The organism is Sphaerisporangium sp. NPDC049457 (assembly GCF_055586705.1).
In genome coordinates, this window is sequence record NZ_JBVJHR010000009.1 from 260326 (window position 1) to 317048 (window position 56723).

The 56723-nt window shown below is 70.4% G+C and carries 52 protein-coding genes and 1 pseudogene (1 of these 53 running past the window's edge); 29 read left to right on the forward strand and 24 right to left on the reverse strand.

What is annotated here, in order from left to right:
- The first annotated feature begins 159 nt into the window (after positions 1 to 159).
- A complete protein-coding gene (locus ACZ6QO_RS16630; protein WP_465851518.1) occupies positions 160 to 678 on the forward strand; it encodes a hypothetical protein in 519 nt (172 codons plus the stop codon).
- Between the two features lie 217 nt (positions 679 to 895).
- Here ACZ6QO_RS16630 and ACZ6QO_RS16635 read toward each other — a convergent pair whose 3' ends face one another.
- Complete coding sequence (locus ACZ6QO_RS16635; protein WP_465851520.1) at positions 896 to 1102, reverse strand: DUF397 domain-containing protein; 207 nt, start codon at positions 1100 to 1102, stop codon at positions 896 to 898.
- 21 nt (positions 1103 to 1123) lie between these two features.
- Positions 1124 to 1483 (reverse strand): Scr1 family TA system antitoxin-like transcriptional regulator, encoded by a 360-nt coding sequence (locus ACZ6QO_RS16640; protein ID WP_465851522.1) that lies wholly within the window; start codon positions 1481 to 1483, stop codon positions 1124 to 1126.
- Between the two features lie 373 nt (positions 1484 to 1856).
- Between ACZ6QO_RS16640 and ACZ6QO_RS16645 the strand changes: the two genes are divergently transcribed.
- Entirely contained in the window at positions 1857 to 2489 is a 633-nt protein-coding gene (locus ACZ6QO_RS16645; protein ID WP_465851523.1) for a Uma2 family endonuclease, read from the forward strand.
- Between the two features lie 92 nt (positions 2490 to 2581).
- Here ACZ6QO_RS16645 and ACZ6QO_RS16650 read toward each other — a convergent pair whose 3' ends face one another.
- From ACZ6QO_RS16650 to ACZ6QO_RS16660, 3 genes are all read right to left on the reverse strand, one after another.
- On the reverse strand, positions 2582 to 3514 hold the full coding sequence (locus ACZ6QO_RS16650; RefSeq protein ID WP_465851524.1) for a hypothetical protein: 933 nt from the start codon (positions 3512 to 3514) through the stop codon (positions 2582 to 2584).
- 555 nt (positions 3515 to 4069) lie between these two features.
- Positions 4070 to 4699 carry an LUD domain-containing protein gene (locus ACZ6QO_RS16655; RefSeq protein ID WP_465851526.1) on the reverse strand — a complete coding sequence of 210 codons (630 nt, stop codon included), beginning with the start codon at positions 4697 to 4699 and terminating at the stop codon, positions 4070 to 4072.
- A 115-nt stretch (positions 4700 to 4814) separates the two neighbouring features.
- Entirely contained in the window at positions 4815 to 5300 is a 486-nt protein-coding gene (locus ACZ6QO_RS16660) for a nuclear transport factor 2 family protein (protein ID WP_465851528.1), read from the reverse strand.
- A 324-nt stretch (positions 5301 to 5624) separates the two neighbouring features.
- Between ACZ6QO_RS16660 and sigJ the strand changes: the two genes are divergently transcribed.
- From sigJ to ACZ6QO_RS16675, 3 genes are all read left to right on the forward strand, one after another.
- Positions 5625 to 6563 (forward strand): RNA polymerase sigma factor SigJ, encoded by a 939-nt coding sequence (gene sigJ, locus ACZ6QO_RS16665; RefSeq protein WP_465851530.1) that lies wholly within the window; start codon positions 5625 to 5627, stop codon positions 6561 to 6563.
- 272 nt (positions 6564 to 6835) lie between these two features.
- A complete protein-coding gene (locus ACZ6QO_RS16670) occupies positions 6836 to 7162 on the forward strand; it encodes a hypothetical protein (RefSeq protein ID WP_465851532.1) in 327 nt (108 codons plus the stop codon).
- A gap of 121 nt (positions 7163 to 7283) precedes the next feature.
- Positions 7284 to 8084: a methyltransferase domain-containing protein gene (locus ACZ6QO_RS16675; RefSeq protein WP_465851534.1), complete on the forward strand. Its 801-nt coding sequence runs from the start codon at positions 7284 to 7286 to the stop codon at positions 8082 to 8084.
- 92 nt (positions 8085 to 8176) lie between these two features.
- On the opposite strand, the gene ACZ6QO_RS16680 is transcribed toward ACZ6QO_RS16675, so the two are convergent.
- Both ACZ6QO_RS16680 and ACZ6QO_RS16685 read right to left on the reverse strand, forming a co-directional pair.
- The gene (locus ACZ6QO_RS16680; protein ID WP_465851536.1) at positions 8177 to 8299 is read right to left on the reverse strand and encodes a hypothetical protein; all 123 of its coding nucleotides are present in this window, start codon (positions 8297 to 8299) and stop codon (positions 8177 to 8179) included.
- 57 nt (positions 8300 to 8356) lie between these two features.
- Positions 8357 to 8599, reverse strand: coding sequence for a hypothetical protein (locus ACZ6QO_RS16685; protein ID WP_465851538.1), 243 nt, complete (start codon positions 8597 to 8599; stop codon positions 8357 to 8359).
- Between the two features lie 426 nt (positions 8600 to 9025).
- On the opposite strand from ACZ6QO_RS16685, the gene ACZ6QO_RS16690 reads away from it, so the two are divergent.
- A complete protein-coding gene (locus ACZ6QO_RS16690) occupies positions 9026 to 9403 on the forward strand; it encodes a type II toxin-antitoxin system RelE/ParE family toxin (protein ID WP_465851540.1) in 378 nt (125 codons plus the stop codon).
- Positions 9400 to 9720, forward strand: a complete 321-nt coding sequence (locus ACZ6QO_RS16695) for a helix-turn-helix domain-containing protein (protein ID WP_465851541.1) — start codon at positions 9400 to 9402, stop codon at positions 9718 to 9720. Before ACZ6QO_RS16690 ends, ACZ6QO_RS16695 begins: the two co-directional genes overlap by 4 nt.
- A gap of 192 nt (positions 9721 to 9912) precedes the next feature.
- Here ACZ6QO_RS16695 and ACZ6QO_RS16700 read toward each other — a convergent pair whose 3' ends face one another.
- On the reverse strand, positions 9913 to 11955 hold the full coding sequence (locus ACZ6QO_RS16700; RefSeq protein ID WP_465851543.1) for a CgeB family protein: 2043 nt from the start codon (positions 11953 to 11955) through the stop codon (positions 9913 to 9915).
- Positions 11956 to 12069: 114 nt separating this feature from the next.
- On the opposite strand from ACZ6QO_RS16700, the gene ACZ6QO_RS16705 reads away from it, so the two are divergent.
- The gene (locus ACZ6QO_RS16705; RefSeq protein WP_465851545.1) at positions 12070 to 13833 is read left to right on the forward strand and encodes an adenine nucleotide alpha hydrolase family protein; all 1764 of its coding nucleotides are present in this window, start codon (positions 12070 to 12072) and stop codon (positions 13831 to 13833) included.
- 305 nt (positions 13834 to 14138) lie between these two features.
- Positions 14139 to 15827, forward strand: coding sequence for a maltose alpha-D-glucosyltransferase (gene treS / locus ACZ6QO_RS16710; protein ID WP_465851547.1), 1689 nt, complete (start codon positions 14139 to 14141; stop codon positions 15825 to 15827).
- 157 nt (positions 15828 to 15984) lie between these two features.
- Here treS and ACZ6QO_RS16715 read toward each other — a convergent pair whose 3' ends face one another.
- From ACZ6QO_RS16715 to ACZ6QO_RS16730, 4 genes are all read right to left on the reverse strand, one after another.
- Positions 15985 to 16839: an SAM-dependent methyltransferase gene (locus ACZ6QO_RS16715; protein ID WP_465851548.1), complete on the reverse strand. Its 855-nt coding sequence runs from the start codon at positions 16837 to 16839 to the stop codon at positions 15985 to 15987.
- A 164-nt stretch (positions 16840 to 17003) separates the two neighbouring features.
- Positions 17004 to 19268, reverse strand: a complete 2265-nt coding sequence (locus tag ACZ6QO_RS16720; RefSeq protein WP_465851550.1) for an ABC transporter permease — start codon at positions 19266 to 19268, stop codon at positions 17004 to 17006.
- Between the two features lie 187 nt (positions 19269 to 19455).
- On the reverse strand, positions 19456 to 20211 hold the full coding sequence (locus tag ACZ6QO_RS16725) for an ABC transporter ATP-binding protein (protein WP_465851552.1): 756 nt from the start codon (positions 20209 to 20211) through the stop codon (positions 19456 to 19458).
- Between the two features lie 113 nt (positions 20212 to 20324).
- A complete protein-coding gene (locus ACZ6QO_RS16730) occupies positions 20325 to 20831 on the reverse strand; it encodes a PadR family transcriptional regulator (RefSeq protein WP_465851554.1) in 507 nt (168 codons plus the stop codon).
- A gap of 131 nt (positions 20832 to 20962) precedes the next feature.
- Between ACZ6QO_RS16730 and ACZ6QO_RS16735 the strand changes: the two genes are divergently transcribed.
- The 5 genes from ACZ6QO_RS16735 to ACZ6QO_RS16755 all read left to right on the forward strand — a co-directional run bounded on the left by ACZ6QO_RS16735 (position 20963) and on the right by ACZ6QO_RS16755 (position 27017).
- Positions 20963 to 22222 (forward strand): ABC transporter substrate-binding protein, encoded by a 1260-nt coding sequence (locus ACZ6QO_RS16735; RefSeq protein ID WP_465851556.1) that lies wholly within the window; start codon positions 20963 to 20965, stop codon positions 22220 to 22222.
- Between the two features lie 83 nt (positions 22223 to 22305).
- A complete protein-coding gene (locus ACZ6QO_RS16740; RefSeq protein WP_465851557.1) occupies positions 22306 to 23631 on the forward strand; it encodes an ABC transporter substrate-binding protein in 1326 nt (441 codons plus the stop codon).
- Positions 23632 to 23957: 326 nt separating this feature from the next.
- Complete coding sequence (locus ACZ6QO_RS16745; RefSeq protein ID WP_465851619.1) at positions 23958 to 25334, forward strand: carbohydrate ABC transporter permease; 1377 nt, start codon at positions 23958 to 23960, stop codon at positions 25332 to 25334.
- Entirely contained in the window at positions 25331 to 26233 is a 903-nt protein-coding gene (locus tag ACZ6QO_RS16750) for a carbohydrate ABC transporter permease (protein WP_465851558.1), read from the forward strand. Before ACZ6QO_RS16745 ends, ACZ6QO_RS16750 begins: the two co-directional genes overlap by 4 nt.
- Before the next feature lie 106 nt (positions 26234 to 26339).
- Positions 26340 to 27017, forward strand: a complete 678-nt coding sequence (locus tag ACZ6QO_RS16755) for a uracil-DNA glycosylase (protein ID WP_465851560.1) — start codon at positions 26340 to 26342, stop codon at positions 27015 to 27017.
- 104 nt (positions 27018 to 27121) lie between these two features.
- Here the strand turns inward: ACZ6QO_RS16755 and ACZ6QO_RS16760 are convergent, their stop codons facing one another.
- Together ACZ6QO_RS16760 and ACZ6QO_RS16765 are read right to left on the reverse strand one after the other, a co-directional pair.
- Positions 27122 to 29038 carry a HAMP domain-containing sensor histidine kinase gene (locus ACZ6QO_RS16760; RefSeq protein ID WP_465851562.1) on the reverse strand — a complete coding sequence of 639 codons (1917 nt, stop codon included), beginning with the start codon at positions 29036 to 29038 and terminating at the stop codon, positions 27122 to 27124.
- Entirely contained in the window at positions 29031 to 29747 is a 717-nt protein-coding gene (locus tag ACZ6QO_RS16765; RefSeq protein WP_465851564.1) for a response regulator transcription factor, read from the reverse strand. Before ACZ6QO_RS16765 ends, ACZ6QO_RS16760 begins: the two co-directional genes overlap by 8 nt.
- 172 nt (positions 29748 to 29919) lie before the next feature.
- Between ACZ6QO_RS16765 and ACZ6QO_RS16770 the strand changes: the two genes are divergently transcribed.
- A complete protein-coding gene (locus ACZ6QO_RS16770; protein ID WP_465851566.1) occupies positions 29920 to 30570 on the forward strand; it encodes a hypothetical protein in 651 nt (216 codons plus the stop codon).
- Positions 30571 to 30829: 259 nt separating this feature from the next.
- Here the strand turns inward: ACZ6QO_RS16770 and ACZ6QO_RS16775 are convergent, their stop codons facing one another.
- Entirely contained in the window at positions 30830 to 31699 is an 870-nt protein-coding gene (locus ACZ6QO_RS16775; RefSeq protein WP_465851567.1) for a LysR family transcriptional regulator, read from the reverse strand.
- An 80-nt stretch (positions 31700 to 31779) separates the two neighbouring features.
- Here ACZ6QO_RS16775 and ACZ6QO_RS16780 point away from each other — a divergent pair, with 80 nt between their 5' ends.
- The gene (locus ACZ6QO_RS16780) at positions 31780 to 33000 is read left to right on the forward strand and encodes an MFS transporter (protein WP_465851569.1); all 1221 of its coding nucleotides are present in this window, start codon (positions 31780 to 31782) and stop codon (positions 32998 to 33000) included.
- Between the two features lie 66 nt (positions 33001 to 33066).
- Here ACZ6QO_RS16780 and pgm read toward each other — a convergent pair whose 3' ends face one another.
- The 3 genes and pseudogenes from pgm to ACZ6QO_RS16795 form a co-directional block, all read right to left on the reverse strand.
- Positions 33067 to 34716, reverse strand: coding sequence for a phosphoglucomutase (alpha-D-glucose-1,6-bisphosphate-dependent) (gene pgm / locus ACZ6QO_RS16785; RefSeq protein WP_465851571.1), 1650 nt, complete (start codon positions 34714 to 34716; stop codon positions 33067 to 33069).
- Positions 34717 to 34879: 163 nt separating this feature from the next.
- Complete coding sequence (locus tag ACZ6QO_RS16790) at positions 34880 to 35293, reverse strand: redoxin domain-containing protein (protein ID WP_465851573.1); 414 nt, start codon at positions 35291 to 35293, stop codon at positions 34880 to 34882.
- A 202-nt stretch (positions 35294 to 35495) separates the two neighbouring features.
- Positions 35496 to 35798: pseudogene (locus ACZ6QO_RS16795) on the reverse strand (winged helix-turn-helix transcriptional regulator); the annotation flags it as partial.
- Positions 35799 to 35862: 64 nt separating this feature from the next.
- Here ACZ6QO_RS16795 and ACZ6QO_RS16800 point away from each other — a divergent pair.
- From ACZ6QO_RS16800 to ACZ6QO_RS16815, 4 genes are all read left to right on the forward strand, one after another.
- Positions 35863 to 36675 (forward strand): ABC transporter permease, encoded by an 813-nt coding sequence (locus tag ACZ6QO_RS16800; protein ID WP_465851575.1) that lies wholly within the window; start codon positions 35863 to 35865, stop codon positions 36673 to 36675.
- A 3-nt stretch (positions 36676 to 36678) separates the two neighbouring features.
- On the forward strand, positions 36679 to 37707 hold the full coding sequence (locus tag ACZ6QO_RS16805; protein WP_465851577.1) for an ABC transporter ATP-binding protein: 1029 nt from the start codon (positions 36679 to 36681) through the stop codon (positions 37705 to 37707).
- Between the two features lie 248 nt (positions 37708 to 37955).
- Positions 37956 to 38777, forward strand: coding sequence for an ABC transporter permease (locus ACZ6QO_RS16810; protein WP_465851578.1), 822 nt, complete (start codon positions 37956 to 37958; stop codon positions 38775 to 38777).
- A gap of 25 nt (positions 38778 to 38802) precedes the next feature.
- On the forward strand, positions 38803 to 39444 hold the full coding sequence (locus ACZ6QO_RS16815) for an FMN-binding negative transcriptional regulator (protein ID WP_465851580.1): 642 nt from the start codon (positions 38803 to 38805) through the stop codon (positions 39442 to 39444).
- 83 nt (positions 39445 to 39527) lie between these two features.
- Here the strand turns inward: ACZ6QO_RS16815 and ACZ6QO_RS16820 are convergent, their stop codons facing one another.
- Positions 39528 to 39830, reverse strand: coding sequence for an MTH1187 family thiamine-binding protein (locus tag ACZ6QO_RS16820; RefSeq protein ID WP_465851581.1), 303 nt, complete (start codon positions 39828 to 39830; stop codon positions 39528 to 39530).
- Positions 39831 to 41120: a cryptochrome/photolyase family protein gene (locus tag ACZ6QO_RS16825; protein ID WP_465851583.1), complete on the reverse strand. Its 1290-nt coding sequence runs from the start codon at positions 41118 to 41120 to the stop codon at positions 39831 to 39833.
- Between the two features lie 134 nt (positions 41121 to 41254).
- On the opposite strand from ACZ6QO_RS16825, the gene ACZ6QO_RS16830 reads away from it, so the two are divergent.
- Both ACZ6QO_RS16830 and ACZ6QO_RS16835 read left to right on the forward strand, forming a co-directional pair.
- The gene (locus tag ACZ6QO_RS16830; RefSeq protein ID WP_465851584.1) at positions 41255 to 42196 is read left to right on the forward strand and encodes a MerR family transcriptional regulator; all 942 of its coding nucleotides are present in this window, start codon (positions 41255 to 41257) and stop codon (positions 42194 to 42196) included.
- Positions 42197 to 42339: 143 nt separating this feature from the next.
- Positions 42340 to 42864, forward strand: coding sequence for an RNA polymerase sigma factor (locus tag ACZ6QO_RS16835; RefSeq protein WP_465851586.1), 525 nt, complete (start codon positions 42340 to 42342; stop codon positions 42862 to 42864).
- Positions 42865 to 42894: 30 nt separating this feature from the next.
- Here ACZ6QO_RS16835 and treZ read toward each other — a convergent pair whose 3' ends face one another.
- The 4 genes from treZ to ACZ6QO_RS16855 all read right to left on the reverse strand — a co-directional run bounded on the left by treZ (position 42895) and on the right by ACZ6QO_RS16855 (position 49872).
- Complete coding sequence (gene treZ / locus ACZ6QO_RS16840; protein ID WP_465851621.1) at positions 42895 to 44676, reverse strand: malto-oligosyltrehalose trehalohydrolase; 1782 nt, start codon at positions 44674 to 44676, stop codon at positions 42895 to 42897.
- Positions 44673 to 46907 (reverse strand): malto-oligosyltrehalose synthase, encoded by a 2235-nt coding sequence (gene treY / locus ACZ6QO_RS16845; RefSeq protein ID WP_465851587.1) that lies wholly within the window; start codon positions 46905 to 46907, stop codon positions 44673 to 44675. The genes treZ and treY overlap by 4 nt, the downstream gene beginning before the upstream one ends.
- Positions 46908 to 47050: 143 nt before the next feature.
- On the reverse strand, positions 47051 to 49156 hold the full coding sequence (glgX, locus tag ACZ6QO_RS16850; RefSeq protein WP_465851588.1) for a glycogen debranching protein GlgX: 2106 nt from the start codon (positions 49154 to 49156) through the stop codon (positions 47051 to 47053).
- A gap of 404 nt (positions 49157 to 49560) precedes the next feature.
- Positions 49561 to 49872, reverse strand: coding sequence for a hypothetical protein (locus ACZ6QO_RS16855; RefSeq protein ID WP_465851590.1), 312 nt, complete (start codon positions 49870 to 49872; stop codon positions 49561 to 49563).
- A 383-nt stretch (positions 49873 to 50255) separates the two neighbouring features.
- On the opposite strand from ACZ6QO_RS16855, the gene ACZ6QO_RS16860 reads away from it, so the two are divergent.
- From ACZ6QO_RS16860 to ACZ6QO_RS16890, 7 genes are all read left to right on the forward strand, one after another.
- A complete protein-coding gene (locus ACZ6QO_RS16860; RefSeq protein ID WP_465851591.1) occupies positions 50256 to 51101 on the forward strand; it encodes a helix-turn-helix domain-containing protein in 846 nt (281 codons plus the stop codon).
- A gap of 141 nt (positions 51102 to 51242) precedes the next feature.
- The gene (locus ACZ6QO_RS16865; RefSeq protein ID WP_465851592.1) at positions 51243 to 51434 is read left to right on the forward strand and encodes a DUF397 domain-containing protein; all 192 of its coding nucleotides are present in this window, start codon (positions 51243 to 51245) and stop codon (positions 51432 to 51434) included.
- A 279-nt stretch (positions 51435 to 51713) separates the two neighbouring features.
- On the forward strand, positions 51714 to 52142 hold the full coding sequence (mscL, locus tag ACZ6QO_RS16870; protein ID WP_465851594.1) for a large conductance mechanosensitive channel protein MscL: 429 nt from the start codon (positions 51714 to 51716) through the stop codon (positions 52140 to 52142).
- 86 nt (positions 52143 to 52228) lie between these two features.
- Positions 52229 to 53296, forward strand: coding sequence for an LLM class flavin-dependent oxidoreductase (locus ACZ6QO_RS16875; protein WP_465851595.1), 1068 nt, complete (start codon positions 52229 to 52231; stop codon positions 53294 to 53296).
- Between the two features lie 419 nt (positions 53297 to 53715).
- Positions 53716 to 54723: a LacI family DNA-binding transcriptional regulator gene (locus tag ACZ6QO_RS16880; protein WP_465851596.1), complete on the forward strand. Its 1008-nt coding sequence runs from the start codon at positions 53716 to 53718 to the stop codon at positions 54721 to 54723.
- Between the two features lie 10 nt (positions 54724 to 54733).
- On the forward strand, positions 54734 to 56206 hold the full coding sequence (locus ACZ6QO_RS16885; RefSeq protein WP_465851597.1) for a serine/threonine-protein kinase: 1473 nt from the start codon (positions 54734 to 54736) through the stop codon (positions 56204 to 56206).
- A gap of 507 nt (positions 56207 to 56713) precedes the next feature.
- Positions 56714 to 56723 carry the start of a cellulase family glycosylhydrolase gene (locus tag ACZ6QO_RS16890; protein ID WP_465851599.1) on the forward strand. It continues 1631 nt past the right edge of the window, so the window shows 10 of its 1641 coding nt (coding positions 1–10); it begins with the start codon at positions 56714 to 56716; the stop codon falls past the right edge of the window.

Genomic DNA, 56723 nt, shown 5'->3' on the forward strand with positions numbered 1-56723 from the left:
ATCTTCGCCGGCCACCAGCCCGTTATTCCTGCGGGAACGAGGCCGGCCGGGCCGGGCCGGCGAAGGGCGTACTCGGCTCCACCACGGCGGTCGCGGCGCCGACGTGACCCGGCTGGGACCGGCCGGAAATGTCAGTCCATGATCGTACGCTCGCCACCCATGACCGATCTTCATACCGTGTCGTTCGACCTCGACGTCCACTACCGGCAGGCGTACCTCATCGACGACACCGACGACGCCATGGGCTTCGAGGACCTGCCGGACGACCACCCTGCGCATCCTGTCGGGATCATACGGGTGGAGGACGATGGCGCCTTCCTGATCACGGGCCTGCACACGGGAACGGTCGGCTTCTCGGTGACGGTGGCCGACGGCGACCCGGGAGCGGACACCGACGGGTACGAGGACGTCGTCGAGATCAGCTTTGAGTCCATGGCCGGGCACTTCTCCCTGCACGAGTGGGGCGGGAATACCCACGACCTTCCCGCGCTGCCCGCAGGGCCGGCGTGGTACCGGCTGCGCTACCACGCCGTGAACATGGACAAAGCGGCGGAGGCGGACACCTCCAGGAAGATCATCGATCGCTACCTGCTGCAGATCTGGCCTCAGCCCGAGTCCGACCCGCGCGTCGTCAAGAGCACGAGCGAACAACTCGCCTACTGGCGCACCGCGAACTGAACCAAAGCCAGCACCGGCCAAGCCCCTCTCACCCGACCCACGCGGCAGCGACCAGCAGTTCACCCCACCGGTCTCCGCCCACACCCGAGCGGAGACCCAGTAACCCGCATCGACCCCACGCCAAGCTCCGTACCGACCAGAGCCGCGCCGGATCTTGCGATGGCCGCAATCCCGGCGCCGTTCACGGCGTCGCGTGGAGAACTGATGCCCGGTTCCCTCAACGCGACAGATCGCCGTCCTTCACTCCAGCGATGAACGCCTCCCATTCCGGGAGAGCACATCTCAACATTGGCCCATTTTGTCGCTTACTGTCCCTGACGCCTCTTACGTCGCGTGACAGCGCGGCCACTTCGACGCAGTTTTGGCCGTTGCCGCTATGAGAGCTCCTATGCCACACCAGACGCGAAAGATCCGACAGATACACCGGCCCTCCTTCCTAGGATGTTCACCCTGCTCCGGCCAGGATCTTCGAAATCAGCTCGCCAGACTCCTCCATGTCCAACGCCTTAGCGCGAAGGTGGTCAAACGCCAACGTATACCGATATACGTCCCTCTCATCCTCCACGTAAAGACTGCCGGTGAGGTTCTCCAGGTACGCGACGTCACCTGTTCCAAAGTGAGCTGAGCGCGTTACCGTAACTGCCGAAGTTCCGACGCCAGGCGACGTCTGCGAACCGTTGGACTGCCCAATTGCTTTATATTCGACTGTCCCTCTGGGGCCGCGACTGAAGACCTCTGCGTGCGGGTCACCGACCACGGCGAGGGGCGGCCCCGTCAACTGGACCTGGGGGTGGAAGCGGTTCACGGGCGTGGACTGGCAATCGTCTCCGCCCTCGCCTACGAGTTCGGCGTGGTTCCCCTTCCGTCAGGGCCTGGCAAGACGATTTGGGCTCGCCGGCCTCTCACAGTGGCAGCGTCACAGTCGAACTGCGCAGAGACCACGATTTCGATCCCTAGGCCAAGGACGCCGCAGGATGACTCCGCGCGAGTGGAGAACGAGAGCAACGGCATCTGACTCCGCCTCTGGAACTCCCGACTAAGGAGTCCGAGAGGCGAAGCGCCTGCGATCGGAGGCGAGGCCCTTCCTGAAGCGAGTCCGGATCGTCGCGGAGGGGCGGTGTCGGCACGTACCCGTAGGCTTGCATCGTCAGATGCGGACAGTGACGAGGAGACGTCGGATGACAGCCCTGCCGGACGACAGCTGGCTTCTCAACATCCGCCCGCAACCAGCGCGAGTCACCGCTGAAGAGTACGACGCGCTCCCCGAGGAGATCGCCCGAGCCATCGAGATCGTCGACGGCTACGTGGTCTACTGCGCGGCGCCGACACCTGACCACCAGACCGCCGGCAGGCGATTGGCCAACCTGCTGGAACGTCACGCCAGAGCCGCGATGGACGCAGGCTACGAGTGCCTGACCGTGAACAACGACGTGGACCTACGCCTGCGCGATCTGCCGCTGCTCAATCGGCGGCCTGACATCGCGCTCTACAGATGCCTTGACAGGGAACGGGGCGAACGGCTATGCGCGGAACATGCCCTGCTGGTCGTGGAGATCGTGTCGCCCGGATCCGAGACACAGGACACGACCGACAAACTGGGCGAGTACGCCAAAGCGGGCATTCCGCACTATTGGATCGTCCGCCTGGACCGGACGGGCGTCTCGATCATCGAACGCTACCGCCTGGATCGTGCGGCGATGCTTTACAAGCACATCGGCACCTTCATGAAGGACGAGTCCGAGTTCGGCGAGGCCCCCAGGGTCACCAACCCGATCCCCATGGTCATCGATTGGACTGAGCTCCAGTTCTGAGAGTTAAGCGCATCGACGGCGGCGTCCAGGCCATCCGCGACAACCCCGGATCCCAAGGCGAGCCTCAACGCCCGCCATCGGCAGTACGACTCTCAGGAGTGCGCGGCAGGCGGCTGCGCCAACAACGGAGCTTGCATCGGACCGGCAGCGGGATGGAGAGGCAATACGAGGTCGAACAGCGGATCAAGATCAGGAATCTCTGCGCCTGGCGGCACTGTCCACCCCCACTCACGCTCGGCGGGAGTCCACACATCTTGTAAGTGCGGATAAGGGTTGGTGAGACCGAGTTCGGCCGGAGGCGCAGGCAACTTCACCGCCAAGCGCGGCACCCGATTCCAGTAGACATCGATTACGAACACGTTGTATCCGCCAGAGCGCTGGATAGCGGCATACCCCTTCCTCATGACCGCCTGCCAGGCGAGTTCGCGTTTTTCGATCTCGTCGCTGATCGCCTCGAGAAGGCGCCTGCCAGTCGCGACCCTTTCCTGCGGAATGCGCAGCTCCTCGACATATGACTCCCAGGTCCACAAGGTGGCCTGTGCACGGTTACGCTGAGTGTCCTTGGTGAAGTCGTTGGGCTTGACCACGACCTTGAAGTTCGGCGCGGGAGCGGAATCGCCTATACGGAGCACCTCGACCTCCACCCCGAAGAACCCGATCTCGCTGACGGTGTTGTCGTTGAGCCACTCGAGCACGGCGGCATGCTCTTCGGTCAGGGTCTGGGCGACCCAGATCACGACCTTGGCCTGCGTGCCGGCGCAGTAGGTGAGAAGTTGCCCCAGATGTCCGTGATCAGTTGACTCGAGCTGATTCTCGACCACGACAACCCGTCCCTGGGCATCCTCTAGCAGAAGATCCAGGGCGTATCTGCCGACCGCGTACTCCCTATGCCGGAGATCGAGCGCGAGCCCGACGGCTTGCCCAAGAACGTCGAGATTGTCGGCGAGCCAAGGAGTGAAATCCTTGGCTTCGTTCGGCCAAATTGAGCGTAATGGCACGGATGCAAGCCTGCCCAGTTTCACCATGTCTTCTCATCTATCACCTGTTGAAGTGGTCGGAGAAGATGAACGGCACTTCTGCTGCACAACTGGGACTAGTACTCCAGTGAGAGTTCGGGATCTGGCTGGTTGTGGTGGCATGGGTACGGCCACCGCGTGATCATCAGTGTTTGTGATGACATCCGAAGATCGTGCGATGGCCGTGGGCCACAGCGTAGACCCTGCCGGGTGGCAGCCGCTGACTCCTCCATCTTCGGAGGTGCCGCTCATCGGAACCGAAGCCGCGACTCCCCGCCCCAGGTCCCCCCAGGACGACGCCATGCCGGCAGAACACGAGCACAAAGGCCGCTGAGATTCGAGAGCGGGAGTCCCACGATCGTCCGCCCGACGATCATCGAATCCACGGCGGAAAGAGAGATGTGATGGCTGGGTACAGCCGCTGGGTTCGTCCGCGAATCGACCTCGATGACGCCGAATCGAGCGCGATCCATGCCCGTACAGAGTTGGCGGGTGGCACGAGAGCGGCCGTCTGGAGCATGCGAGCCAGACGGCCGGAGGACTCGAGCGGTTCGAGGTGAGGTCTCAGAATCCGATGGCTTCGCGGAGCAACAAGACGGTGCCGCGCCCGGGATGGAGTTCCGCGTTGAGGATGAGGAGGCGGTTGACGGCACTGGGCCGCCCGTACGCCTCCTCGGCGCGAACGTTTTCCAGCGGCAGGCAGTGTTCTTCGACGCGGCGCAGCGCGGCGCCCAGGTCGGGGACCACCTTCTGCGCCCCGACGACCCAGATCGCGCGGGCGGCGCCGCCGGCGTACCCGGGCAGCTGGCTTCCGCTGGCCGAGGCGACCACAAGGGAACCTGTCTCGGTGACCGCTGCGACGCTGCCCACGATGACGTCGGGGCTGGCGATCAGCCGCCAGATGTCGCGGACGGCGGTGACGCGGTCCATGCCCAGAGTGCGTGATTTGACGGCGTCGTAGCGTCCGCTGGTGTTGATGTCCTCATCGATGCCGGACAGGCGGAGGGTCTCGCTGGCCCCGGTGAACACGCTGGCGCCCTCGGGGATCAGATCTTTGACGCGGGTACGTGCGGCGGCGGCGTCATCGAGGATCTCCACGGCGAAATTGTTCGCCCTCAGCGCGGCGGCCACCCGCTCCAGGCGCTCCGCGGGCGCCGGGGCGGTGAACGGTGGTGCCGGCATCGAGGTGGTCATAGGTGTCTCCTGGTCTGGTCTGGTCGTGGCGGTGCGGGTCATAGGGCGCAGGTGTGGTCGGATCGGCGTAGCCCGGTCCGCGGGGACGGTGGCTTCGGGTCGCGGGCCACGGTCCTCATCCCGCAGGCGTGTCCCCGGCCGGCGGGTCAGCGGGCGTCCCGGCCGCGCGGGGCGCCGAGCCTGCCAGCGGGCTGGTGTCGAGGTACCTGACCTCGTAGACCCTCTCGGCGAACTTCCAGCCGTCGCCGGTGCGCTGGTAGCGGTCGTGGTAGATGGAGTAGTTCTGTCCCTGGTGGCCGTCGCGGGTCCGCGCGATTTCTTGGATGTAGGCGCGGCCGGTCGCGGTCTCGCCGTCGAGCTGGATCGTGCCCGGGTGCGTGGTCTGCACGAAGAACTCCCACTGAGCCTGCAGCCGCTCACCTCCGGCGCGGATCTCCTCCCGGCCGACCAGCTCGGCGGGGATGTCGGGTATCCGCAGCGCGCCGTCCACCGTGAACAGCGACGCGAGGCGAGCGCCGTCGCGCATCATCGCCGCGTCGGTGAATTCACCGCGCAGCGCCTCGATCTCGACGCGGTCGGCGATGGCCTCGAAGTCACTCATCGTTTTCCTCTTCCTTGTCACGTCGAACCCGGTGCGGGTGGCATCGGGCTGCCGTTACGTGGTGCTGCGGGCAGCGTCCGCGCGCCGGCGGTGCGGCCGGCTACACCTGGGGGTGGTCAGGTGCCGGCGCGAGGTGCGATCGCGGCGGCGGGAGTAGCGGGTCGCGATGTCACCGGGATTCCTGCTCGCTCGCTGATGCGTTCGTCTCACCAGTACGACAACGCGACCCTCAGGAATGTGAGGTGACGCGCCGACCTCACATTCCGGTGTGCTGACTGGTCGGACCGATGAGGGCAGATGCGACCGAGAGGGGCCGGCGACACCATGACCACCCAATCCGAGCCGGGGCGCGGCCGGCTCGACCCGAGCCTGGACGCGATCATGAGCGAGCGACGTCAGCTGATCAATCTCGCCTACCGGCTGCTGGGCTCCCTGGCCGAAGCCGAAGATGCCGTGCAGGAGACATATGCCCGCTGGTACGCCATGTCCCGGCAGCAGCAGGAGGCCATCGAGTCACCCGGCGCCTGGCTGACGACGGTCACCGGCCGCGTCTGCCTCAACCTGCTCGGCTCGGCACGAGCCAGACGGGAGAGCTACGTGGGCGAATGGATTCCCGAACCGCTTCCCGAACCCACGGAGTGGATCAGCGGACGGCCGGGCGGCACCACCGCCGACCCCGCCGACAGGGTCACCCTCGACGAGTCGGTCAACATGGCCTTCCTCGTCGTCCTCGAATCGATGACCCCCGCCGAGCGCGTCGCGTTCATCCTCCACGACGTCTTCCGATATTCCTTCGCCGAAATCGCGGAGATCGTCGGCCGGACCCCGGCGGCATGCCGCCAGCTGGCCTCCTCGGCCCGCCGCCGCATCCGCGCCTCCCCGACTGCCGCGACCTCGGTAGCCCGGCAGGCCGCCATCGTCAGGGCTTTCAAGGCGGCATGGGAAGCCAAGGACATCGACGCCCTCATCGGCCTCCTCGACCCCGATGCCACGGCGACCGCCGACGGCGGCGGCCTGGCCATCGCTTTCCTTCGTCCTATAGAAGGGGGCGAGCAGATCGCGCGCGCCTGGATCGAGATCGCCCACCGGACGCCCAGCGGCATGACGTTCCTGGAACGGACGGTCAACGGCCGCCCCGGCCTGGTCGCTCAGCAAGACGGCGTCACCATGACGGTGTTCGCGTTCGACGTCACGCGCGACAGGATCAAGCGGGTCTGGGCGGTACGCAACCCCGAGAAACTCCGGCCCTGGACGATGGGCTGACGCGCGTCTACCGCAAGTGGCGTGACAGCGACCACCTGGAGCGCGCGATCCAGACCGCCGGGGGACCCGAACGGTTCGAGGAGGAGGTTCGGCAGTTGCGTGAAGAGTCACAAGGATGGGGGCTCGCCGAGATGGCGTCCTGAAGCTCGTCGCCGATTTTGGTGATGAGCAACTGAAGGTCAGCTGATCTACCGCCACCTGGCTGGCATGCCGTGGCCGCTCCATTCTTACGTCGTGTCGGACTTCATGGAGGGATCTGGTCGCATCCTCAGGTGACCGCGTTCGAGGACTTCCTTGATCACGATGCCGGAAGCCGACGCGGCCCCGGGACGTCATGCCCCCGGCGCGGACAGCCGTTCCCTGGTTCCGGTGCGCGCGCGGGGAGCTCGAAGGGCGGAGCCCTTCGATTGGGGGGCCCGCACTACTGGATCGTCCGGCTCGACCGCACAGGCGTGCCGATCGTCGAGCGGTACCGCCTGGACCCGGCGGCAATGCGCTACAAGCACATCGGCATTTTCATGAAGAAGGAGTTCGGCGAAGCTCCACGCGTCACCGATCCGATCCCCATGGTGGTCGACTGGTCGGAACTGCAACTCTGATCCGGAGGAAGCGGCACGTTATTGCGAATATGAGGTAACGATCGCCGGGTGCAGGGGGACTGGACCGCGAGGTGCGGTTGTGTGCTGCACGAGGTCTTGACATCTGCTGCGCGAGGATTGCATGAGCGTCTGGTGGGGTGTGGCAATGATCGAAACCAGTAGCCTGTCCCGTCCTGATCCGATCACCTATCTCGGGCAGGTGGCCGCAAGCGGGGCTGGCCGAGCCTATAAGCAGCAGGTGATGAGCCTGCTTGACCTCCAGCCTGGGCAGACTGTGCTCGACATCGGCTGCGGGCCCGGGACTGACCTCGCGACGATGGCCTCCGCCGTTGCTCCTAGCGGCAGGGTCATCGGTGTCGACCGTGATCCGGCGATGGTCGCCGAAGCCGGGGCCCGCCTGGCCGGGCAGCCGTTGACCGAAATTCGCGCGGGTGACGTCCACGCGTTGCCGCTGGATGGCGGGATTGTCGATCGGGCCCGGACCGACCGCGTGCTCCAGCATGTGGCCGACCCGTCCTGCGTGCTGGCCGAGTTCCGTCGGGTGGCTCGTCCGGGCGGGCGCCTCGTCATGGCCGAACCTGACTGGGAGGGACTGCTGATCGACTCCAAGCAGCCGGCAACGGGCAGGGAGCTGACCCGGTTCCTCACGACGGAAATTGTGCGCAACGCGACCATCGGTCGTAGCCTCGCGCGGTTGTGTTTGGAAGCGGGCCTCACTGTGCGGTCCGTAGAGACGGTGGCGCCGGTGTTTCGTGACTTCGTCATGGCCGATCGGCTCTTCGGGCTGCGCCGCAACGTGGCCCGAGCCGTCGACGCGGGCTATCTCGGCACCGACGCCGAGCAATGGATCGAGGATCTCGCGGCAGGTCCGTTCCTGGCCACAGCCCTGATGTTCTTGGTGGTGGCCGAGGTTCCTGCCTGAGGAAGGGGTCGTCTGATCGCCCATGACGAACCTCCTGGCAGGCTGTCTCGCAAGGCCGTGAGCGGGATGAACACGGGCTGAGCACCGAGTTCCTAGGGCGTTGGACCTGCCGGGGTAGGAACGCCGGCAAGGCGTTCGGCGAGCGCGGTGACAGCGTCCCGGTCACCTTCCAGTGCTTGGCGCTCCTCGTCGGTGAGGTCGAGCTGTTCGAGCATCTGGTCGATGCCGTTCTTGACCGCCAGGAGCTGGCCGCGGTGACTATCCTTCGGCAGTTAGAACGGACAGCGGGCGCAGGCCAGACGATGTGGGCACTTGGCGAAGAAGTCGTAGCTGCAGTAGCCCTCGCCCAGGTCGTAGTTGTTCCACGGCTGCCCGTCGCCGGCGTCGGCGCCGATGAGGATGGCGTCGCGGTCGATGAGGACTTGGATGGTGCGGACGTTGCGGGCGAAGTAGTCGGCCTTCTTGTAAGCGGCGGACAGGGTGCGCTGGAGGATGGTGGCAGGTGCTGGCGGCATGCTTGTGTCCGAGCCATTGCTGCAGGTCGGCCAGGAAAGTGGGTCACGGGCGTTGAGAAGCTGAGTGGCGATGGTGGCGCGGGCGCGGTGGCTGGTCAGCGCGCCGAGTTCCCTGATTACGACGCTGGAAGCTGACGCGGCCTGGGACGCCATGCCCCCGTGCGGACAGCCTTCCCTGATTCGCCGGTTCCGGTGTGCGGGGAGCTCGAGGGGCGGAGCCCTTCGATCGGGGGTCGAAGGGGGCGGAGCCCCCTGGGCAAGCACGACCCGAGCCGGAGCGCCCCCGGGGCGCGGAGGCGAGGACGATTTTCCGGCCGACGGTCGAGCGGCGATCTGGGGTTACAGGATCACGTCCGTCCCACCTCCAGATCTCCCGAACTTTAGGATTTTGTTGAATCCGGTTAGGCTGGCGACAGGGAGGTCGCAGTGGGGCAATGGGAGATCCTCTTCACCGACGAGGTGGGGGAGTTCCTCGAGGCTCTCTACGAGGCCGATCGCGAATCACACAAGCTGGTCAACCAGGCGATCCTGGTGCTGGAGCGCAATGGCCCTGCGGAGGGTCGGCCCTTGGTGGACGGCATCACCGGTTCCAAGATCCCTAACATGAAGGAACTGCGGCCTGCTTCCGCTGGCCGTAGCGAGATCCGTATCCTGTTCGTCTTCGATCCGTGGCGGGCAGCCATCTTGCTGATTGCGGGAGATAAGGCCGGCAACTGGGAACGATGGTATCGGAAAGCGATCCCGCGAGCCGAGCACCTGTACGAGATCTACCTGGCGGAGCGGCACAAGGAGATGAACCAGTGAGCAGCTACCGCAAGTGGCGTGACAGCGGCCACCTGGAGCGCGCGATCCAGACCGCCGGGGGAACCGAACGGTTCGAGGATGAAGTTCGGCAGTTGCGTGAAGAGTCACAAGGATGGCGGCTTGCCGAGATGCGGAAGCGCCGCGGCCTCACCCAAATCCAGGTCGCTGAACGCATGGGCATCTCGGTGGCACGTGTCTCTCAAATCGAGAAGGGTGACGTGTCCACTCGCGAGGTTCTGGACCGTTATGTCGCTGCTCTCGGCGGCGTCCTGAAGCTCGTCGCCGACTTCGGTGATGAGCAACTGAAGGTCAGTTGATCTACCGCCATCTGGCGGCATGCCCTGACCGCTCCATTCATGTCGAATGGACCCCGTAGATGAGCTCGGTCGTACCTCAGGTGACCGTGTTCGCGGACTTGCCGATCACGACACTGGAAGCTGACGCAGCCCCGGGACGTCATGCCCCGGGTGCGGACGGCCGTTTCCCCGGTTCCCGGTTCCGGTGAGGGGTTAGATCAGGGCGAGGGGGTGGGGTTGGACGTAGCCTTCGAAGTGGGCGGAGGCCATTAGGCGGGGTTCGGTGGAGGGGCGCAGGCAGATGTAGGAGTAGCGGTCGGCCGAGTAGACGCGGACGCCGTCGGTGCGGCACTGGCGCATCAGGACCTCGTCCCATTCCTCCGACACGTCGGCGATGCCCAGCTCCACCAGTGCCGGACGGCGGGCGAGCAGCGTCCCGCCCGCGATCTCGGGCAGGAAGCGGTGTTCGGCTCCGGGCTGGCGCAGGAGCGTGGCGCCGGTGTCGGTGATGTGCGCGTAGAACGAGGCCTTGCCGACGATCTCCGCGTCCACCGCGGCGAGGTACCGGGTCAGGTCGGCCAGGTAGTGCTCGCCGTACAGGTCGCGGGGGTCGAGGACGGCCACCAGGTCGCCGTCGGCCAGGCGCAGCGCCCGGTCCAGGGCGGCGCCGCGCGTCAGAGGCGTGCCGGGGGTGCGGACCACCACGTCCTCGAAGCCCGACGAGCCGAACGGGGACACCGCCTCCCCTGCTTTCGCGCGGGTTTCGGTGAGGCGGTCGCGGGCTGCTTTCTCTACGACGGCGGGGTCCAGGCCGTCGGCGACGATGACGAGCTGGCCGGGCAGCCGGGACTGCCGTCCCAGCTGGGCGAGCAGGTGGTCGAGCTCCGCCGGGCCCGAGACGGCGGTGACGGCGGTGACGGTGGCCGAGTTGCGCACCGACGGCACGCCCGCGGTGTCGAGGATCGGGTCGAGGAGCGGGGTCACCGGCGCGGTGGACCGCCAGGCCAGGTGGGCCTCGGTCGCGCACTCCGCCTCGGCCGCGAGGTAGTCGCGGACCGAGTCCAGCGTCCCCGGCAGGGACGCCTGGTCGACGGGGGCGGTGAGCTGCATGATGGGCGTGCCGCAGGCGGAGATCTCCTCGACGGTCCGTGCGTCGGCGTCCGGGCCGGCGAGCACCATCGAGACGGAGCGGTAGGCCGTCAGCAGGTCGTCGTAGGTGGCCTTGGGGGTGACCAGCGGCCGCCACCCGGCCTCCGGGGGCACTTCGGCGGCCTGGGTGGCCGTGCCGAGCAGGCCCACCCCGTGCCGTCCCTCGACGGCGGGGATCTGGTTGTGGACGCGCGGCTGCACGGCGTGCGGCAGGATGCCGACGCGGTCGTGGCGGAGCGCGGCCCGCCATTCGCGCGCCCTGGCCTCGGAGGTGGCGAGCACGTGGTCGAAGTAGGAGGCCATCGGCACGGCGGTCGAGACGGGGCCCGCGGAGTGCCAGAAGATCGTGCGGATGCCTCTGCGGGCGCACTCCTCGACGAGGTCGCGCAGTCCGCGGGAACGCCCGTCGAGCTCCTCCAGCCACCGGCCGCCGTTGCCCTGGCGCGGCCCGGCCTGGACGGACTCGACGAACAGCAGGTGCGGCCGGTGCTGGTCGAGCATGGCCTGCCAGTTGTCCGGGCCGAAGTTGGTGACCTGCCGCCATTCGTACCGGAACAGGGCCTCGGACTGCCGGTCGACGATGGCGGCGACGGTCAGGTACGGCCGGGTCAGCGGGCCCTTGGGCACGACGAAGCCCTCGGCCATGGGGGTGGAGACCTCGGGCCCGGCCGTCTGCGGCGTGACGGGCGTCACGGCGGGGGCCTCGACGGCCGGCGGGGCCGGCTTGAAGTCCGACCGCTTGGGGGCGGGGCGCTTGCTGACCGGGGTGCGCAGGGTGCGGGCGACCTGGCCGGGGTTCTTGGTGTGGATGGCGTCGCCGAGCTTGGACCACCGGCTGGCCTGCACCGACTCAAGGCGCCACTGGGCGACCTCGGTCTGGTAGCGCTGCTCGGCGAGGCCCTTCGCGAGCTGGGCGACCTGCCTCTCGGCGGTCTTCAGCCTGGCCTCGGCCTCGCGCAGCCGGGTCACCGCCTCGGCCTCGGAGACGGCGGCGCGGGCGAGCCGTTCCTGGTAGTCGGCCAGCAGGCGGGTGAGCTCGGCCGCGCCAGAAGCCGCCGCCACGGCCGCTTCGAGGGCCCGACGGGTGCCGTCCAACTCTTCACTCATGCCATCACCGTGTCCCCAGACGTCGAGCAAGAATAATCGCAGATTCGGCCCGACCATCTCGAACCGCCACAAGTCCGTACACTCGGCAGGTATTCGCTGAGGGGAGGCGTCACAGTGCGCAACGGGAAGTGGCCGGAGTACGCGGCGCGGCCGTACGTCTGCGGCGCCATCGGCGCCTACGATCCCGCGCGCATGGAGGTGCTGCGCGCGGCGGGCCCGGCCGTGCGGGAGGCGCACCGGACGCCGGGCGCGGCCCTGCTGAGCTCCGCGCCGCTCGCGCCCTACGCCGGCGCCTCCCTCACCTCTACATCTACCGGCTCCGGCCGTCCCCCGGCCGACGCGGCGCGGCCGTCCGCTGGTGAGGCGGGGCCGGCGTCCTGGGAGGCGCGGTTCGCCTGGGCGGAGGCGCGGCCATCGCGGGCCCTGCCATGGTGGGCGGTCGCCGAGACGTGGGAGACGCCCGGTCTGATCGACGAGCCGGACACCGTGACCCTGCACACCGGCGCCTTCGGGCTGATCGACCTCTACTACCTCACCGAGACGGGCCCGGAGGGGGACGCGGTCTACTTCGCCGGCAACATCGAGCCGCTGCTGGCGCTGGCGCGCCGCCCCTACGAGGTGAACTGGGACGCCTGGGCGGCGATATTCAAGCTGACCTACCCGCTGCTGGATGACACCCCCTACCGGCAGGTCAAGCGGCTGCCCGGCGCGACCGCCCTGGTGTGGTCCCGCGCCGCGCGCAAGATCGGCGTGGACAGGCGGGCCCCCCGCTGGGTGCGCGAGGAGCCGTTCGACCGGGGTGTCACCGGAGGGGACGTCGTCGCGCTGCTGCACGAGGCGCTGAAGCCGTTCGACGACCGGCCGCTGCTGGTGCCGGTGAGCGGCGGGTACGACTCGCGGCTGCTCGCCTCGGTGGCCGTGGCGCGCAAGATGGACGTGGTGTCCTGGACGACGAGCCCGGACGACGGCCTGGACAACGACATCGACTTCGCCCGGTACGTCACCCGCGAACTGGGCATCCCGCACCGCATCGTCCCGCAGGACGCCGCGGCCTACCCCGGCGAGGCGCGGTGGGCGGCGCGCAGGCTGGAGTACCTCACCAGCCATCACGCCTGGTACTCCCCCTTCGCCCGCGAGGTGCACCAGGCCGGCCGGGCGGTCGTGGACGGGCTGGCGGGCGGCCCGCTGATGAAGAACTTCCTGATCACGGCCGACGCCGTCGGCGCGGGCACCTCGGCCGACCGGCGGACCGCGCTGCTGGCCGCGCTGGCGACCGGCGAGCCGCACGTCCCGCTGCTGTCGGAGCGGGCGCTGGCCTTCGTCGACGACCGGGTGGGCACGGCCTTCGACCAGGCGACGTCCATGCTGCGCGGGCACCGTTCGGAGCTTCCGCTGAGCGTGCTGCACACCCGCACCGCGCGCGGCATCGCCCGCTCCCCGGTGAACCTGGTCGGCCCGGAGGTCACCCCGGTCTTCCCGTTCCTGCACCCGGAGTTCTTCGACGCCGCCCTGTCGGTGCCGGTGGACCGCAAGGAGGGCGGGCGGTTCTACCGGGAGATCCTGCGGGCGGCCAACCCGCGTGTCGCCGCGCTGCCGTCCACCAACGGCGCGCTGCCGCACCGGCGGGTGCCGCTGCGCTCGAACGGCCCGGCCGCGCGCGAATGGAACCACCGGATGCTGGTGAAGGCCTCGACCGTGCCGGGGCTGCTCTCGGAGCCGATGCTGGCGGTGGTGGCCGAGGGCCCGGACGCGCTGACGGCGTTCTCCTCGTGGAACTCGAGGTTTTGGCTCCGAGGATTGGCGCTTTTCGGTTCCTGGCTGAGCGACTACGAGGACACGCTCGGTGACCTCACCCCACCCTGGGCCGCGACTTTGTGAACCGATTCACCAACTCGGGCGAAACCCGCGTCCCACCAGCGGAGACACGGAGCGTGGCCGCCGTAATACGCGAGCATTCCAGGGAGTGCGGACGATTACGCGTCCGGCACGCTGAGCGACCTCGGCTGATCGTCTTCGAGGGACCCTAATGGCCTGCTAGTCTTCCGCGAAACAGCGCCGAAACACGCTGAGCACCGAGCCACCCCTTCGGTGTCGGCGTCGGGCGGGAGCCGCAGGGATGACGGCTCCGACGGCGCGAAGCCCCTGTGTTGAACCGCCCTACTCCTTTCCTGCGAGCGATACCTATGAGCGCTTCACCATGCCCGGAATCCGTTTCCGAGGACTTCGTCTCGTCCGACCCCCAGTGGTACAAGCGAGCGGTCTTCTACGAGGTTCTGGTACGCGGCTTCCGTGACTCCAACGGTGACGGCACCGGCGATCTGCGCGGCTTGATCGAGAAGCTCGACTATCTGCAGTGGCTCGGCGTCGACTGCCTGTGGCTGCTGCCGCTGTACGAGTCGCCGCTGCGCGACGGCGGCTACGACATCGCCGACTACATGAAGATCCTCCAGGAGTTCGGCGACCTGGCCGATTTCGTCGAGTTGATCGAAGAGGCGCACAAGCGTGGCTTGCGGATCATCACCGACCTGGTGATGAACCACACCAGCGACAAGCACCCGTGGTTCCAGGCGTCCCGGCACGACCCCACCGGCCCTTACGGCGACTTCTACGTTTGGTCGGACGACCCCGGCCGGTACTCCGATGCGCCGATCATCTTCGTCGGGGCCGAGGAGTCCAACTGGACCTACGACCCGGTGCGCGGGCAGTACTACTGGCACCGGTTCTTCCACCACCAGCCGGACCTCAACTACGAGAACCCGGCCGTCCAGGACGCCATGCTGGAGGTCCTGCGGTTCTGGCTGGACCTCGGCATCGACGGGTTCCGCCTGGACGCGGTGCCGTACCTGTTCGAGCGCGAGGGCACCGCCTGCTCGGGCCTGCCTGAGACGCACGCCTACCTCAAGCGCGTCAGGGCCGAGGTCGACCGCCTCTACCCCGACCGGGTGCTGCTGGCCGAGGCCAACGGCTGGCCCGAGGACGTCGTGGAGTACTTCGGCGACCCGACCACGGGCGGGGACGAGTGCCACATGGCGTTCCACTTCCCGCTCATGCCGCGCATCTTCATGGCGGTGCGCCGGGAGTCGCGCGAGCCGATCTCCGAGATCATGTCCCGCACCCCCAAGCTCCCCGACAACGCCCAATGGGGCATCTTCCTCCGCAACCACGACGAGCTCACCCTTGAGACGGTCACCGAGGAAGAGCGCGACTACATGCACGCGGAGTACGCCAAGGACCCGCGCATGCGCGCCTACCTGGGCATCCGCCGCCGCCTCGCGCCGCTGCTCGAGAACGACCGCGACCAGATCGAGCTGTTCACCGCGCTGCTGCTGTCCATGCCGGGCTCCCCGGTCATGTACTACGGCGACGAGATCGGCATGGGCGACAACATCTGGCTGGAGGACCGCGACGCCGTACGCACCCCCATGCAGTGGAGCCCGGACCGCAACGCCGGCTTCTCCAACGGCGACCCCGGACGGCTGTACCTGCCGGCCGTCATGGACCCGATCTACGGCTACCAGGCCGTCAACGTCGAGGCCCAGATGAAGAGCGGCTCGTCGCTGCTGCACTTCACCCGCAAAATGCTCTCGGTGCGGCGCCGGCACCCGGTGTTCGGCACCGGCGCCTACACCGAGCTGTGGTCGCCGAACTTCACCGTGCTGGCGTTCGTGAGGGAGGAGGGCGACGACCGGATGCTGTGCGTCAACAACCTGTCCAAGCATCCGCAGCCGGTCGAGCTGGACCTGCGGCGGTTCGCGGGCATGACCCCGGTCGAGTGCCGGGGCGGGGTCGGCTTCCCGGTCATCGGCGAGCTGCCCTACCTGCTCACCCTGCCCGGTCACGGCTTCTACTGGTTCTCCCTCACCAGCTCCTGAGGAACCCGGGGAAGGAGTGGGAGAGGCCTCGGGCGTTTCTCCCACTCCAGCGACAAGCCCTGACCGCGGGCCCGAGCGGCCCCGCGGTCAGGGCTCACGGTCGGACCCCGCAGGTCAGGGCTTGCGGGTCAAGCGTTTCCGGGTCGGCGTGCCCGGGTCAGGGCTTGCGGGCGACGACGCCGGTGAAGGTGTAGAAGGTGGCCGAACGCTCCCACTGCTCCCCCGGCTCGGGACGCCAGTCCGCGAGCGGCACCAGGCCGGGCTCCAGCAGCTCGAAGTCGCCGATGAAGCGCATGAGCTCCTCGCGGGTGCGCCACCTGCCGGTGCCCAGGTGCTCGTTGAAGACCTTCTCCATGATCTCGGCCTGCTTGGACGACTCAGGGTGCTCGTCCTGCGCGTCGAAGAAGTTGGACATGGCGAGGAAGCTGCCCGACACGAGCGGTTCGCGCAGCCGCGCGGCGATGCTCCACGGGTCCTCGTCGTCGTGCAGGTGGTGCAGGATGCTGAACATCAGCAGACCGACCGGCTCGCTGAAGTCGATGAGTTTGCGCAGCGTGGCGTCGGCGTAGATCGCCTCCGGCTCGCGGACGTCGGCCTGGATGACGGTGGTGGTGTCGTTGGTGGCCAGCAGCGCCCGGCCGTGCGCCAGGACGATCGGGTCGTTGTCCACATAGACCACGCGCGCCGCCGGGTCGACCGCCTGGGCGATCTGGTGGACGTTGCCCTGGGTGGGCAGGCCGGAGCCGAGGTCGATGAACTGGCGGATGCCCTCTTCGGCGGCCAGGTAGTGCACGACCCGCCGCAGGAACCGCCGGTTGGCCTTGCCGGCCTCCTTGGCGTCGGGGACGATGCGCAGCGTCATCTCGCCGATCTCCCGGTCCACGGCGAAGTTGTCCTTGCCGTCCAGGAAGAAGTCGTAGACGCGGGCGATGCTCGGTTTGGAGGTGTCTATCTCGGGCGGCAGAACGGCATCGTCGCTCTTGGCCCAGCTCCAGTCGTCACGGTCGGACACGCCTATCCCCACCCTGCCTCCACCAGCGCGCGAATCGCACTGGAACCGTGGCACATGCTAGCCCGTACACACCGGATTTATCTGTAGATCGCTGCTAAGTCGCCAATAAACCCCTTTTGCCGGAAGGAAAGGGATTGCAGCCGACAATCGAGCGCAGGACGCGCTCAGCGCGGCGTCACCGGAACCCGGGCCCTGGCCGCCTTCCGCGCGGGGATCAGCGCCACGAGCAAGGACGCCCCGACGGCCGTGAGCACGGCCAGCAGCAGCGTCGCCGGTGTGGGCGCGCGGCCGATGCCCGCTCCCATGCCGCTGGCCGCGCCCTGCAGGTCGATCAGGCCGGAGGAGACGAAGGCCCCCGCCGCCGCGCCCGCGACGACCCCGATCACCACGAGCAGGCCCGTGCCGGTCACCAGCGTGCCCATGACCTGCCGCGGCGTGAGCCCCATGGCCTTCAGCACCGCCAGGTCCAACGCGTGGTCGCGCAGCCCGACCGCGCTCGCGGTCAGCAGGTTGGCCAGGCCCAGCAGCGCCAGCACGCCCACCAGCGCCACGATGATCACCCGGATCACCGACAGCCGGTCCGCCGGGTTCACCGCCTGGGACACCTCAAGCCCCTGCCCCTGCAGGCGGGCGCGCACATCCGCGGGGTCGGCGCCCTGCCGCAGCGCCAGACTGTGGTACTGCGGCGGCAGCGCGTCCTTGGGCGCCAGGGTGTCCAGCGGGACCGAGAGCACCTCGCCGTCCTGCTCGGGCTCCAGCACCCTGCCGACGATGCGGACGATCAGCGGGGTGCCGCCGATCGTCAGCCGCGTGCGGTCGCCGATGCGCACGTGCAGCAGGTCGAGCAGGCCCTGCCCCGCCACGGCCTCGCCGCGGTCGCGGTACAGGCGCCCCTCGACCACCGAGTACGGGTAGGGATCGGTGACCGTGCCGAGCGCCCGGGTGCGCACGGTGCGCGTCTGCCCGGGGACCAGCGCGTCGACCTCGGTCCCCGGATAGGCGGCCACCACGTCGGCGTCGGCGAGCGCGAGCCGGCTCGCGTCCGCGGCGGCCACGCTTCCCGGGCGGACGGTCAGCGCGGCGGCCTGGCCCACCTGCTCGGGATGGGCCTTGAAGGCGTCCAGCGTCGCCCAGCAGCCCAGGCCGATCGTGATCAGCATCATCGGGACGGCGAGCCCGAACGTCGTCAGCAGCGCCGGCAGCCTGCGGGTGAAGGCGTCCCTGGCCCCGAGCACCAGCGCCGGCGGCAGCCGCACCAGCAGCGCCAGGCGGGCCATGCGCGACAGGTGGCCGCGCGGCGGGGCCACCGGGGCGCCCGGGAGGGGCGGCGTGCGGCCGCCGCGCCAGGCGGGCAGCCAGACCGCGACCAGCACCGTCAGGGCCGTGCCGAAGGAGATCGCCAGCAGCGGGGCCGGGGACAGCGGCACCACCACCGTGTCGGGCAGCGCGTAGGCGGAGATCAGCCGGCCGCACGCCACTCCCGCCGCGATGCCGGCCAGGCCGAGCATGCCGTGCTCCACGACGAGCATGCGGACGACCTGGCGGCGGGTGAACCCCAGGGACTTCAGCGTCGCGATGTCACGCCGCTGGGTCAGCACCCGGCCGCCCGCCGCGTTCGCGATGGCCAGCGCGGCCGCCACCAGCCCCGCCACCCCGAACAGCGCCAGCAGGACGCCGAGCAGCCGGTTGTCCAGCTCCATCGAGGCCCGCACCTCGCGCCAGGTGGACACCCGCTGCACCTGGCCCGCCAGCTTGGTTATCGTCCGCTGGACGATCAGCGAGGTGTCGTCCGGATCGGCCAGGCGCAGCCCCGTCACCGACTCGCTGCGGCCGAGCGCCGGCTCCACCTCATCCAGCGTGCCGGCCAGCGTCCAGGCCACGCCCGGCGTCCAGTCCGGATAGAAGCCCTGGTCGCCGCTCTCGGCCAGCCCGATGACCGTGAGGGCGTGCGTGGCGCCGTTCAGGCCGATGACCGAGAACGGGCCGCCGGTGCGCAGGCCCGCCGCGCGGGCGAACGAACGTTCCACCACGACGCCCCGCCCGTCCCCGGGGTCGAGCCAGCGGCCCTCGCGCATGATGGGACGGCCCACCGGCGGCAGCACGGCCGCCATCTCCTGCAGCGCCACCGGAGTCTTCTTGCCGCCCTGCACCAGCGTCGCCGGGGCGCTGCGGTACGGGCCGGCGACGTCGGTGACGCCGTCCAGCGCCTTCAGCGTCGCCGGGTCGGGGGCGTCCCTGGTGTGCAGCCACACGTGCGCGCCGTTGCCCCTGGTGAACAGGCCGCGCCAGGGGTTGGTGCCGTCCTCCAGCAGGGTCGCCGCGGTGATCAGTGCCGTCACGATGCCGGCGACCGCCAGGACGGTGAGCGACGCCTGCGCCCGCCGCGCCCGCAGATCGGCCCGGATCCATCGCCGCTCCGCCGTGTTCATCGGCGCCCACTGTGTTCATGGCGCTCGCTCCGCTCGCGCGGGGCGAGGCCGCCCTTGAGTCGACGCTCTTCACTCGTCACCCGAAAGCGCTCGTCCCTCGCACTTCCGACTTCCTCCCTCAGAACGCCGACGCGACCTCGCCCACAGCGTTCATGGCGCTCGCTCCGCTCGCGCGGGGTAGGGGGAGTCATCCGCGGAGTTCGACGACGTCGCCGGGGCCGCCTTTGCGGCGGCGGACGGGGGCTATGGCGCCGTCGTCGACGATCTGGCCGTCCAGGAGGGTGACGACCCGGTCGGCCAGGCCCGCGACGCGGGCGTCGTGGGTGACCATGACGATCGTCTGGCCCTGCCGGTGCACCTCGCCGAGCAGTCGCAGCACGTCCTTGGTGTTACGGCTGTCGAGGTTGCCGGTGGGCTCGTCGGCCAGCAGGACCTGCGGCTGGTTGGCGAGGGCGCGGGCGAGGGCGACGCGCTGCTGCTCACCGCCGGACAGCCGGCCGGGCGGGGAGTCGGCCTTGTCGGTCAGGTTCAGCTCGCACAGCAGGTACTCCCTGCGCTCGCGGGCGTGCTTGGGCGACGCGCCGGCCAGCAGCGCGGGAAGCTCCACGTTGTCGGCGACCGTCATGTTGTCGACCAGGTTGAAGAACTGGAAGACGAAGCCGATCTTCTGGCGGCGCAGGATCGCCCAGGCGCTCTCGTTGAGGGTGTCGGCGCGCCGGCCGTCGACCCAGATCTCGCCGCTGGTGCGGGTGTCCAGGCCGCCGAGCATGTGGACGAGCGTGGACTTGCCCGAGCCCGACGGGCCCATGATGGCCACGAACTCCCCGCGTTCGACCCGCAGGTCGACGCCGCGCACCGCGGGCACCGGCAGGCCGCCGGTCTGGTAGATCTTCACCAGGTTGACCGTGTGCAGGGCCGTTTTCGTCGTGTCCGTCGTGTTCATCGGCGCTCGCTCCGCTCGCGCGGGGCGAAGCCTCCCTTGAGCCGGGGGCCTGCGGGGGCGGGGGGCGCGGTGCTCACGGGGTAGCTCACCACTTTTCTTCTGGTCTCACTGCATCAGAGCAGATCCTCCTGGCAACGCTCCAGCCAGTCGAGGTCGGCCTGGAGGTGGAGCATGGCGCCTTCGATCAACAAGTGCGCCGTACGGTTGTCCTGATCGGTCTGCTGGGCGAGTTCTACCAGATCGCGCATGATCGCGAGGTAATGTCGGCGCTGCCGGTTGATCAACGCCATGCGGTCGGCGATGCCGGTCATGGGCGCCAGCACGAGTTTCATGAAGAACTCGTCCCTGACCCGCGGGCCCTCGGTGGGCGAGTCGACCCACTCGTCGAGCGCTTCGCGCCCCAGGGCCGTGCAGTAGTAGACCTTCTTGTTCGGGCGGTTGGACTGCTCGACGTCGACGCTGCGGACCAGGCCGTCCTTTTCGAGGCGGCCGAGCGTGACGTAGATCTGCCCGATGTTGGGAGAGGGATAGGCGGTGCCGAAGATCTGTTCGAGCGCCTGTTTCAGCTCGTACCCGTGGGCAGGTTCCTTCGCCAGGAGCGCCAGCAGCTGGAGCCGCACGCCCCACCTCCCTCGGGCCTCACGTTACCTAGGTGTTACTGACCTATCCGTTGACGTCCACATTATCGCTATGCATAACATGCATGCATCTACATAACACGCATGTAACCCAATCAACACCTGGAGGACACGTGCGCCGTCTCGCCCCCGTACTCATCGCGGCGCTGCTGGTCAGCGGCTGCGCTGGGCTGGGCGAGGGCGACGCCGTGCAGACCGGGGGCACGGACGGCACAGGTCCGATGACCTTCGCCACCGGGCGCGACACGACCGGCTACATGCAGCCCCTCATCGACAAGTGGAACCGGACGCACCCCAAGGAGCAGGTCAGCCTCCTTGAGCTGCCGGAGGCCGCCGACGAGCAGCGGGCGCAGATGGTGGCCAACCTCCAGGCCAAGAGCGAGCGTTACGACGTGCTCGGGCTTGACGTGGTGTGGACGGCCGAGTTCGCCGACGCCGGCTGGATCGTCCCCCTCGACCGGAGCATGTTCCCGCTGGACAAGCTGCTGGCGCCGGTCGTGGACACCGCCCTCTACCGGGGCAAGCTCTACGCGGTGCCGTACACGAGCAACGCGGGGCTGCTCTACTACCGCAAGGACATCCTGTCCGCCGAGCACCTCAAGCCGCCGAAGACCTGGGCCGAGTTGCGCGACCAGGCCATCCGTCTCGGCAAGAAGTACAAACTGGACGGCTACGCCGGCCAGTTCCTCCCCTACGAGGGCCTGACGGTCAACTTCGCCGAAGCCGTGCAGTCGGCAGGCGGCCGCATCCTCAGCCCGGACGGCACCAAGGTCACCCTCGACTTCGGCACCGCCGCCACCGGCCTCGACTTCCTGATCGGCGGGCTGCGTCAGGGCTGGATCCCGCAGGAGTCCCTCTCGTACAAGGAGGAGGAGGCCCGGCTGGCGTTCCAGCAGGGCAGGTTGCTGTTCGCCCGCAACTGGCCGCACGCGTACGGGCCGGCCACGCGTTCGAGCATCGCCGGCAAGTTCGCCGTGACCCGGCTGCCCGGCCTCGAAGGGCCGGGGTCGAGCACCCTCGGCGGGCTCAACCTGGCCATCAGCGCCTACTCCAAGCACCAGAAGTCGGCGCTCGACTTCATCCGCTACTTCACCGGCCTGGCCAACGAGCGCAGCGTGCTCACCGAGGGCTCCTTCCCTCCGGTGTGGGCAGAGCTGTACGACGACCCGGCCCTCATCAAGCGCTATCCCTATCTCCCCGTGCTCAAGCAGAGCATCATGTCTGCCCGGCCCAGGCCGGTCAGCTCCAAATACGACCAGGTCAGCCTGGTGATTTCGAGCGCCGTCTCCGACGCGCTCAACCTCAGGAAACCCAGCGACGAGACCGTCGCGACCCTGAAGCAACAGCTCAGCGAGATCATTCGCACTCCATAGACGGGGGCGATCCCTCCGTCCACTCCCTCATCCCAAAAAACTCGTCATTCGATTTATGAACCTCAACAGGAGGTAGCACTTCAATGCGTGCCAAGACGACTGCGGTGGTGGCCGGGCTCATGCTCGCGGCCGCCGCGTGCGGTGGCGGTCAGTCCAACACCACCACTCCTTCCGCCGACGCCGGCAGCAGCGCCCCGGCCGCCAAGCCCCTCGAGGGGCAGACGATCGAGATCGCGGCCAAGTGGACCGGCGACGAGCAGAAGAGCTTCCAGAAGGTGCTCACCGCATTCGAGGAGAAGACCGGCGCCAAGGTCACCTACGCCTCGACCGGTGAGGACACCGGCGCCTACCTCGGCCCGCGCATCCAGGGCGGCAACCCGCCGGACGTCGCGGTCCTGCCGCAGCCCGGCCTGGTGCAGCAGTACGCCGACCAGAAGGCCCTCAAGCCGCTGTCGACCGAGGTCCAGGCCCAGATCGACCAGAACTACACCCCGTACTGGAAGAGCCTCGGCTCGGCCGGCGGCCAGGTGTACGGCGTGCTGGTCAAGGCCGCGCACAAGTCGCTGATCTGGTACCGCGCCCCCGCCTTCGACGACGCGGGCGCCCAGCCCGCGACCACCTGGGACGAGCTGATCACCAAGACCGCCCAGACGCTGTCGGACTCCGGCACCGCCCCGTTCGCGCTCTGCGGCGCCTCGGGCTGGACGCTCACCGACCTGTTCGAGAACGTCTACCTGTCCACCGCGGGCCCGGACAACTACGACAAGCTCTCCAAGCACGAGATCCCGTGGACCGACCCGTCGGTGACCACGGCGCTGGAGAAGATGGCCCAGATCTTCGGCAAGAAGGAGTTCATGGTCGGCGGCGCCTCCGGCGCCCTGCAGACCGACTTCCCGACCTGCGCCACCCAGGTCTACGGCCAGAAGAAGGCCGCCATGGTGATCGAGGCCGACTTCGTCGCCTCCTCGGCGGTCCAGTCCGGCGCCAAGGTCGGCGAGGACGCCAAGATCATGCCGTTCCCCAAGGCCGGTGACACCGCGCCCGTCGTCCTGGGCGGTGACGTCGCGGTGGCGATGAAGGACTCCAAGGGCGCCATGGCGCTGCTGGAGTACCTGGCCTCCGCCGAGGGCGGTTCGATCTGGGCGAAGAACCCCGGCTACCTCTCGCCGAACCGCAACGTCTCCCCCGACAACTACCCCGACCCGCTGACCAAGGAGCTCGCGCAGACCATCATCTCCGCGGGCGAAGCGGTCCGGTATGACATGTCCGACCTCGCGCCGAGCGCCTTCGGCGGCACCGACGGCAAGGGCGAGTGGAAGGCCCTGCAGGACTTCCTGCGCAACCCCAAGGACATCAAGGGCACGCAGGAGCAGCTCGAGTCCGACGCCGCCAAGGCCTGGAAGAAGTAGGAGAAGCGGCCGTGACCGACCGGTTGGACGGCCCGCAGACCTCGCGCGGCGACGGCGATGACACCGTCGCCCGCGGGGCCTCCCCCGGACCCGACGAGACCATAGAGACCAGCGAGACCGGCAAGACCAGCCAGCCGGACCCGTCCGGCGAGACCGGCAAGACAGGCAAGACCAGCGAGACCAGCGAGACCCGGGAAACCGGCGACACCGGCGAGACCGGGGAAACCGCCGAGACCGGCGGGACGCGCCGTGCGGCGGCGGACGAGACCGGCGATGCGCAAGGCGCGGCGGACGAGAGCGCCGGGACGCATCCCGCGCTGGAGGACGTGGCCTCCGGCGAGGACGGCTCCACCGGCTCGGCGCCGCCGGAGATCGCCGCCGGGAGCGCCACACCCAAGGTGGCCTACGGCCGCTCCGGCAACCTCGGCCCCTCCCCCAAGGCGGCGGCGCTGTTCCTGCTCCCGGCGTTCGTCCTGCTGGGCGCCTGGGTGGTCTACCCGATCATCTACTCCATCATCCGCAGTCTGTACGACGCCAACGGCGGCACGTTCGTCGGGCTGGACAACTATGGCGCGATCTTCAGCGACTCGGGCACTCTCACCACGATCAGGAACAACCTGATCTGGGTCGTGATCGCCCCGAGCCTGGTCACCGTCCTCGGCCTCATCTTCGCGGTGCTGACCGAACGGGTGCGCTGGGCGACCGCGTTCAAGCTGATCGTGTTCATGCCCATGGCGGTCTCGCTGCTGGCCTCCGGCGTCATCTTCCGGCTGGTCTACGAGCAGGACCCCGACAAGGGCGTCGCCAACGCCATCATCACCTCGGTGCACGACGTGTTCGCGGCCAGCAGCGGCTACCCTGGCGCGCGTCCCCGCGAGAACGACCAGGCGCCGGCGCTGGTGGACAAGGGCGCGGTGGTCACCCGGCAGCCCGTCCAGGCCGGCCAGCCGGTGCTCGTCCCGCTGGTCGGGATGAAGCCGGACGCCCTTCCCGGCGACGCCGCCGCGGCCAAGCCGGCCCCAGCGGCCCCCGGTGAGCTCTCCGGCACGGTGTGGCTGGACTTCACCCCCGGCGGCGGGACGGTCAACCAGATCGACGGCAACGAGAAGGGCCTGCCCGAGGTGACCGTCGAGGCGGTCGAGGGCGGCGCGGTCAAGGCCACCACCACGACGGCGGCCGACGGCACCTTCCACTTCTCCGGGCTCCCCGCGGGCTCCTACCAGGTGCGGCTGCCGCAGTCGAACTTCGCCCAGCCGTTCGGCGGGCTCACCTGGCTCGGCCCCGCGCTGATCACACCGGCCATCATCGGCGCGTTCATCTGGGTGTGGGCCGGGTTCGCCATGGTGCTGATCGCGGCGGGGCTCTCGGCCATCCCGCGTGACGCCCTGGAGGCGGCCCGCATCGACGGCGCGACGGAATGGCAGGTCTTCCGCCGCATCACCATCCCGCTGCTGTCCCCGGTGCTGCTCGTCGTCCTGGTCACGATGATCATCAATACCTTGAAGGTCTTCGACCTGGTCTTCGTCATCGCCCCCGGATCGGTGCAGCCGAACGCCAACGTGATCGCGCTGGAGATGTGGCGCGTGTCGTTCGGCGGCGGCGGGAACCAGGGACTGGGCAGCGCACTGGCGATCTTCCTGCTCGTGCTGGTGCTGCCATTCATGATCATCAACATCCGGCGGTTCCGGAGGGAGCAGGCATGACGACCCTCACCGCGTCCCAGCCTGGCACGACGAGCAACGCGGGCGCGCTCCAGCGCGGGATGATCTCCCGGATCATCGACAAGGCCGGCGGCGGGCTGGTCCAGTTCATCCTGATCGTGCTGGCCCTGTTCTGGCTGCTCCCCACGCTGGGCCTGCTGGTGGTGTCGGTGCGCGGCGACACCGACAACAACTCCAGCGGGTGGTGGACGTTCTTCACCAAGCCGGCGCAGCTGACCTTCGACAACTACAGCAACCTGCTGGCCAGCGGGTTCACCTCGTCCTTCTGGAACACCGTGGCGATCACGGTGCCCGCGACCGTCCTGGTCATCGGGTTCGCCGCCATGGCGGGGTACGCCTTCGCCTGGATCGAGTTCCCCGGGCGCGACGCGCTGTTCATGGTGGTCATCGCGCTGCTGGTGGTGCCGATCCAGATCGCGCTGATCCCGATCGCCAAGATGTACGGCGCCATGGGGATCTTCGGCTCCATACCCGGCGTGGTGCTCTTCCACGTCGCCTTCGGGCTGCCGTTCGCCATCTTCCTGCTGCGCAACTTCTTCGTCGGCATCCCCAAGGAGCTGCTGGAGGCCGCGCGCATGGACGGCGCGGCGGAGTGGAAGATCTTCGCGACGGTGGTGTTCCCGCTGGCCAAGCCCGCGGTCGCCTCGCTCGGCATCTTCCAGTTCCTGTGGGTGTGGAACGACCTGCTCGTCGCGCTGGTCTTCGCCGACACCGACGCCCAGCCGATGACGAAGGCACTGCAGTCGCAGATGCGGCAGTTCGGGACCAACGTCGACATCCTGGCGCCCGGCGCCTTCCTGTCGCTCATCATCCCGTTGGTGCTCTTCTTCTCCTTCCAGCGTTACTTCGTCCAGGGCCTGCTCGCGGGCTCGGTGAAGTGACCGCTCCTCGGGTGCTCGCCTCGCGGGGGCAGGCGGGCACCCGGGCACGCGGTCGCGAACCCGCGATGAGCACTCGGCGACTCCCCCGCGCGGCTAAGATCCCCGCATGACCGCTCGTCCATTACACGAAGTCGTCGAGCCCGGCTGGGCCTCCGCCCTTGAGCCGGTCGCCGAGCGCATCTCGGCCCTCGGTGACTTCCTCCGCCAAGAGATCGCCGAGGGCCGGCAGTACCTCCCCGCCGGGCAGAACGTGCTCAGGGCCTTCCAGCAGCCCTTCGACCAGGTGCGGGTGCTGATCGTCGGGCAGGATCCCTACCCGACCCCCGGCCACCCCGTCGGCCTGAGCTTCTCGGTCGCCCCGGACGTGCGCCCGCTTCCGGGCAGCCTGGTCAACATCTTCAAGGAGTACAACGCCGACCTCGGCTACCCGCCACCGTCCAACGGCGACCTCACCCCGTGGACCGAGCAGGGCGTCCTGCTGCTCAACAGGGTGCTCACCGTGGCCCCCGGCAAGCCCGCCTCCCACCGCGGCAAGGGCTGGGAGCAGGTGACCGAGCAGGCCATCAACGCCCTCGTCGCCCGCGGCACGCCGCTCGTCGCCATCCTGTGGGGCCGTGACGCCCGCTCGCTCAAGCCGATGCTCGGCCCGGTGCCGTGCGTGGAGTCCGCGCATCCGAGCCCGCTGTCGGCCCGCAACGGCTTCTTCGGCAGCCGGCCGTTCAGCCGCGCCAACCACCTCCTGGAGCAGCAGGGCGTCGCGCCCGTCGAGTGGAAGCTCCCCTGACGGCCACGCCTCCCCGCGCTCCCGCCCCCTGACCGCCCCGCCCTTCGGCGATCCCGCCGGGCGACCTCCGTCCCGCCCGCCACGGCGGGCGGGGTCCGTCCCGGTCAGCCGCCGGCCGGGAGCCGCAGGGTGAAGACCGAGCCGGCGCCCGGCTCGCTCACGGCGGTGGCCGACCCCCCGTGCGCCTCGGCGAGCTTGCGGACGATCGCGAGCCCGAGCCCGCTGCCGCCCGTGCGCCGGTTGCGCGATCCGTCCGCGCGCCAGAACCGCTCGAACACCCGCGCGAGGTCCTCCGGCGCGATGCCGCACCCGGTGTCGGCGACCTCGATCACCACCTGCCCGTCCTCGTCGCGGGCGCGCAGGCCGACCGTTCCACCGGCGGGGGTGTGCCGCACCGCGTTGGACACCAGGTTGCCGACCGCCTGACGCAGCCGCACCGGGTCGGCCACCAGCGCGGGCTCGCCGTCCACCTCGGCCGACAGCGTGACGCCCGCCGCCCGCGCCGTCTCCCGGTGCATGGTGGCCACCTGTTCCAGCAGCTCGGCCGGCTCGACGGGCTCCTTGTGCAGCGTCAGCTCGCCAGCGTCCGCCTCGGCGAGGTCGCGCAGGTCGTCGATGACGTGCTGGAGCAGCAGGGCCTCCTCCAGCAGCGAGGACACCAGCGCCCCGTCGGGGCGGGCGATGCCGTCCTGGGTGGCCTCCAGCCAGCCGCGGATGTTGCTCAGCGGGGTGCGCAGTTCGTGGGCGACGTCGCTGACCATCGCCTTGCGCAGCTCCTCCAGCCGCTCACGCCGCTCGGACATGGCGTTGAAGGCCGCCGCGAGCGCGCCGATCTCGTCCCCGCCGGTCACCGCGACGCGGGCGGTGACGTCCCCCTGCTCCATGCGCCGCGCCGCGCCGGTCAGCGCGCGCAGCGGCCGGACGAGCCGGACGCCGGCCAGTGCGGTCACGGTCACGGTGGTCAGCAGCACCAGCGCGGCGACCCCGGCGATGCGCGCCTGGTTGGCCGGCGACAGGTCGAAGATCGTCGAAGCGCCGGCGCCGCGGCTGCTGACGAACAGCAGGGCGGTCGGCGCCACGTACGACGCGAGTTGCTCGCGGCGGCTCGCGGCGATGCACCCGGGCACGTACTCGCCCGACACCGGGGCGGCGCCCGCCTCGGCCGCGGCGCGCGCGACCGCCGCCACCCGCGCGGGAGTGATCTCGGGGGCGGGGCCGGGCAGCGGGGTCCAGGTGAAGTCCAGGCCCAGCCGCACCTCCGGCGCCCGGCGCCGGGCCAGGCAGGTGTTGACCAGCTTGGTGAGCCGGCCGAGCGCCGCGGCCTCGGTCGGGGTGGGCCTGTCCAGCGCCTGGCTGCCGCACCGCGTGCCGAGGTCGAGGCCGACGTCGTGAGTCTCCACGCGCGGGCGGCCGCTCGGCCCGTACACGATCTCCGCGGGGGTGCCGAACACCGTGCGCAGACAGCTCACCCGCTGCTCGGCCGCGGCGCGGAGCCGCCGCCGCTCGGCCTCGGGGAGCCGGAACGGCCCGACGGCGCGCGGGTCGATGCGACCCGGCGACGCGCCGGCGGCGAGCGCGGTGTCGACGAGCGCGGTGTCGACGGCGAGCGGCTCGATGACGGCAGCCGGGCGGGCCGGCAGCGTGACCGGGCCGCGGTCGGAGTCCAGGATCGTCCTGCGGTCCTCGGTGGTGAGCGTGATCCGGCGTCCGATGCGCGCCGCCAGCCGGGCCACGTCCGGCCCGGCGCCGTCCCAGGAGGTGTGGCCGGCCGCATAACCGAGCAGCGCGTCGTACACCCGCGCGTCGTCGGCCAGCGCCTGGCCCTGCTCCTGCCTGATCGCGACGCTCGTGCTGCGGACGGTGAGCCAGGCGGTCGCCGCGATCGAGCACAGCGACACCAGCACCGAGACGGCCAGCAGCCGCACGAGCAGGCTCCGCCGCAACGGCACCTCGCGCGCGGCCCGGCCGGCCTCCGGCGGCACGCGGCCGTCTCGCCGGACGATCCGGGGCGCCTCAGGCATCGCCCGGTGACCTCCCGCCCACGGCGGCGAGCTTGTAGCCGACCCCGTAGACGGTGACCAGCCGCACGGGCGCGCGCGGGTTCGGCTCGATCTTCTTGCGCAGGTTCATGACGTGCACGTCGACCGTGCGGGAGGTGATGTAGCGGTCGAACCCGTGCAGGTGGCCGAGGATCTGCTGCCGGGTGAACACCCGGTCCGGCTGGGACGCCATCAGCTCAAGCAGCTGGAACTCCCCGGGAGTGCACTCGACGGGCGCGCCGTCCACGCGCACCTCGTGGCGGGCCGGGTCCACGCTGAGCCCGCCCGCGCGCAGCGGCGCGGCCGGCGGCGGCGCGGCGGCCGCCGCCCGGGTGCGCCGCAGCAGCGTGCGGACCCGGGCCATCAGCTCGCGCGGGCTGTACGGCTTGGTCATGTAGTCGTCGGCGCCGAGGTCCAGGCCGAGGAGCAGGTCGTCCTCGGTGGCGCGGGCGGTCAGCATCAGCACCGGCAGGTCGGACTCGGCGCGCAGCACGCGGCACACGTCGAGCCCGTCCACCTTGGGCATCATGACGTCCAGCACGAGCAGGTCGGGGGCACGGTCGCGGACGGCGTCCAGCGCGGCCCGGCCGTCGTGCACGGCGACGACCTCGTGGCCCTCGTGTTCGAGGTAGCGGCGGACCAGTTCGGCCTGCTTGACGTCGTCCTCCGCTACCACGACATAAGCACACATATCGCCGAGCTTAGGCGAGCCGGACCGTGCCCTTTCCCCACTCCGCCACGGCCCGCCGCCACCTCACGAGATGACCACCGTCTCCTGACATCTTCCTGACATTCGCCCGGCGCCACCGGAAGCTGATCGGTCCCTGACAGGTTCCTCATGACCGGCGTGCAGGGTCTGTCGCATGAAAACCACCACTTCCACCCCGCTCCGCCGCCCGGCCGGGCGCGGCGCGCTCGCCGCGACGGCGCTCGCCGGACTGTGCCTGCTGACCGCCGCCTGCGCGGACGCCTCCGCCGCCACCCGCGACACCCCGTCCGCGGCCCCGGTCGCGGCCTCCCCCGCGAACCCCGCCGCCCCGGCCGCGTCCGCGCCCGCGACGGCCGCGCCCGGTCCCAAGGACATGGACGGCGGGCGGCCCCAGCTCCGCCTCGACAGCACCGAAGAGGAGGTGCACCGATACCGGCAGGCGTACGCGGACTGCCTGAAGGACCACGGAATGCCGCAGAAGAGCGCCGGCAGGTTCACGCCGGCCGACGAGTCCGCCTACCAGGCCGCGCGCAGGGCGTGCCAGAACAAGATCCCGCTGCTGCCGCCGGAGTTCGACCCCGAGCAGAACCCGCACTACGCGGCCTCGGTGCGCGTGCAGGTGAAGTGCATGCAGGACTACGGCTTCAAGGTCCACATCGTCCCGGCCCCCGCCTCCGAGCCGAACGCGATCTCCTGGACCTACGACGAGCTCCCCGGGGACGACGTCGACATCGACAAGATCCAGAACGAGTGCCGCGCGAAGGGCTTCGGCGGCGGCGCGGCCCTCACCCCCGGCCCGGCGTGACCCTTACGTCCGCATGATCCTTCCGGCCGCGCGGCGTCGTTCCGGCCGCGCGGCCGTTCAGGTCAGGTGACCGGTCGCGTCCGGATGACCCTTCCGGCCATGTGACCCCGGCGCGCACCCGGCCCGCGCGCCGGCTCTCGGGCCCTCCGGGGGCAGGGCCTCAGGGGGTGGCACGGTCGATGGCGACGTCGCCGGCCAGACAGCCGGACAGCCGCGACCTTCCGCGTGAGGAGCCGTTGACGGCGGTGGCCGGCGACGATCAGGCGGGATCGGCGCCGATCAGTTCGAGGAAGGCCGTGGCCGCGGGGGACGGCCTGTTGTCCCAGATCAGGTGCTCCACCCGCTCGGGGGCGTCGCGGAGACGGATGACGCGCAGGTCGGGGAAGCGCGGCGCGTACCCGGCCGGCAGCATGCCCACGCCGAGTCCCTGCCGTACCAGGTCGACCATGAAGTCGGCGGACGACACCTCGAAGGGCACCTCGCGCCGCACCCCGGCGGCGGCGAAGGCCTCGTCCGACTGTGCTCGCCCGGCCGCGCCGGCGCGGAAGTCGATGAACGGTTCGTCCGCCAGGCTCCGCAGGTCCGTCTCCTCCTCCGTCAGGTGGTGGTCCGGCGCGACCACGGCGACCAGTTCGCCGCCGCCGAGACTGCGGCTCTGGACACCGTTCGGTTCCTTGCGCGGCGGCAGGCCGAGGAACGCGACGTCGACGGCGCCTCGCCGGACCCGCTCGATCAGATCGTCGCTGCCCGCCGAGGTGAGCGAGATGTGCACCCGGGGATGGCGCCGGCGGTAGTCCCGCAGGACGACCGGCAGGTCGACGGCCGTGACAGTGGGGATGGCGCCGACGGCGAGCCGCCCGCGGATCTCCCCGCTCGCGGCCGCGACCTCGGCCCGCGCGCGGTCCGCGGCCTGAAGGCACTCCCGGGCCGCGCCCAGGAACGCCTCTCCGGCCGGCGTCAGCCGGACGCGCCGGCTGGTCCGCTCGAACAGCCGGGCGCCCAGTTCCCGTTCCAGGCTCGCGATCTGATGGCTGAGCGCCGACTGCACGACCCGGCAGCGTTCGGCGGCCCGGGTGAAGTTGCCGGTCTCCGCGACCGCGACGACGTACCTGAGTTGTTGCAGCTCCATCCATCTATCGTGCAGCACGATAGATCACAATGAAAACTATGTGTTGGACTCATTGATCAGGGTTCACGCACCCTAGGTCCATGACGGAATCGTTGAAGCGCGCGCCCATCGCCACATCGAATGAACGCTCTGGCCCGGCCGCGAGGTCATGGCCGGGGGTCGCCGCGATCACGGCCAGCCTGTTCGTCTTCCTCACCACGGAGTTGATGCCCGTCGGCCTGCTCACCCCGATGAGCCGGAGCCTGGGCATATCGGTGGGCGCCACCGGGCTGATGGTCACTCTGTACGGCGTGTCGGCCGGGCTGGGCGTGCCGTTCATCGTGGCATGGACCAGGCGCGTCGACCGGCGGGTGCTGCTGTCCGCGCTCCTGGTCATATTGGCCCTGGGAAACCTCGTCACCGCCGTCTCACCGAACTATCCGCTGGTCCTGACCGCACGGCTGGCCATGGGATTCGCCAGCGGCGTGTTCTGGGCCATCGGCGTGAGCATGGCGATGCGCCTCGTGCCGGAACACCAGGCGGGCAGGGCGGCCGCCATCGTGATGTCCGGCATCTCGATCGCCGCGGTCGCGGGCATACCGCTCGGCACGGCCCTCGAAAGCCTCACCGACTGGCGGAGCACTTTCCTCATCTGGGCCGGCCTCGGCGCGCTGGCGTTCCTCGCGGTCGTCACCACGGTTCCATCACTGCCGTCCGCGAACGCGGTCTCCGTCCGGGAGGTCTTCGGGCTTCCGCTCAGGAACGTGCCGCTGCGCACGGTCCTGGTCACCGTCGTGCTGTTCGTGCTCGGCCATTTCGGGGCGTACACGTTCGTGCGGCCTTTCCTGGAGGGCGATACATCCACCTCGCCGTTCTTCATCACCGCGGCGCTGATGATCTACGGCGTCGGCGGCGCGGCCGGGAACTTCATAGCCGGGCACACGGTGGGCAAGAGCCCGCGGGGCGGTTTCCTCGCCGGCTGCGCGGGACTCGTGGTGTCCATGCTGTCGCTGCTCACGATCGGTCACGAGCCGACCGGCGCGATCATCTCGCTCGCCCTGTGGGGAGTGTCCTTCGGCGTCGTGCAACTGTGCCAGGTCACCATGACGCAGGCCGCCGCGCCGGACACCTTCGAGGCCGCCATGTCCCTCAACACCATGGCGTACAACACCTCTATCGCGCTCGGCGCGCTTTTCTGCGGGGTGCTCGCCGATCGGCTGGGGGTCACGAGCGTCCTCTGGTTCGGCGTGGCACTGACGGCGGCCTCGCTGCTCCTCACCCTCGGCGCCCGCCCGAGGGCCGCACGCACCAAGGGACGCTGACGGCTCGCCGGCCCCGGCCCCGCCTGATCAGGGAGGGACGGGGCCGGGGCCGGATCGGCGGCCGGGTCAGGAAGCGGTGCGGTCGAGGGTCGCGCCGACCAGGGCGCGGGCCTCGTCCTGGACCTGCGCCAGGTGGGCGGCGCCCTTGAAGGACTCGGCGTAGATCTTGTAGACGTCCTCCGTGCCGGACGGGCGGGCCGCGAACCAGGCGTCGGCCGTGGCCACCTTGATCCCGCCCAGGGCGGCGCCGTTGCCGGGGGCCGTGGTCTGGACGGCGGTCACCGGGGAACCGGCCAGCGTGTCCGCCGGCACGTCCTGCGCCGAAAGCCGGGCGAGCACGGCCTTCTGCTCCCTGGTGGCGGGCGCGTCCACCCGCGCGTAAGCCGGTTCGCCGAACCGCGCGGTCAGGTTTGCGTAGTGCTCGCTCGGCGACCGGCCGGTCACCGCGACGATCTCCGAGGCGAGCAGGGCGAGGATGATGCCGTCCTTGTCGGTGGTCCAGATGGAGCCGTCGCGGCGCAGGAAGGACGCGCCCGCGCTCTCCTCGCCGCCGAACCCGAGGGAGCCGTCGAGCAGCCCGCCGACGAACCACTTGAAGCCGACCGGCACCTCGTACAACTCGCGGCCGAGGTCGGCGACGACCCGGTCGATCATGCCGCTGCTGACCATGGTCTTGCCGACCCGCGCGGCGGCCGGCCATCCGGGACGGTGGCCCCACAGGTAGGAGATGGCGACGGCGAGGTAGTGGTTGGGGTTCATCAGCCCGCCGTCGGGGGTCACGATGCCGTGCCGGTCGGCGTCGGCGTCGTTGCCGGTGGCGATCTGGTAGGCCGAGCGCTTCTCGATCAGGGACGCCATCGCGTACGGGGAGGAGCAGTCCATGCGGATCCTGCCGTCCCAGTCGAGCGTCATGAACCGCCAGGTGGGGTCGACCGCTGGGTTGACCACGGTGAGGTCGAGGCGGTGCCGTTCGGCGATCTCGCCCCAGTACGCGACGCTCGCGCCGCCGAGCGGGTCGGCGCCGATGCGCACCGAAGCGCCGCGGATCGCCTCGACGTCGATCACCGCCGGCAGGTCGTCCACGTAGGCGCCGAGGAAGTCGTACCGCCCGGTCGTCTCGGCCGCCAGGGCCCGCGAGTACGGGACCCGCGCGACCTCCTTCAGCCCGTCGGCGATCAGGGCGTTCGCGCGGTCCTGGATCCAGGAGGTTGCGTCGGTGTCCGCCGGACCGCCGTTCGGCGGGTTGTACTTGTAGCCCCCGTCGGCGGGCGGGTTGTGCGACGGGGTGACCACCACGCCGTCGGCCAGGCCGGCGGTGCGGCCGCGGTTGTAGGTGAGGATCGCGTGCGACACCGCGGGCGTCGGGGTGTAGCCGCCCCGGCTGTCGATCAGGACGGTCACGCCGTTGGCCGCGAAGACCTCCAGGGCCGACACCCGGGCCGGCTCGGAGAGGGCGTGGGTGTCGATGCCGAGGAAGAGCGGCCCGTCGGTGCCCTGCCTGGCGCGATACTCGCAGATGGCCTGGCTGGTGGCCAGGATGTGCTCCTCGTTGAACGCCGTGGCCAGAGACGACCCGCGGTGGCCCGAGGTGCCGAAGGCCACCCGCTGCTCCGGGCGGCCGGGGTCGGGGTGCAGGCTGTAGTACGCCGTCACCAGCCGGGGCACATCGACCAGATCGGAAGCCTGCGCCGGCTGCCCGGCGCGCTCGTGCACCATGAGAACTCCTCGTCTGCGCACTCGTACCCGTCCGATGGGCACTACCCGCGCGGCATCCGGTTCATACGGATTCACCCGGGTGGCGCCCGCGGCCGATGGTACTCACCCAAGGCGAGCCGCCACCTCACCCGCCCGCCCCTCGCGACGCGGCGGACGTACGCGTTCAGGCGTCCTGGACGACCTTCACGGCCATCCGGCCGGCCTCTTCGACGGCGGCCGGGATGTCGAGAACGGGGTAGATGACGTGGCGGATCGCCCGGGAGGCGTCCACGACCAGGACGAGCCGCTTGAGCCGGAGGGTCTGCCCGGCGCGGAACGTCGGAAGCCGTAGCGCGGCGGCGAACTGCGCGTCCATGTCCGACAGCAGCGGGAAGGTCAGCGCCTCGGCGGCGGCGAACGCCGCCTGCTCGTCGGGGCGCTGGGTGCTCACGCCGTGGACGGCGACGCCCTCGGCGGTGAGGGCGGGCTCGGCGTCCCTGAACAGCCGGTTCTCCAGCGTGCAGCCGGCCGCGCCGGGCACCGACCCCCAGGAGGGCGGCAGCGGGGCGGGGACGCCGGTCGCCGGATAGGCGAACACCACCGTCGCCCGCGCGTCCGCGACGACGTCCAGCCGGTCGGCCGCCGAGCCCGGCGGCCTGCCGTCCCGTGGCGGGAGGGTGGCGGGGCAGCGGCAGCGGGGCCGGAACGGTCGTGCCGTGCAGCGCGTGGACGCGCGCGGCCTCGGCGCTGTCGGGGGCGGCGGTCCCGGTGAGGGAGCCGTCGGCCAGCAGCCAGCGGTCGGCCCAGTCCTGCATCGAGATCAGCACCGGGGCCAGCGCCCGGCCCGTGTCGGTCAGCACGTACTCGTGCCGCTCGGGCCCGGTCTGGTAGGGACGCCGGTCGAGCACCTGGTGGTCGACCAGGTGCCTGAGCCGTTCTGCGAGCACCTTGCGCGAGATGCCGAGCTCGGACAGCAGCTCCTCGAAGCGGTGATGCCCGCGCGTGACCTCGCGCACGATCAGCAGGCTCCACCAGTCGCCGATGACCGCGGCGGCCTGCGCGATCGCGCATTGGAGGTCGTGCCCGCGTGGTTCCCGTGCCATGGAGCCACTTTACGCCCTCCGTAAGTCTCTGATAGAAACTCATCAGTCCCTAAAGGAGACTTACATGCTCAGCCCCCCATTCCGCGTCCTTTGGGCCACCTTCGCCCGCACCTGGACGGTCACCAGGCGCGCCTATCCGTGGTCCTACTTCATCGGCACGCTGATGCTCGGCGTCTTCACCGTCGGGCTGGCCTACCTGGGGCTCGCCGCCATCGGCGGCGGCCGGGTGGCCGGCGACTTCGTCGCCACGACCGGCTCGGCCGACTACCTCGGGTACATCACCGTCGGCGCGGCGGCGTTCATGTTCACCACGCACGGCGTCCTGTGGGTGGCCAAGGCGCTCATCCAGGAGCAGCGCGAGGGGACGCTCGGAGCGCTGCTGGTCGCGCCGGCCGCCCGCGTCCCCTATCTGCTCGGCTTCGCCGCGTTCGCCTTCACCGCCATCGCCCTGGAGGTGGCCGTCCTGCTCGCCTGCGCGCTGGCGCTCGGCGTGCGCCCGTCCGCGACCGGCGCGGCCGGCGCGCTGGCGGCGCTGCTCACCCTGTGCGTGGCGGTGTTCGGCATGTCGATGGTGCTGAGCGCCGTGATGATCACCGCCGGCGAGGCGCACATCACGCAGAACACCGTCTTCTTCGCCATCGCCCTGCTGTCCGGCTTCACCTTCCCCCGTGAAGACCTGCCGGCCGCGCTCCAGTGGCTCGGCGAGCCGGTGCCCACCACCGCCGCCATGGACGTCGTGCGGGGTGTCTTCACCAACGGCGCGGGCGTGCCGCCGGACCGGCTCGCCCTCGCCCTCGTCCTCGGCTGCGCCTACGCCGCCGTCGGACTGCTGTGGCTGCCACGCGCCGAGCGGCGCGCGATGGAAAGGAGCTACTGACCGATGATCGAGACCACGGACCTGCGCAAGGAGTTCCGCACCGGCCGCACCGGCGTCCTCCGCCGCGCCCGCCGTGTCCAGAACGCCCGGGGCGCCGTCGGCGCCGGGCCGGCCGTCAAGACGGCGGTGGACGGGCTCACCCTGGCGATCCCGGCGGGCCGGGTGACCGGCCTGCTCGGGCTGAACGGCGCGGGCAAGACCACCACCATCAAGATCCTCGCCACCCTGCTGCGGCAGACCTCCGGCACGGTGCGGGTGGACGGCCTCGACCCGCTCAAGGACCCGAACGCCGTGCGCCGCAGGATCAACCTCATCGCGGGCGGCGAGCGCATGGTCTACGCCCGGATGACCGGCCGGGAGAATCTGTGGTACTTCGGCCAGCTCTACGACGTGCCGCGCGGCGTGCTGCGCACCCGCATCGACGAGTTGCTCGCGCTCGTCGGGCTGACCGGCTCCGCCGACACCATGGTCGAACGCTACTCGCGCGGCATGGCCCAGCGGCTGTCGATCGCCCGCGGGCTGATCAACGACCCCGCCTACCTCCTGCTCGACGAGCCCACCCTGGGCCTGGACGCGCCGATCGCCCGCGACCTGCGCCGCGTGGTCGCCCGGCTCGCCCGTGAGGGCAAGGGCGTGCTGCTCACCTCCCACTACCTGGCCGAGGTGGAGGAACTGTGCGAGCACGTGTACGTGATCGGGGACGGCAGGCACCTGACCGAGGGCAGCCCCGCCGAGCTGACCGCGCGCACCGGCTGCCACCGCCGGGTGCGCGTCACGGTCTCCGGCCACTCCTCTGTGGTGGCGTCCGCGGTGGCGGACTTCGCGGGACGGCTGGGCGCGCCGGCGACCGTCGAGCCGGCCGAGAACGGCGACATGATCGTCTCCGTGAGCCACCCCGACGAGATCGCCGGCCCGCTGACCATGGCGATCGTCGGTGCGGGCGGCACCCTGGCGGGCCTGGAGGTGGCCGAGCCCTCCCTGGAGGACGCCATCCTCGCCCTCAACGACGAGGCCGGGCTGGTCACCGCGTGAACGACGGCCGACCGCAGGAACCCCCGGCGCGGGACGCCCACAGGCCGCGCCGGACCGCCGCGCGCGACACCCCCGGACCGTCGCCGGCCGCATCGCGCGACGCGCTCAGGCCGCACGAGGTGCTGATGTACGGGATGGGGCCGGCCCCGCGGCCCGGCGGCGAGCCGTACGCTCCGCACCGTGGCGCCCGGCCCGGCGACGGGACGCCGGCCCGCCGGCCGTACGGCCCCGGAGAAGGGCCCCGTCCGGTGAGGCACGCGGCGAAGGTGTTCGCCGCCGAGGCGCTCAAGCAGCACCGCCGCGTCTTCGGCAGCAAGCTCGTCGTGTTCTCGATGCTGATCTGGCCGCTGATGCAGCTCGCGGCGACGTACTACACGATGCGCCCGCTCGCGGCCACACCCGGGATCGCCGAGCGCTGGCCGCTCGCCGCCGACCCCGAGCGGCTGCTGACGTTCCTGGCCACCGGCACGCTCGGGTTCGCGTTCTTCTTCTCGCTGGTCCAGTCGGCGTGGCACTTCTCGTTCGAGCGTATGACCGGCACGCTGGAGCTGCTGTTCCTGTCCCCCGCCAACCGTCTGGCGATCGTCGTGGCCAACGGGTTCGGCGCGCTGGTGCAGAACGTCTGGCTGTTCACCTGCTTCATGGCGGCGATGTTCACCGTGCTCGACGTGGTCCACGTGGCCCATCCGGCGATGTACGCCGTCGTCTTCCTGGCCCTGCTGGTGCCCGCCGTCGCCTGGGGCGCGTTCCTCAACGCGCTGCTGATCTTCTCCAGGGACTCGGCGTTCCTCTACACGCTGCTCGACGACCCGATGTGGTTCGCCGCCGGAGTGCGGCTGCCGCTGTTCGCCATGCCGGGATGGATACGGGCGATCGGCTCGGTGCTCCCGCTCACCGGCAGCCTGGTCGTGGTCAGGGGCGCGCTGCTGGACGGGCGGACCCTGGCGGGGCTGGCCCCCGACCTGCTGGCCCTGGCCGCGCTGTCGGCGCTGCTGATGCTGGCCGCCGTCGCGGCGCTGCGCCTCGGCGAGGCCAACGCCCAGCGCACCGGCCGCCTCAAACTATTCTGATCGTCCCGTGACGCCCGGAGGGACCATGTACGTACCCCAGCATTTCGCCGCCCCCGGCTCCGCCGCCGTCTCCGAACTGCTGGACCGCGCCGGGGCCTCCGATCTGATCACGATGACCCCCCGCGGCATGGTCGCGACGCTCGTGCCGTTCGTGTTCGACCCCACCGCCGGAGAGCACGGCGCCCTGCACGGGCACCTCGCGCGCAACAACGAGCAGTGGCGGCACGCCTCCGGCGAGGCCGAGGCGCTGGTGATCGTCCGCGGGCCGGACGCGTACGTGACCCCCTCGTGGTACGCCGCAAAGCGCGAGCACGGCCGCGTCGTCCCCACCTGGAACTACGTGACCGCGCACGTCTACGGCCGGCTGGTCGCACACGACGACCCGGCCTGGACCGAGGCCCTGGTGCGGCGGCTGACCGAGAAGCACGAGGCGGCCCGGCCGGGCCCCTGGTCGGTGGACGACGCGCCGGACGCCTACATCCAGGGGCACCTTCGGGCCATCGTCGGCGTCGAGGTCGTCATCACCCGCGTCGAGGCGAAGTGGAAGCTCAGCCAGAACCGCGGCGCCGAGGACGTCGAAGGCGTGATCGCCGGACTGCGCGCCGGCGGCGCCGCAGAACGCGCGACCGCCGACGCGATGCGCGAGGTGGCGGGCCCCGAGGGCTGAGCGCCGAGGCGTCACCCGGCCGCAGGCGGGATCACGCCGAGCCCTGCCGCCGGCGGGTCATGCCGGGCCCTGCCGCCGGCGGGTCATGCCGGGCCCTGCTCCAGGTGGCGCTCCAGAGACTCGACCTTGGAGGTCATGGCGTCGGTCACCCCCTGGCGGACGTCGGCCTTCAGCACCAGGCTCACCCGCGGCGCGACCTCCGCGACCGCCTCGACGGCGCGCCTGACGACGTCCATCACCTCGTCCCACTCGCCCTCGACGGTGGTGAACATGGCGTCGGTGCTGTTGGGCAGGCCGCTCTCGCGGACCACGCGCACGGCCCGCGCCACCGGTTCCGCGACGCCCTCGCCCACGCCGAGAGGGGTCACCGAGAAAGCTACGATCATCTACTCATTGTCCAGGGCGATCAGCGGCGGCGGGTACCTGGGTGCCGACCCGTTCAGCTTCCACGGCTCGTGGATCGACTCCGCGGGCAGGTGCGCCAGCTCGGGGACGTACCGCCGGACGTACTCGCCGTCCGGGTCGAACCTCTTGGCCTGCCGTACGGGGTTGAGCACGCGGTTCGGCCGGGTGTCGTTCCCGGTGCCCGCCACCCACTGCCAGTTGCCCCAGTTGTCCGGGACGTCGGCGTCCAGAAGCAGGTCGGCGAAGTGCTCGCCGCCGATCCGCCAGTGGACGTTGAGCCGCCGGGTCAGGTAGGACGCGGTGATGAGGCGGGCGCGGTTGTGCATCCACCCCTCGGCCGCGAGCTGCCGCATGCCGGCGTCGACGATCGGCACGCCCGTCATCCCCTCCCGCCAGGCCTGCGCGGCGTCCCCGTCGTCGTTCCAGTCGACCTCCCGCTCGCGGTAGTCGCGCCGCGGCAGCTCCGGGAAGCTGAAGGCGACCTGGTAGTAGAAGTCGCGCCAGCAGATCTGGCGGATGAACGCGTCTCCACCGCACCGGCCCTCCGCGCGGGCGGCCACCTCCGACGGCGACACGCAGCCGAAGCGCAGATACGGGGAGAGCATGGACGTCCGCTCGCGCGGCAGGTCGTCGTGGCCGTCGGCGTATCCGGCGAGGCCGAGCGCCAGCCAGTGCTCAAGGCGCCAGCGGGCGGCCGTCTCACCGCCCCTCAGCGACCCGTGCGGCGGATGCGGCGGCGCGGGCAGATCCCCGGGCTCGACTCCCGGGGGCAGGCGGACCGCGCTCGGAGCCGGGAGGACGGACCGGTGGGCCGCGCCCGTCCAGGCTCGCCAGTACGGGGTGAAGACGCGGTAATGGTCCCCGCCGGCCGGCCGCAGCGCGTCGGGCGGCACGACGGTGACCCCCTGGTACAGCCGCAGGAGCAGCCGCCGGGCGTCGCAGGCCTCCGCGAGCCGGCGCTCGCGCCCGCGGGCGTACGCGCTGACGTCGGCGGAGGCGAACACGCCCTCCGCCCCGGTCTCGGCGGCCAGGCGCATCGTCTCGGCCACCGGGTCGCCGCCGCGCACCACCAGGTCGCCGCCGAGAACCCGAAGCGACAGGCGCAGGTCGTGCAGCGCCTCGATCAGGAAGTTCCGCCGGCACCGTCCCCGAATCGCGGGATCCAGCACGAACAGCGGCACCACCGTACGGGCCCGCGCGCACGCCTCGCTCAGCGCCGGGTGGTCGTGCACCCGGAGATCTCTGGTCAGCAGCACGATGACGGTGTCCACACCTGCCTCTTCGCGAAGTACCCGCGTCCGGTTGCGTCCAACGGCGCCCGTCATTGCGAAGTACCGGAGGAGGAGGGCCACCTTGCGGCGCGCCGCCCGCGGCGGGCGGGTGGGCGCGGGATCGTGGCAGGCGGATGGACGACGTGAACGGCCCGGGGGCCGGAGGGACCGAGCCTTCGGCCGAGGTGTCACCGGGCCTCGGCATCGGTGCGGTCGCGCGGCGCCTCGGGGTACCGGCGCCCACCCTGCGCACGTGGAACCTGCGGTACGGCATCGGCCCGAGTCAGCGCAGTCCCGGCGGGCACCGCCGCTACGACGCGGGCGACGTCGTGCGCCTGGAGGAGATGAGCCGCCTGGTCAAGGCGGGCGTGCCCCCCGCCGAAGCCGCCCGCGCGGCGCTGCGGCACCCCGGCGAGGTCACGCCGAGGCCGGCGGCTCCGGCACCCGCGCAGGACACGGCCTCGGTTCCCGGCGTCTCCGCTCTTGTCAGGGCCGTGCTGAACCTGGACGACGCGGCCGTGACCGCCGGGCTGGACGCCTCCATGGACCGGCACGGAGTTCCCTGGACCTGGGAACGGCTGGTCCTGCCGGTGTACGCGGCGGTCACCAGGCGGCAGGAGGGCTCCGGGGCCGGCATCGAGATCGAGCATCTGTTCAGCGAGCGGTTGCTGAGCGCGCTGCACCGGCGTGCCTCGCGGCCGAGGCGTCCGGCCCACCCGCGCGCCATCCTGCTCGCGTGCGCCGAGGACGAGCAGCACAGCCTGCCGGTGCACGCGCTGGCCGCCGTGCTGACCACCGAGCACGGCCTGGAGACGCGCGTCCTCGGCGCCCGCACCCCCTACTCCGCCCTGGCCGACGCGATGCGCCGCGTCGGACCGCTCGTCGTGTTCGTCTGGTCCCAGCTCGGCATCACCGGAGACCCGGCCCCGCTGCGGCGGCTCCCCGCGCTGCGACCGGCCAGCCGCGTCGTCGTCGGCGGCCCCGGCTGGTGGCACGACCGGCTTCCGTCCGGCGTCACCCACGTGTCCTCCCTGCGGACCGCCACCACCGAGATCATCGCCACCCTCGGACACTGACCACCCACCCACCGCCCACCGGCGCCGAGCGCCGCGGCAGTTGGGGGAATGCAGGGGCGGGGGTGGGGTGGGGTTGGTTGTGTGTGAGGAAGGGAGCGCATATGAATAGGTTTTGAGTAAGTTTCGCGACGAGGGTGGTCATCATGTCCGGCACACTCGGCATCCGGCTGGCGCAGGGGGACGAGGCCGCGCTGGCGGAGTGCTACAGCGCCCACGCGGCCCTGGTGGCCGCCTACCTGCGCAAGTTCGTCCCCGCGCAGGAGGTCGAGGACGTTCGGCAGGTGGTCTTCTCGGAGGTGTGGCGCTCGCGGCACCGGTACGACCCGGGCCGCAGCCTGGAGGGGTGGCTGCTCGGCATCGCCCGCAAGCGGGCCATCGACCATCTGCGGACGCGCACGTTCACGACGGTCCCGCTGGACAGCGTCGTGGAGCCCTCGGACGGGGACGGCCGGGACATCGCGGACCTGCTCGGCCGGCGCGACCAGGTCCGCCGGGCGCTCGACGTGCTGCCCGGGCCGCAGCGCGAGGCCATCGAACTGGCCTACTACGCCGACCTCACCCAGCGCGAGATCGCCGAGCGGCTCGACGTGCCGCTCGGCACCGTGAAGGCCAGGACGGCACGCGGCCTGCACCGCCTGTCGGCCATCCTGTCCCTCCTCGCCGCCTGACGGCCTTGGCGGCGGACGGAGCTTCGCCGGTCAGGTCTGGTGGATGACGGCGAGGGTGTGGGGTGGGAGGGAGAGTCCCTCGTCGGTGAAGGTGACCTTGGGGTCGGAGGCGAGCAGGATCGCGCCGGAGGCGACGGGGACGGTGACCGGCGCGTCGCCCAGGTTGGCGGCCACGCGATGGGCGCCGCGGCGGACGACGATCCACCGGCCCTCCTCGCTCACCTCGGCCGACACCCGGTCGAGCCGCGGGTCGGCGAGATCGGGACGCGACTTGCGCAGGGCGATGAGGTCGCGGTACCAGGTCAGCAGCTCGGCGTGCTCCGGGAACGACGGCTCGCTCCAGTCGAGCTTGGAGCGGTGGAAGGTGGCCTCGTCCTGCGGGTCGGGGGCCTTGGCGCCCCAGTCGTCGTAGCCGAACCCGACGAACTCCCGTTCTCTGCGCTCGCTCTCTCCCTGGGCCAGGTGCGGCTCCACGTGGTCGGTGAAGAACAGGAACGGCGTACCGGCCCCCCACTCCTCGCCCATGAACAGCATCGGGGTGAACGGCGAGGTCAGCAGCAGCCCGGCGCCGACCTTGAGCGCCTCACGCGGCAACCGGTCGCCCATCGCGCGGTTGCCGATCTGGTCGTGGTTCTGCAGGGCGCACACGAACCGGTGACCGGAGACGCGCAGCCGGTCGACCGGCCGGCCGTGGGTGCGCCCACGGAAGGTGGAGTAGGTGCCGTCGTGCAGGTAGGCCGAGGTCAGCACCTTGGCCAGCACCTCCATGGACCCGAAGTCGCAGTAGTACCCGTGCCGCTCGCCGGTGAGCGCCGAGTGCAGGGCGTGGTGCACGTCGTCGTCCCAGACGGCGGCCAGCCCGTAGCCGCCGGCCTCGCGCGGGGTGACCAGGCGCGGGTCGTTCATGTCGGCCTCGGCGATCAGCGTGAGCGGCCGGCCGAGCGCGGCCGACAGCGCGTCGACCTCGACGGCGAGCTCCTCCAGGAAATGGACGGCCCTGTTGTCGTGGAAGGCGTGCACGGCGTCCAGGCGCAGGCCGTCGATGTGGTAGTCGCGCAGCCACTGCACCGCGTTGCCGATGAAGTAGCGGCGCACCTCGTCGGAGTGCTTGCCGTCCAGGTTGACCGCCTGCCCCCAGAAGGAGGCCGCAGATTCGTGGAAGTAGGGACCGAACTGGGCGAGGAAGTTGCCGGACGGGCCGAGGTGGTTGTACACCACGTCGAGCAGCACGCCGATGCCCGCCCGGTGGCAGGCGTCCACGAAGCGCTTGAGCCCGTCGGGCCCGCCGTACTCCTCGTGCACCGCGTACAGGTCGACCCCGTCGTACCCCCAGTTGTGCCGCCCGGGGACGGGCGGGACCGGCAGCAGCTCCACGAAGTCGACGCCGAGCGCGACCAGGTGGTCCAGCCTGCCGATCGCCGCGTCGAAGGTGCCCTCGGCGGTGAAGGCGCCGACGTGCAGCTCGTAGATCACCGAGCCGGGCAGGTCGCGACCGCGCCACGCCTGGTCCCTCCAGGCGTACCGGTCGTGCTCGTAGACCCGGCTCGGCCCGAAGACCCCGTACGGCTGGCGCCGCGTCCGCGGATCGGGGAACGCCTCGCCGCCGTCGACGCTGAAGGCGTAGTCGGTGCCGTGCGTGGCGCCGGGCACCTCCGCCGACCACCAGCCGCCCTCGCCGCGGGTCAGATCGTGCCGCTCGGACCTGTCGATCTCCACCTCGACGCGGCCCGCCGTAGGAGCCCAGACCTCGAACATGTTCCTCCCCGTGGTGTCGGCGGCGGCCCCGCGGCGTCGGCGGGGCTCGCCTGCTATTCCTTTTCCAGCAACGCCACGGGATAACGCCCCAGCAGGTGGCCGAGTGGGATGCGTCCGGTGTGCCGTGCGCCGACCAGCAGGTCGCGCCAGCGTCCCGGCGGCAGCGTGACGGTCGCCCCGCCCCAGCCGCCGCGCCGTTCCAGACCGGCGGGCAGCCGCGTGGCCACCGCCACGGCGCGATCGCCGCGGGCGAAGGCGATCGCGTGGTCGCGGCCCGCGCCGGTCTCCCCCGTGGAGATCGGGATGTAGGGCGCCTCGCAGTCGAGCCGGCCGCGCAGCCGCAGCGCCGAGGAGGTGACGTGGAGCTTGGCGGCGTCCCAGCTGCCACAGCGCTCGGCCGCGGGCGCGGCGAGCAGCGAGCGCCGGTAGGCGTAGTCCACCGGCCGCCGGTTGTCCGGGTCGACCAGCGAGAAGTCGGTGGTCTCCGTGCCCTGGTACACGTCGGGGATGCCGGGCATCATGAGCTGCACCAGCTTCTGGCCCAGCGAGTTGACCCAGGCGTACCGGTCGACGCGCTCGGTGAACGCCGCGACCGACGGCCCGCAGACGTCGATCGCCCGCGCCGCGAAGTCACGGACGCCCTTTTCGTAGGCGTTGTCGGGGTTGATCCACGAGATGGAGGTCTTCGCCTCTCTGGCCGCCTTGAACAGGTAGTCGCTGAAACGTTCCACGCTGATCGGCCAGGCGGCCATGAGGTTCTGCCAGGCGAGGTAGTCGAGCCGGGGATCGAAGGAGACCCGCTCGGACCAGCCGGCGACCGCGTCGGCCCACTCGTCGTGCAGCTCGGACAGCACGGCGAGCCGGGCGCGGACGTCCTCGGCGCGCTTGGTGTCGTGGGTGGAGAGCGTGGTCATCGTGTGCGGCGCCATGCCGGCGCAGTAGGCGTGGAACTCCTCGGCGGAGACGCCGAACCGGTCGGGTTCGCCGCCGACCTCGTTGAGGCAGGCGAGGGGGTACCAGCGGTACAGGGCGGTGTCCTCCACGCCCTTGGCCATGACCGGGCCGCAGGTCTGCTGGAACCGGGTGACGGTCTCGGCCGGTCCGGACAGCACCAGCTCGACGGCCCGCTCGACCGCGGCGGGGTCGGCGTGCCGGGCCGCGTGCGAGGCGGCCTCGCGCAGCACCCGCACGGTCTCGGCGGGCGGCTCCTCGCCGGGCACGACGTACGCGCGGTACACCGGCATCGCGGCGAGCAGCTCGACCATCGCCTCGCGCAGCTCGGGGACCTCGCGGGTCAGCCGCTCGACCTCCCCGGCGAAGAACTGCGCCAGCACCTGCTTCTTCGCCTCGTAGCGCACCGATTCGTAGTCGCGGGGGAAGGCGGTGTTCCGGACGAACAGGTCCACCAGCGGCTCGGCGCCGGCCGGGTCGACGAACAGCCTGGTCACCATGTTGAGCGCGTCGTACCCGGTGGTGCCGTCGCACGCCCAGTCGTCCGGCAGCCGCTCGTCGTCGATGAGGATCTTCTCGGCCACCGTCCACACCGGGGCGCGCTCGCGGAGCCTGGCGAGGTAGCCGCGCGGGTCGGCCAGCCCGTCGGGGTGGTCCACCCGCAGCCCGGTGACCACGCCCTCGGCCACCAGCGACAGGATCACCTCGTGGGTCGCCTCGAACACCTCGGGGTCCTCGACGCGCAGCCCGATCAGCGACGAGACGTCGAAGAACCGGCGGTAGCCGGGCGGCTCGCGCCACCGCACGAGCCGGTAGTGCTGCTCGGACAGCCGCCCGCCGCTGCCCCGCCGTACGGGGAACTCGTGGTCGCAGTAGCGCAGGACGTCGCCGTCGGCCACCACCTCGGCCTCGACGTCGGTGTCGTCGCCCAGCACCGGCAGCGCGACCTTGCCCGCGCCGCCGGCCCAATCGATGTCGAACCACCGCGCCGAGGCCGCCTGCGGGCCGTGCGCGAGCACGTCCCACAGGCGCGCGTTGCCGGACTCGGGGACGGGCACGGTCATGTGGTTCGGCACGATGTCCACGACCAGCGGCAGCCCCGCCGCCGCCAGCCCGCGCAGCGCGTCCGGCCCGCCGAACTCCGCCCTGACGAGCGTGTGGTCGGTCACGTCGTACCCGTGCTGGGAGGAGGGCACCGCCTGGAGGATCGGCGAGAGGTAGAGATGACTCACCCCCAGCTCGGTCAGATAGCCGACCAGGGCCTTGGCCTCCCCGAACCCGAAGCCGGGGGTGAGCTGCAGCCGGTAGGTCGCCGTGGGCTTGGCCGGTCGGGTCACGTCGTGTCCCTTCGCGAATGTCGTCGAGGCATGCTTCGGGTCGGTCCGGGTTGCTCGGTCCGGATTGAGCGGTCCGGGTCGGTCCGGGTCGGGTCGGCGCGGCGCGCGGCTCCGGTGAACGGTTCGCGCGCCGCGCGGCGGAGTCAGGCGCGGCGCAGCACGCGGACCGAGCGGCCCTCCACCGGCACCTCCTCCTTCGCCCGGTACAGCTTGGTGTCGATGGCGATCGGCACGGCGGTGTCGATCTCGGGGACCCACGCGTCGCCGAAGTCCTTCGGGATCGTGAAGCGGATCGTCTCGTGGTGGGCGTTGAACATCAGCAGGAACGAGTCGTCGACGACCCGGCGGCCGCGGCGGTCGGGCTCGGTGATGGCCTCGCCGTTGAGGAAGACGCACAGCGACCGGGCGTAGCCGTTGTGCCAGTCGGGGTCGGTCATCTCGTTGCCCGCAGGAGTGAGCCAGGCGATGTCGGTGAGCTCGTCGCCCGACCCGCGCACCGCGCGGCCGAAGAAGAACCGCCTGCGCCGGAACACCGGGTGGTCGCGCCGCAGCCGGGCCAGCCGCTGGGTGAACTCCAGCAGCAGCCAGTTCTCCCTGATGTCGGACCAGTCGACCCAGCTGATCTCGTTGTCCTGGCAGTAGGCGTTGTTGTTGCCGAGCTGGGTGCGGCCCAGCTCGTCGCCGTGGGAGAGCATCGGCACGCCCTGCGACAGGAACAGCGTGGTGAGGAAGTTGCGCTTCTGCTGCTCGCGCAACGCCTCCACCGCGACGCCGCCGGGGCCCTCCTCGCCGCAGTTCCACGAGCGGTTGTCGTCCGTGCCGTCGCGGTTGCCCTCGCCGTTGGCCTCGTTGTGCTTGTGGTCGTAGGACACCAGGTCGCGCAGGGTGAAGCCGTCGTGGCAGGTGACGAAGTTGATGGACGCCGCGGGGCGGCGGCTGTCGTCCTGGTAGAGGTCGCTGGAGCCGGTGAGCCGGGAGGCGAACTCCGGCAGCGCGGCCGGCTCGCCGCGCCACATGTCGCGGATCGTGTCGCGGTAGCGGCCGTTCCACTCGGTCCAGCGGGGCGGGAAGTTGCCCACCTGGTAACCGCCCGGCCCGACGTCCCACGGCTCGGCGATCAGCTTGACCTGGCTGAGCACGGGGTCCTGCTGGACCAGGTCGAAGAACGCCGACAGCCGGTCGACCTCGTGCAGCTCACGGGCCAGGGTCGAGGCGAGGTCGAAGCGGAACCCGTCCACGTGCATCTCGATGACCCAGTAGCGCAGCGAGTCCATGATCATCTGAAGGGTGTGCGGAGACCGCATCAGCAGGCTGTTGCCCGTGCCGGTGGTGTCCATGTAGTAGCGCTGGTCGTCGTCGACGAGCCGGTAGTAGGCCTCGTTGTCGATGCCGCGCATGCTGAGCGTCGGCCCGAGGTGGTTGCCCTCGGCCGTGTGGTTGTAGACGACGTCGAGGATGACCTCGATGTTCGCCTCGTGCAGGGCCTTGACCATCGCCTTGAACTCCAGCACCTGCCCGCCCCGCTCGCCGGAGCTCGCGTAGGCGTTGTGCGGGGCGAAGAAGCCGATGGTGTTGTAACCCCAGTAGTTGGTCAGGCCGCGCTGCTCCAGCGTGTCGTCGGTGACGAACTGGTGCACCGGCATCAGCTCGACCGCGGTGACCCCGAGACCGGTGAGATGGTCGATGATCTCCGGGTGCCCGAGGGCGGCGTAGGTGCCCCTGATGCGCTCGGGGATGCGCGGGTGCTGGATGGTGAGCCCCCGGACGTGCGCCTCGTAGATCACCGTGTCGTGGTACGGCGTCGCCGGGGGGCGGTCGTGCCCCCACCCGAAGAAGGGGTTGACCACGATGGACTTCGGCACGTAGGCGGCCGAGTCGGTGTCGTCGCGGCTGTCGGGCTCGCCGAAGCGGTAGCCGTACACGGCCTGGTCCCACTTCACCGACCCCTCGATCGCCTTGGCGTAGGGGTCGAGCAGCAGCTTGTTGGGGTTGCAGCGCTGCCCGCGCGCCGGTTCGTAGGGCCCGTGGACGCGGTAGCCGTAGCGCTGCCCCGGCCCGATGCCGGGCAGGTAGCCGTGCCACACGAAGCCCTCGCACTCGGTGAGGGGTACGCGTTCCTCCTTGTTGGCGTCGTCGAAGAGGCAGAGCTCCACGCGCTCTCCCACCTCGGTGTAGAGCGCGAAGTTGGTTCCCGCCCCGTCGTACGTAGCCCCGAGCGGATAGGGGTCGCCGGGCCAAATCTCGATCATGTCACCACCCGGATAGGGATTTGCCCCATGTTCTCCTGACCATGCTTCTTGCCGCAGCTCAGTGCGCCATATCACTTGGCACAGGAGGACATCGTGCACTGTTCCGATGGACCTGCTGTCCGCGACGCCACGCCGACCCAGGATGCCGAGCGATCCGCGCAGCCCGTGTCAGGCTACTTGACCCGCAGGTCGGGACCCTCGGGGACACTCGGACGGCGAAAGGACGGTCATCGGGCACGGTCACGAGGATGGGACATGCCGCCGACCGGGCGGATTAAACAAAGGTGACCGAAGCGACACCGGGCGATGGACGCCATGGGGCGCCGACGGGACGCTATTGGGCGAGACTTGCCGACGCGGTTCGAAACGGCGTCAAGCGCCCGGTACGACCCCGCCGTACCGGGTCAGGCGCTCTTCTTGGCGGCCGGCGGCGGCTCGAAGAAGTTGAGCAGCCCTTCCCCCTTGCAGGTGCGGCACGGACGGCCGCCCTCCCCCCTGCCGTTCCCCCCGCAGGTGCAGCAGACGACCACCCGGTCGAACCGGGGGTCGCGGTAGGTGTGGCGCGTCCGGCGCCGGACGATCGCCCAGCCCTGGACCCACGCGAAGCCGTCGAGTTCAGCGAAGAAGGCGTCGCTGAGCTCCCAGTTACGGGCGAGGGCGTGCTCGCGTATATGGGTCCACAGGGTTACGGCGACCCCGGCGGGGCTCACATTCATAGGGATCAGGTCCTCTCGCGGTGGTCGGGAGCCGGTCGATGCCCCCACCACCGGACCCGGCCTCAACGCCCCCCGGAACGCCGCCCCTCCGCCGCCCGCTCGCGGGCCGGACCCATCCCCCTCCCGCAGGGGATGACCACCCCGCGAGGAGCGGCTCGTAAGGGGGTGACGTCCTCTCTGTAGGGGCTAACCTTACGTTTACCCGTGTTCATGCCAAGAGCAACCGCCATTGGCAATTGCCACAGGAAAGTATCCTCGGCGAACAACCGTCTGCCCATAGGGCATGAGTAGTGTGCGCCGTATCAGTACGGAGGAGACTCGGCATCAGCGGTGACCGCGCACCCGATGAGACGATCACCGCGGCAAGGCGAGGTGATCAGACAATGGCCGGGATCAATCCGTCCCTCCGGCACCACCAGGTCGCCACCCGGCTGCGAGCGCTGAGGATGGACGCCGGCCTCACCATGAAAGAGGCGGCTGAGCGGCTGGAGTGCTCGGTGGCCAAGATCAGCCGCCTGGAGACCGCCGCGCGAGGCGTCATACCGCGGGACGTGCGCGACCTGTGCGCCATCTACGGCGCCGACCCGGCCGAGGCCGCCACACTGATCGCGATGGCGCGCGAGGCGCGCGCGTCGGAATGGTGGGAGGAATACCCCGACGAGAGGTTCCGCACTTTCATCGGCCACGAGGCGGACGCCGTATCGATCTTCTCCTACGACACCGGCATATTTCCTGGAATCGTGCAGACCCCGGGATACGCGCGGGCCATCATCAGAGGGGTGGCCGGGAGAATCAGCGCCGACACCCTCGCCAAGCGCGTCGAGTTGCGCATGCGCCGACAGGACATCCTACGCAAAAATGACCCGCCACGCCTGCACATCATCGTCGACGAGTCCGCGCTCCACCGCCGCGTCGGCGACGAGAAGGTAATGCACGACCAATTGTCGCACCTGCTCGCCCTCGCCGAGCATCCGCACATGAACCTGCAGGTCATCCCGTTCAGCGCGGGCGCCCACAAAGGGCTGAACGAGACCTTCACGCTGCTCGAGATGGCCGATCCCATTTCCGACGTGGTGTATCAGGAAGTGGGCGGGCGAATCGAGTACTTCCGCAAAGAGAAGGAGCTGCGGTCGTATCGTCAGCTCATCGACCACCTGCGCATCGTAAGCCTCGGACATGACGCGTCTCGCGGGCTCATCGGGGAAGTGTCGCAGAAGTACACGCCCTGATTCAAGGGCTTGATCGGGCGTTTTCAATGATCTTCTGATGGCATAATGACCGGATACGGACATCCCTCCGGGGTGATCCGGTCACTTCGACAACCACCAGGGGAATTCATGGGGTTCTCATCATCCTTGCATGATACCGGCGTGCAATGGCGCTCCGCCAGCCAGTGCAACGCCGAACATTGTGTCGAGGTCGCCGCCACCGGCGGTCACATAGCGATCCGGGACTCGAAGGATCCCGACAGTCCCGTGCTCATGTACACCGAGGACGAGTGGCAGGCCTTCATTGCCGGGGCCAAGGAAGGCGAGTTCGACCTGCGCACGCTCTCCGAATAGCAAAGAGCCGGGCTGAAACGCGGCCGGAGGCGGGACGGCGCCACCCGTCTCCGGCTTTCCCCGGCCGTTCCTCATCGCCCGCCCGTCCCCGTCTTAATGCCCGCCAATATCGTCACGGCGACGAATTCTCGATACCAGCGCGTCTTCGCCCGCCCCCGCGTAATGGACCGGTCCGCGGCCACCTGAACAACGGACGCGGCGCCGCCGCCGGGTTTGCGCGAAGATGGGCGGGCAGCCGACGGACCCGTGGCTGTGACGCTCCCCCCGGAGGATCCGAAGATGGGTGGATTCAAGAAGTTCCTGATGCGCGGCAACCTGGTCGAGCTGGCCGTGGCGGTCGTGGTCGGCGCCACCTTCAGCGGGCTGGTGCAGGCGCTGGTGGCCGATCTGGTCACCCCGCTGATCGGCGCGGTGACCGGCGGCAGAAACCCCGACTTCTCCAAGTACCAGTTCACCGTCAACGGCTCGGTGTTCAAGTACGGGGACTTCGTCAACCACCTGCTGTCGTTCCTGATCATCGCTGCGGTGATCTACTGGCTGGTGGTGATGCCGATGACCCGGCTGATCTCCTTCTTCGACCGGGACAAGAAGAGCACCGAGAAGCAGTGTCCCGAGTGCCTGAGCGACATCCCCGTCGACGCGCGCCGCTGCGCGTTCTGCACCTCCGAGCTCGTCACGGTCCCCGCCGACGACCGCCCGCCGGCGTGAGCCCCGGCGCCGCCTCGCCCGCGCGGAATCCTCGGTGATCCCGCGCATAGAGGAATAGGGGTACTCCATGGCGGGTTGAGGGGGTTGTGAGTGATCTGATCCGTGGAGTCGCCCGTGGCGAGGCGAGCGTCCCGTTGTCCATCCTCGACACGGCGACCGTGGGATCGGGGGACACGCCGGCCGACGCCCTCCGGACCACCACCGAACTGGCCCGCCGCGCCGAGAAGTGGGGCTACCACCGGTTCTGGGTGGCCGAGCATCACGGCATGCCGAACGTCGCCAGCTCCTCACCCGCGGTGATCCTGGCCCACCTCGGCGCCAATACGCGCGAGATCCGGCTCGGCTCCGGCGGCGTGATGCTGCCGAACCACGCTCCGCTGGTGGTCGCGGAGCAGTTCGGCACGCTGCACGCGCTGCACCCCGGGCGCATCGACCTCGGTCTCGGCCGGGCCCCCGGCACCGACCAGGCGACGGCCCGGGCGCTGCGCCGCTCGGCCACCCCGGACGCCGACGACTTCCCCCAGCAGCTCGCCGAGCTGACGGCCTTCCTCGACGACGCCCACCCCGCCGGAGATCCCTACGAGCACATCAGGGCCATTCCCGGCCAGGCGAGCGCCCCCGGCTTCGGCCGGCCGCCGATCTGGCTGCTCGGCTCCAGTGGTTTCAGCGCCCAGCTCGCGGGTCTGCTCGGCCTGCCGTTCGCCTTCGCCCACCACTTCAGCGCCGCCAACACCATCCCCGCGCTGGAGCTGTACCACCGGACGTTCCGGCCCTCGGACGTGCTCGACAAGCCCTACGCGCTGATCGGCGTGAGCGCGGTCGCCGCGGACACCGCCGAGGAGGCGCTGCGCCGGGCCAGGACCACGGCGCTCAGCATGCTGCGGCTGCGGCGCGGGCGGCCCGCCCCGCTGCCGACGCCCGAGGAGGCGGAAGGTTATCCCTACACCCCGGCCGAACGGCAGTTCGTCGACGACTGGCTGTCCAACGTCGTGTACGGCGACGCGGCGACCGTCCGTGCGGGCCTTGAGTCTCTGCGCGACCGCACGGGCGCGGACGAACTTATGATCGTTACGGGGGTGCACGGGGGCGCGGCGCGGATCCGCTCATTCGAGTTGATCGCCGAGGCATACGGGACAAAGGACATCAGCCGTTAAGGGTCGCTTGTAACGACAAATCGCTCATACCACTCATTGAGCCAGTAAGGCCGATAGACGTCTCAGGCCGGATGGAACGGAACAACCACCCGCCAGAGACTTGAGGTAACGCTGCGGTAACACTTGCGCCCGCGTGGGCGCGTCGCCCGCAGGGCCGTCGGCATGCCCAAGGGTGGCTGAGCAGGCCGCCCGGCCGGCGGCGCCCCCCGACGCGCCCCCGCCGGGCCGGCCGGCCGCCCCCGGCGGAGCAGGAATCTCTGACAGGGACCTTTCTTCGCATGGAATATGTCCGTAACATCGCCTCCAGACCGGGCGTGGAACATTTACCGGAAACATCTGTTGACACGCAAGAAACACTGTTATTGTAATGGGAGCGCTCCCACGCCTTCGCGATTTACCTTGAAAGCGGAGGAAGCCGGATGGCTGACCAGCCCACGCTTGCCCAGGTAGCAGCCGAAGCAGGGGTCTCCCCCGCCACGGCCTCACGAGTGCTCACCGGCTCCGTCCGCGTGAGCACCTCCACCCGCCGTCAAGTCCACGACGCAATGTCACGTCTTGGGTACGTACGGCATCGCGCGCCGCGGGGGACGTCCGCTCGGCGGTCCGACCAACTGGTCGCGGCCGTCATCTGCGAACACACCCAGCGCATGTTCTCCGAGCCCTTCTACGCGCGGCTGCTCTCCGCGGCGGACGAGGTGTTCACCAGCTATGGGGTGCCGTTCGTCGTGATGACCGCCACGCCGGCCACCTCGACGATCGCCGCTCCGCCGCTGGTGACGGGCTCGTTCGACGGCGTCCTGCTCGCAGGCGCCCGCGAACGACATCCTCTGGCCGTCACGCTGGCAGCCTCCGGCATCTCGGTGCGCAGCGCCGGGCGTCCACCGGACGGCATCGACCTGCCGTTCGTCGACATGGACAACATGGACGGGGCCCGTCAGGCGGCGGAACACCTGCTGCTGACCAACCGGAGGGCGATCACGGTGATCGCCGGACCGCCCACGCTGCCCGGCGCCCGCGACCGCCTCGACGGCTTCCTGCGGACGCTGCACGCCGCGGGGATGAACGACGTCCCCGTGGCCTACGGCGACTTCACCCACGCGTCAGGGGCCCACGCCATGCAGTGGCTCCTGCAGCGGTCGCCGCATCTGGACGCGGTGTTCGCCGCCTCCGACCCGATGGCCGCCGGCGCCATGCAGGCCCTGCGGCGCGCGGGCCGCCGGGTGCCCGACGACGTGGCCGTGGTCGGTTTCGACGACGCCCCGCTCGCCAGGCACACCTCACCCACGCTGACCACCGTCCGGCAGCCGGTCGAGGAGATGGCCGTGCTCGCCGCCAGGATGCTGCTCATGTCCATCACATCGGAGGACGACGTCCCGCACGGCAACCCCATACTTCCCACGGAGCTGGTGGTACGTGAATCAACTTGATTCGGGGGGCATGCGGGAAGGCGATGTGCTCACGCGCCGGTATCGGCTCGTCGAGCAGATCGCCTCGGGGGGGATGTCCGCCATCTGGCGGGCTTTCGATCAGTCACTGCACCGCACCGTCGCGATCAAGGTTCTCGACGGCTGTGTCGGGGGCGACCACGGCGGGCGCGACCTGATCCGGAGGGAGGCGCGGGCGACCGCCCGCCTGATCCACCCGGACGCCATCGAGGTGTACGACTACGGCGAGACGGTCACCGCCAGGGGCAGGCTCGCCGCGTACGTCGTGATGCGCCTGCTCGACGGACGGCCGCTCTCCGAGCGCATCTGCGAGGAAGGCCCCCTGCCCTGGCGGGAGGCCGCGGTCATCGGAGCCCGGGTGGCGATGGTGCTCGCGGCCGCTCACCAGCGCGGCATCGTCCACAGGGACGTCACCGCGGAGAACGTCCTGCTCACTCCCGAGGGCGCCAAGCTGCTCGACTTCGGGATCGCGGCGTTCGTCGGCGAGGAGGTCGACCAGCGGCTGGCCGACTTCGGCACGCCTCCGTACGTGGCGCCGGAACGCCTCACCGGCACCAGCGTCCACCCCGCCGTCGACGTGTACGCGCTCGGTGTGCTGCTCTTCGCGATGCTCACCGGCGCGCACCCCTACCCGGAGACGACGTGGGAGGCGCTGGAGGCGGCCTGCCGCACCGGCCCCCCGCCGATCCCCCAGGTGCCCGGCCTGCCGCCGGAGGTGGCCGCCCTGTGCGCGAGCTGCCTGGCGCAGGACCCGGGCGACCGGCCGACGGCCCAGTACGTGGCCGAGACGCTCACCGCGTCGCTGAGCGCCTCGCTCATGGCCGGCAGGGAGACGGCGACCTGGATGCGGCGGGCGCGGATGGCCTCCATCGCCGCCGTCACGCTGACGACCTGGACCGCGGCGCTGCTGTGGATCCAGCGCGACACGCCACCGCCCGTCACGGCGGCGGCCATCGTCACCAGGGCGCCGGAGGCCGTGCAGGCGACGCCCACGGTGACCGCGCGTCCCCCGCGGAACACCGGCGCGCGGGAGGCGCCGATCTCCGAGGAGACCGGAGAGGTTTCGGCGAGGTCATCGGCCACGCCGGCCCCGTCACTGCTCGCCTCGGAGCCGCCGGCACCGTCGAAGGCGCCGCCTGTCCCGGCGCGTTCGGCGGCCGCCCAGCGGCGGAACCCTGAGGCGGCGCGGCCCGCCCCGCCGACGCTCACGCAGGCGGTGGGACGGTTCGACGCCACGCTGCGGGCCGGTGAGACCGTCGGGTCCATCCGCGCCGACGTGGCCCTCGACCTGCGGCAGGTGGTGCACAACCTGCTGCAGTCGCTGGACGACCCGGTGGGAGGCCTGGCGGACGTCCGCAAGAAGCTCGACGACCGGGAACGTGAGGGCGCCCTCACCTCCGCGGTCCGCGAGGAGCTGGAACGAGGGCTCGCGCTGATCGGCGCCGCGCTCCAGCACAGCGCCTGAACCACCGCGCGCCGAACGGCCGCCGGGCGTCCGCGCCGGCGGCCGTTCGCGTGTTCCGCCCGATCCGCCGGCGGTCCACGTGATGCGGTCCGCCGGAAACCGGAATTCTTCCTTTTATGGACACCACCATTTACTGGATAAGCCCGCGCACCGGATGGCGGAGCGTGGATAATATGCGCCCCGCTGTCCGAGTTCCTCCTCTTGACAAGCGTGACTTGACAACGATCTCCCGTACAGATGTTCGGAGGCCGTCGGCGAGTGCCCCTGGAGGCCGTCAAGTGGGAGCGCTCCCAACTCTGGAGGCCCTTTCCGGCCCCGGTCCGCCCTCCGAGGCGAGGTTTCGACGATGAAAGTTACAACGGACCGCGCAGGTCAGCGAGGGACCCGTTCGGCTCCCGGTTGACGTGCCGGAAAACCGGGCCGAAGCATGACCAGCGCGACCAGGCCGTACACCCGACGGCCTCGCCCTACCGGCCGTCGCGTCCCCTCAGCCGTGAAGGAAACCCGATGAGATCTC

Excerpts from the sequence above, each read along its gene's own strand:
- ACZ6QO_RS16855 (WP_465851590.1), bottom strand. The coding sequence starts at position 49,872 with ATGAATGTGAGCCCCGCCGGGGTCGCCGTAACCCTGTGGACCCATATA.
- ACZ6QO_RS16680 (WP_465851536.1), bottom strand. The coding sequence starts at position 8,299 with ATGCTCGAACAGCTCGACCTCACCGACGAGGAGCGCCAAGCACTGGAA.
- ACZ6QO_RS16860 (WP_465851591.1), top strand. The coding sequence starts at position 50,256 with ATGGCCGGGATCAATCCGTCCCTCCGGCACCACCAGGTCGCCACCCGG.
- ACZ6QO_RS16815 (WP_465851580.1), top strand. The coding sequence starts at position 38,803 with ATGTACGTACCCCAGCATTTCGCCGCCCCCGGCTCCGCCGCCGTCTCC.
- ACZ6QO_RS16685 (WP_465851538.1), bottom strand. The coding sequence starts at position 8,599 with ATGCCGCCAGCACCTGCCACCATCCTCCAGCGCACCCTGTCCGCCGCT.
- ACZ6QO_RS16820 (WP_465851581.1), bottom strand. The coding sequence starts at position 39,830 with ATGATCGTAGCTTTCTCGGTGACCCCTCTCGGCGTGGGCGAGGGCGTC.
- ACZ6QO_RS16650 (WP_465851524.1), bottom strand. The coding sequence starts at position 3,514 with ATGGTGAAACTGGGCAGGCTTGCATCCGTGCCATTACGCTCAATTTGG.
- ACZ6QO_RS16655 (WP_465851526.1), bottom strand. The coding sequence starts at position 4,699 with ATGACCACCTCGATGCCGGCACCACCGTTCACCGCCCCGGCGCCCGCG.
- ACZ6QO_RS16725 (WP_465851552.1), bottom strand. The coding sequence starts at position 20,211 with ATGAACACGACGGACACGACGAAAACGGCCCTGCACACGGTCAACCTG.
- glgX (WP_465851588.1), bottom strand. The coding sequence starts at position 49,156 with ATGATCGAGATTTGGCCCGGCGACCCCTATCCGCTCGGGGCTACGTAC.
- ACZ6QO_RS16765 (WP_465851564.1), bottom strand. The coding sequence starts at position 29,747 with ATGTGTGCTTATGTCGTGGTAGCGGAGGACGACGTCAAGCAGGCCGAA.
- treS (WP_465851547.1), top strand. The coding sequence starts at position 14,139 with ATGAGCGCTTCACCATGCCCGGAATCCGTTTCCGAGGACTTCGTCTCG.
- ACZ6QO_RS16720 (WP_465851550.1), bottom strand. The coding sequence starts at position 19,268 with ATGAACACGGCGGAGCGGCGATGGATCCGGGCCGATCTGCGGGCGCGG.
- ACZ6QO_RS16740 (WP_465851557.1), top strand. The coding sequence starts at position 22,306 with ATGCGTGCCAAGACGACTGCGGTGGTGGCCGGGCTCATGCTCGCGGCC.
- ACZ6QO_RS16630 (WP_465851518.1), top strand. The coding sequence starts at position 160 with ATGACCGATCTTCATACCGTGTCGTTCGACCTCGACGTCCACTACCGG.
- pgm (WP_465851571.1), bottom strand. The coding sequence starts at position 34,716 with ATGGTGCACGAGCGCGCCGGGCAGCCGGCGCAGGCTTCCGATCTGGTC.
- ACZ6QO_RS16770 (WP_465851566.1), top strand. The coding sequence starts at position 29,920 with ATGAAAACCACCACTTCCACCCCGCTCCGCCGCCCGGCCGGGCGCGGC.
- ACZ6QO_RS16830 (WP_465851584.1), top strand. The coding sequence starts at position 41,255 with ATGGACGACGTGAACGGCCCGGGGGCCGGAGGGACCGAGCCTTCGGCC.
- ACZ6QO_RS16660 (WP_465851528.1), bottom strand. The coding sequence starts at position 5,300 with ATGAGTGACTTCGAGGCCATCGCCGACCGCGTCGAGATCGAGGCGCTG.
- ACZ6QO_RS16675 (WP_465851534.1), top strand. The coding sequence starts at position 7,284 with ATGAGCGTCTGGTGGGGTGTGGCAATGATCGAAACCAGTAGCCTGTCC.
- ACZ6QO_RS16750 (WP_465851558.1), top strand. The coding sequence starts at position 25,331 with ATGACGACCCTCACCGCGTCCCAGCCTGGCACGACGAGCAACGCGGGC.
- mscL (WP_465851594.1), top strand. The coding sequence starts at position 51,714 with ATGGGTGGATTCAAGAAGTTCCTGATGCGCGGCAACCTGGTCGAGCTG.
- ACZ6QO_RS16760 (WP_465851562.1), bottom strand. The coding sequence starts at position 29,038 with ATGCCTGAGGCGCCCCGGATCGTCCGGCGAGACGGCCGCGTGCCGCCG.
- ACZ6QO_RS16885 (WP_465851597.1), top strand. The coding sequence starts at position 54,734 with ATGCGGGAAGGCGATGTGCTCACGCGCCGGTATCGGCTCGTCGAGCAG.
- ACZ6QO_RS16805 (WP_465851577.1), top strand. The coding sequence starts at position 36,679 with ATGATCGAGACCACGGACCTGCGCAAGGAGTTCCGCACCGGCCGCACC.
- ACZ6QO_RS16780 (WP_465851569.1), top strand. The coding sequence starts at position 31,780 with ATGACGGAATCGTTGAAGCGCGCGCCCATCGCCACATCGAATGAACGC.
- ACZ6QO_RS16800 (WP_465851575.1), top strand. The coding sequence starts at position 35,863 with ATGCTCAGCCCCCCATTCCGCGTCCTTTGGGCCACCTTCGCCCGCACC.
- sigJ (WP_465851530.1), top strand. The coding sequence starts at position 5,625 with ATGACCACCCAATCCGAGCCGGGGCGCGGCCGGCTCGACCCGAGCCTG.
- ACZ6QO_RS16755 (WP_465851560.1), top strand. The coding sequence starts at position 26,340 with ATGACCGCTCGTCCATTACACGAAGTCGTCGAGCCCGGCTGGGCCTCC.
- ACZ6QO_RS16880 (WP_465851596.1), top strand. The coding sequence starts at position 53,716 with ATGGCTGACCAGCCCACGCTTGCCCAGGTAGCAGCCGAAGCAGGGGTC.
- ACZ6QO_RS16700 (WP_465851543.1), bottom strand. The coding sequence starts at position 11,955 with ATGAGTGAAGAGTTGGACGGCACCCGTCGGGCCCTCGAAGCGGCCGTG.
- ACZ6QO_RS16645 (WP_465851523.1), top strand. The coding sequence starts at position 1,857 with ATGACAGCCCTGCCGGACGACAGCTGGCTTCTCAACATCCGCCCGCAA.
- ACZ6QO_RS16775 (WP_465851567.1), bottom strand. The coding sequence starts at position 31,699 with ATGGAGCTGCAACAACTCAGGTACGTCGTCGCGGTCGCGGAGACCGGC.
- ACZ6QO_RS16835 (WP_465851586.1), top strand. The coding sequence starts at position 42,340 with ATGTCCGGCACACTCGGCATCCGGCTGGCGCAGGGGGACGAGGCCGCG.